Origin of the sequence: Streptomyces sp. NPDC028722 (assembly GCF_040637655.1) — a bacterium.
In the GTDB taxonomy this organism is placed as follows: domain Bacteria; phylum Actinomycetota; class Actinomycetes; order Streptomycetales; family Streptomycetaceae; genus Streptomyces.
On sequence record NZ_JBEZWU010000006.1, the window covers coordinates 57,672 to 114,190 of the forward strand.

At 72.9% G+C, this 56,519-nt stretch carries 51 protein-coding genes, 4 tRNA genes and 1 other RNA gene (2 of these 56 cut by a window edge); 35 read left to right on the plus strand and 21 right to left on the minus strand.

What is annotated here, in order from left to right:
• The 5 genes from AB0F03_RS11755 to ffs form a co-directional block, all read right to left on the minus strand.
• On the minus strand, window positions 1-913 hold the 5' portion of the coding sequence (locus AB0F03_RS11755; RefSeq protein WP_356819290.1) for a N,N-dimethylformamidase beta subunit family domain-containing protein. It extends 587 nt beyond the left edge of the window; 913 of the gene's 1,500 nt are visible here — the first part of the coding sequence; it begins with the start codon at window positions 911-913; its stop codon lies beyond the left edge, outside the window.
• 237 nt (window positions 914-1,150) lie between these two features.
• The gene (locus tag AB0F03_RS11760; RefSeq protein WP_361989274.1) at window positions 1,151-2,911 is read right to left on the minus strand and encodes a hypothetical protein; all 1,761 of its coding nucleotides are present in this window, start codon (window positions 2,909-2,911) and stop codon (window positions 1,151-1,153) included.
• Window positions 2,912-3,252: 341 nt separating this feature from the next.
• Window positions 3,253-4,533, minus strand: a complete 1,281-nt coding sequence (gene purD / locus AB0F03_RS11765) for a phosphoribosylamine--glycine ligase (protein ID WP_361989277.1) — start codon at window positions 4,531-4,533, stop codon at window positions 3,253-3,255.
• Between the two features lie 201 nt (window positions 4,534-4,734).
• On the minus strand, window positions 4,735-7,023 hold the full coding sequence (locus AB0F03_RS11770; protein WP_361989280.1) for a DNA polymerase III subunit gamma and tau: 2,289 nt from the start codon (window positions 7,021-7,023) through the stop codon (window positions 4,735-4,737).
• Window positions 7,024-7,077: 54 nt separating this feature from the next.
• Window positions 7,078-7,176, minus strand: an RNA gene (gene ffs / locus AB0F03_RS11775) — signal recognition particle sRNA small type.
• Window positions 7,177-7,272: 96 nt separating this feature from the next.
• Between ffs and AB0F03_RS11780 the strand changes: the two genes are divergently transcribed.
• Both AB0F03_RS11780 and AB0F03_RS11785 read left to right on the plus strand, forming a co-directional pair.
• A tRNA-Ser gene (locus AB0F03_RS11780) sits at window positions 7,273-7,360 on the plus strand.
• A 377-nt stretch (window positions 7,361-7,737) separates the two neighbouring features.
• Window positions 7,738-7,959 carry a hypothetical protein gene (locus AB0F03_RS11785; RefSeq protein ID WP_121788003.1) on the plus strand — a complete coding sequence of 74 codons (222 nt, stop codon included), beginning with the start codon at window positions 7,738-7,740 and terminating at the stop codon, window positions 7,957-7,959.
• A gap of 681 nt (window positions 7,960-8,640) precedes the next feature.
• Here AB0F03_RS11785 and AB0F03_RS11790 read toward each other — a convergent pair.
• The 3 genes from AB0F03_RS11790 to AB0F03_RS11800 form a co-directional block, all read right to left on the minus strand.
• Complete coding sequence (locus tag AB0F03_RS11790) at window positions 8,641-10,389, minus strand: copper resistance protein CopC (RefSeq protein WP_361989975.1); 1,749 nt, start codon at window positions 10,387-10,389, stop codon at window positions 8,641-8,643.
• A 197-nt stretch (window positions 10,390-10,586) separates the two neighbouring features.
• Window positions 10,587-11,174, minus strand: coding sequence for a GNAT family N-acetyltransferase (locus AB0F03_RS11795; protein ID WP_361989283.1), 588 nt, complete (start codon window positions 11,172-11,174; stop codon window positions 10,587-10,589).
• Complete coding sequence (locus AB0F03_RS11800) at window positions 11,167-13,410, minus strand: penicillin acylase family protein (RefSeq protein ID WP_361989286.1); 2,244 nt, start codon at window positions 13,408-13,410, stop codon at window positions 11,167-11,169. Before AB0F03_RS11800 ends, AB0F03_RS11795 begins: the two co-directional genes overlap by 8 nt.
• A gap of 76 nt (window positions 13,411-13,486) precedes the next feature.
• On the opposite strand from AB0F03_RS11800, the gene AB0F03_RS11805 reads away from it, so the two are divergent.
• The 4 genes from AB0F03_RS11805 (at window position 13,487) to AB0F03_RS11820 (ending at window position 16,286) form a co-directional block, all read left to right on the plus strand.
• Window positions 13,487-14,209, plus strand: a complete 723-nt coding sequence (locus AB0F03_RS11805) for a siderophore-interacting protein (protein ID WP_361989289.1) — start codon at window positions 13,487-13,489, stop codon at window positions 14,207-14,209.
• A 24-nt stretch (window positions 14,210-14,233) separates the two neighbouring features.
• Window positions 14,234-14,806 (plus strand): HhH-GPD-type base excision DNA repair protein, encoded by a 573-nt coding sequence (locus AB0F03_RS11810; protein ID WP_361989291.1) that lies wholly within the window; start codon window positions 14,234-14,236, stop codon window positions 14,804-14,806.
• Window positions 14,807-15,229: 423 nt separating this feature from the next.
• A complete protein-coding gene (locus tag AB0F03_RS11815) occupies window positions 15,230-15,526 on the plus strand; it encodes a type II toxin-antitoxin system VapB family antitoxin (RefSeq protein ID WP_003986294.1) in 297 nt (98 codons plus the stop codon).
• Between the two features lie 97 nt (window positions 15,527-15,623).
• Entirely contained in the window at window positions 15,624-16,286 is a 663-nt protein-coding gene (locus AB0F03_RS11820; protein ID WP_361989293.1) for a LytR C-terminal domain-containing protein, read from the plus strand.
• Window positions 16,287-16,334: 48 nt separating this feature from the next.
• On the opposite strand, the gene upp is transcribed toward AB0F03_RS11820, so the two are convergent.
• A complete protein-coding gene (gene upp, locus AB0F03_RS11825; protein ID WP_356819271.1) occupies window positions 16,335-16,970 on the minus strand; it encodes a uracil phosphoribosyltransferase in 636 nt (211 codons plus the stop codon).
• 93 nt (window positions 16,971-17,063) lie between these two features.
• Here upp and AB0F03_RS11830 point away from each other — a divergent pair, with 93 nt between their 5' ends.
• From AB0F03_RS11830 to AB0F03_RS11865, 8 genes are all read left to right on the plus strand, one after another.
• A complete protein-coding gene (locus AB0F03_RS11830; RefSeq protein ID WP_361989296.1) occupies window positions 17,064-17,309 on the plus strand; it encodes a hypothetical protein in 246 nt (81 codons plus the stop codon).
• 334 nt (window positions 17,310-17,643) lie between these two features.
• Window positions 17,644-18,183: a hypothetical protein gene (locus AB0F03_RS11835; protein ID WP_361989978.1), complete on the plus strand. Its 540-nt coding sequence runs from the start codon at window positions 17,644-17,646 to the stop codon at window positions 18,181-18,183.
• A gap of 59 nt (window positions 18,184-18,242) precedes the next feature.
• A complete protein-coding gene (gene tadA, locus AB0F03_RS11840) occupies window positions 18,243-18,674 on the plus strand; it encodes a tRNA adenosine(34) deaminase TadA (RefSeq protein ID WP_361989299.1) in 432 nt (143 codons plus the stop codon).
• 45 nt (window positions 18,675-18,719) lie between these two features.
• Window positions 18,720-18,804: transfer RNA gene (locus AB0F03_RS11845), tRNA-Ser, on the plus strand.
• Window positions 18,805-18,959: 155 nt separating this feature from the next.
• Window positions 18,960-19,139: a hypothetical protein gene (locus tag AB0F03_RS11850; RefSeq protein WP_361989302.1), complete on the plus strand. Its 180-nt coding sequence runs from the start codon at window positions 18,960-18,962 to the stop codon at window positions 19,137-19,139.
• Between the two features lie 10 nt (window positions 19,140-19,149).
• Window positions 19,150-19,443 carry a Dabb family protein gene (locus tag AB0F03_RS11855; protein WP_361989305.1) on the plus strand — a complete coding sequence of 98 codons (294 nt, stop codon included), beginning with the start codon at window positions 19,150-19,152 and terminating at the stop codon, window positions 19,441-19,443.
• A 149-nt stretch (window positions 19,444-19,592) separates the two neighbouring features.
• Window positions 19,593-20,453 carry an RNA polymerase sigma factor SigF gene (locus AB0F03_RS11860; RefSeq protein ID WP_361989308.1) on the plus strand — a complete coding sequence of 287 codons (861 nt, stop codon included), beginning with the start codon at window positions 19,593-19,595 and terminating at the stop codon, window positions 20,451-20,453.
• A gap of 359 nt (window positions 20,454-20,812) precedes the next feature.
• Entirely contained in the window at window positions 20,813-21,754 is a 942-nt protein-coding gene (locus AB0F03_RS11865) for an RNA polymerase sigma factor SigF (RefSeq protein ID WP_361989311.1), read from the plus strand.
• A gap of 254 nt (window positions 21,755-22,008) precedes the next feature.
• Here AB0F03_RS11865 and AB0F03_RS11870 read toward each other — a convergent pair whose 3' ends face one another.
• Complete coding sequence (locus AB0F03_RS11870) at window positions 22,009-22,203, minus strand: hypothetical protein (RefSeq protein WP_356819260.1); 195 nt, start codon at window positions 22,201-22,203, stop codon at window positions 22,009-22,011.
• 216 nt (window positions 22,204-22,419) lie between these two features.
• On the opposite strand from AB0F03_RS11870, the gene AB0F03_RS11875 reads away from it, so the two are divergent.
• The 4 genes from AB0F03_RS11875 (at window position 22,420) to AB0F03_RS11890 (ending at window position 26,978) form a co-directional block, all read left to right on the plus strand.
• Entirely contained in the window at window positions 22,420-22,911 is a 492-nt protein-coding gene (locus AB0F03_RS11875; RefSeq protein WP_361989314.1) for a MarR family transcriptional regulator, read from the plus strand.
• 13 nt (window positions 22,912-22,924) lie between these two features.
• Entirely contained in the window at window positions 22,925-25,474 is a 2,550-nt protein-coding gene (locus AB0F03_RS11880) for an MFS transporter (protein ID WP_361989317.1), read from the plus strand.
• A 104-nt stretch (window positions 25,475-25,578) separates the two neighbouring features.
• Window positions 25,579-26,400 carry a YceI family protein gene (locus AB0F03_RS11885; RefSeq protein WP_356947265.1) on the plus strand — a complete coding sequence of 274 codons (822 nt, stop codon included), beginning with the start codon at window positions 25,579-25,581 and terminating at the stop codon, window positions 26,398-26,400.
• Between the two features lie 107 nt (window positions 26,401-26,507).
• Window positions 26,508-26,978: a PPOX class F420-dependent oxidoreductase gene (locus AB0F03_RS11890; RefSeq protein ID WP_361989320.1), complete on the plus strand. Its 471-nt coding sequence runs from the start codon at window positions 26,508-26,510 to the stop codon at window positions 26,976-26,978.
• Here AB0F03_RS11890 and AB0F03_RS11895 read toward each other — a convergent pair whose 3' ends face one another.
• The 7 genes from AB0F03_RS11895 to AB0F03_RS11925 all read right to left on the minus strand — a co-directional run bounded on the left by AB0F03_RS11895 (window position 26,979) and on the right by AB0F03_RS11925 (window position 35,470).
• A complete protein-coding gene (locus AB0F03_RS11895) occupies window positions 26,979-27,737 on the minus strand; it encodes a TetR/AcrR family transcriptional regulator (protein ID WP_361989322.1) in 759 nt (252 codons plus the stop codon).
• Window positions 27,738-27,923: 186 nt separating this feature from the next.
• Entirely contained in the window at window positions 27,924-30,098 is a 2,175-nt protein-coding gene (locus AB0F03_RS11900; RefSeq protein ID WP_361989325.1) for a glycosyltransferase family 39 protein, read from the minus strand.
• On the minus strand, window positions 30,095-31,588 hold the full coding sequence (locus tag AB0F03_RS11905; protein ID WP_361989328.1) for a glycosyltransferase: 1,494 nt from the start codon (window positions 31,586-31,588) through the stop codon (window positions 30,095-30,097). The genes AB0F03_RS11900 and AB0F03_RS11905 overlap by 4 nt, the downstream gene beginning before the upstream one ends.
• A gap of 13 nt (window positions 31,589-31,601) precedes the next feature.
• Window positions 31,602-33,266: a HAMP domain-containing sensor histidine kinase gene (locus AB0F03_RS11910; protein WP_361989331.1), complete on the minus strand. Its 1,665-nt coding sequence runs from the start codon at window positions 33,264-33,266 to the stop codon at window positions 31,602-31,604.
• A complete protein-coding gene (locus AB0F03_RS11915) occupies window positions 33,266-34,003 on the minus strand; it encodes a response regulator transcription factor (RefSeq protein WP_361989334.1) in 738 nt (245 codons plus the stop codon). The genes AB0F03_RS11910 and AB0F03_RS11915 overlap by 1 nt, the downstream gene beginning before the upstream one ends.
• The gene (locus AB0F03_RS11920) at window positions 34,000-34,449 is read right to left on the minus strand and encodes a hypothetical protein (protein ID WP_361989337.1); all 450 of its coding nucleotides are present in this window, start codon (window positions 34,447-34,449) and stop codon (window positions 34,000-34,002) included. Before AB0F03_RS11920 ends, AB0F03_RS11915 begins: the two co-directional genes overlap by 4 nt.
• Before the next feature lie 136 nt (window positions 34,450-34,585).
• Window positions 34,586-35,470: a DUF2797 domain-containing protein gene (locus tag AB0F03_RS11925; protein ID WP_361989340.1), complete on the minus strand. Its 885-nt coding sequence runs from the start codon at window positions 35,468-35,470 to the stop codon at window positions 34,586-34,588.
• Window positions 35,471-35,873: 403 nt separating this feature from the next.
• Between AB0F03_RS11925 and AB0F03_RS11930 the strand changes: the two genes are divergently transcribed.
• Window positions 35,874-36,479 carry an RDD family protein gene (locus tag AB0F03_RS11930; RefSeq protein WP_361989343.1) on the plus strand — a complete coding sequence of 202 codons (606 nt, stop codon included), beginning with the start codon at window positions 35,874-35,876 and terminating at the stop codon, window positions 36,477-36,479.
• A 406-nt stretch (window positions 36,480-36,885) separates the two neighbouring features.
• On the opposite strand, the gene AB0F03_RS11935 is transcribed toward AB0F03_RS11930, so the two are convergent.
• A complete protein-coding gene (locus AB0F03_RS11935) occupies window positions 36,886-37,707 on the minus strand; it encodes a methyltransferase domain-containing protein (protein ID WP_361989345.1) in 822 nt (273 codons plus the stop codon).
• 57 nt (window positions 37,708-37,764) lie between these two features.
• Here AB0F03_RS11935 and AB0F03_RS11940 point away from each other — a divergent pair, with 57 nt between their 5' ends.
• The 13 genes from AB0F03_RS11940 (at window position 37,765) to AB0F03_RS12000 (ending at window position 48,445) form a co-directional block, all read left to right on the plus strand.
• The gene (locus AB0F03_RS11940; RefSeq protein WP_361989347.1) at window positions 37,765-38,481 is read left to right on the plus strand and encodes a GntR family transcriptional regulator; all 717 of its coding nucleotides are present in this window, start codon (window positions 37,765-37,767) and stop codon (window positions 38,479-38,481) included.
• A gap of 467 nt (window positions 38,482-38,948) precedes the next feature.
• Window positions 38,949-39,218 carry a DUF6284 family protein gene (locus tag AB0F03_RS11945; protein ID WP_361989350.1) on the plus strand — a complete coding sequence of 90 codons (270 nt, stop codon included), beginning with the start codon at window positions 38,949-38,951 and terminating at the stop codon, window positions 39,216-39,218.
• The gene (locus AB0F03_RS11950) at window positions 39,215-39,748 is read left to right on the plus strand and encodes a hypothetical protein (protein WP_361989352.1); all 534 of its coding nucleotides are present in this window, start codon (window positions 39,215-39,217) and stop codon (window positions 39,746-39,748) included. The genes AB0F03_RS11945 and AB0F03_RS11950 overlap by 4 nt, the downstream gene beginning before the upstream one ends.
• Window positions 39,745-40,752 carry a DUF2637 domain-containing protein gene (locus AB0F03_RS11955; RefSeq protein ID WP_361989355.1) on the plus strand — a complete coding sequence of 336 codons (1,008 nt, stop codon included), beginning with the start codon at window positions 39,745-39,747 and terminating at the stop codon, window positions 40,750-40,752. The genes AB0F03_RS11950 and AB0F03_RS11955 overlap by 4 nt, the downstream gene beginning before the upstream one ends.
• Window positions 40,752-41,123 (plus strand): RRQRL motif-containing zinc-binding protein, encoded by a 372-nt coding sequence (locus AB0F03_RS11960; protein WP_361989358.1) that lies wholly within the window; start codon window positions 40,752-40,754, stop codon window positions 41,121-41,123. Before AB0F03_RS11955 ends, AB0F03_RS11960 begins: the two co-directional genes overlap by 1 nt.
• The gene (locus AB0F03_RS11965; protein WP_361989360.1) at window positions 41,093-41,461 is read left to right on the plus strand and encodes a DUF6251 family protein; all 369 of its coding nucleotides are present in this window, start codon (window positions 41,093-41,095) and stop codon (window positions 41,459-41,461) included. Before AB0F03_RS11960 ends, AB0F03_RS11965 begins: the two co-directional genes overlap by 31 nt.
• Before the next feature lie 266 nt (window positions 41,462-41,727).
• A complete protein-coding gene (locus AB0F03_RS11970; RefSeq protein WP_361989363.1) occupies window positions 41,728-43,515 on the plus strand; it encodes a MarR family transcriptional regulator in 1,788 nt (595 codons plus the stop codon).
• A 96-nt stretch (window positions 43,516-43,611) separates the two neighbouring features.
• On the plus strand, window positions 43,612-44,304 hold the full coding sequence (locus AB0F03_RS11975; protein WP_361989366.1) for an SAM-dependent methyltransferase: 693 nt from the start codon (window positions 43,612-43,614) through the stop codon (window positions 44,302-44,304).
• Entirely contained in the window at window positions 44,301-45,218 is a 918-nt protein-coding gene (locus tag AB0F03_RS11980) for a bifunctional DNA primase/polymerase (RefSeq protein ID WP_361989369.1), read from the plus strand. The genes AB0F03_RS11975 and AB0F03_RS11980 overlap by 4 nt, the downstream gene beginning before the upstream one ends.
• Before the next feature lie 86 nt (window positions 45,219-45,304).
• Window positions 45,305-45,634: a hypothetical protein gene (locus AB0F03_RS11985; protein WP_361989372.1), complete on the plus strand. Its 330-nt coding sequence runs from the start codon at window positions 45,305-45,307 to the stop codon at window positions 45,632-45,634.
• Window positions 45,631-46,794, plus strand: coding sequence for a DUF3631 domain-containing protein (locus AB0F03_RS11990; protein ID WP_361989375.1), 1,164 nt, complete (start codon window positions 45,631-45,633; stop codon window positions 46,792-46,794). The genes AB0F03_RS11985 and AB0F03_RS11990 overlap by 4 nt, the downstream gene beginning before the upstream one ends.
• Before the next feature lie 176 nt (window positions 46,795-46,970).
• Entirely contained in the window at window positions 46,971-47,174 is a 204-nt protein-coding gene (locus AB0F03_RS11995; RefSeq protein WP_361989378.1) for a helix-turn-helix domain-containing protein, read from the plus strand.
• Window positions 47,174-48,445, plus strand: a complete 1,272-nt coding sequence (locus tag AB0F03_RS12000; protein WP_361989380.1) for a site-specific integrase — start codon at window positions 47,174-47,176, stop codon at window positions 48,443-48,445. Before AB0F03_RS11995 ends, AB0F03_RS12000 begins: the two co-directional genes overlap by 1 nt.
• An 81-nt stretch (window positions 48,446-48,526) precedes the next feature.
• Here the strand turns inward: AB0F03_RS12000 and AB0F03_RS12005 are convergent.
• Window positions 48,527-48,599 (minus strand) — tRNA-Arg (locus AB0F03_RS12005).
• A 205-nt stretch (window positions 48,600-48,804) separates the two neighbouring features.
• Window positions 48,805-48,895 (minus strand) — tRNA-Ser (locus tag AB0F03_RS12010).
• Window positions 48,896-49,129: 234 nt separating this feature from the next.
• Here AB0F03_RS12010 and AB0F03_RS12015 point away from each other — a divergent pair.
• Window positions 49,130-49,585: an SSI family serine proteinase inhibitor gene (locus AB0F03_RS12015; RefSeq protein ID WP_361989383.1), complete on the plus strand. Its 456-nt coding sequence runs from the start codon at window positions 49,130-49,132 to the stop codon at window positions 49,583-49,585.
• A 312-nt stretch (window positions 49,586-49,897) separates the two neighbouring features.
• Window positions 49,898-54,751 carry a PAS domain-containing protein gene (locus AB0F03_RS12020; protein ID WP_361989981.1) on the plus strand — a complete coding sequence of 1,618 codons (4,854 nt, stop codon included), beginning with the start codon at window positions 49,898-49,900 and terminating at the stop codon, window positions 54,749-54,751.
• A 61-nt stretch (window positions 54,752-54,812) separates the two neighbouring features.
• Here AB0F03_RS12020 and AB0F03_RS12025 read toward each other — a convergent pair whose 3' ends face one another.
• Window positions 54,813-55,397, minus strand: coding sequence for a TetR family transcriptional regulator (locus AB0F03_RS12025; protein ID WP_361989385.1), 585 nt, complete (start codon window positions 55,395-55,397; stop codon window positions 54,813-54,815).
• Between the two features lie 169 nt (window positions 55,398-55,566).
• Here AB0F03_RS12025 and AB0F03_RS12030 point away from each other — a divergent pair, with 169 nt between their 5' ends.
• Window positions 55,567-56,519: the 5' portion of an MFS transporter gene (locus tag AB0F03_RS12030; protein ID WP_361989387.1), read on the plus strand. The gene runs 262 nt beyond the window's last position; only the first 953 of its 1,215 coding nucleotides appear in the window; it begins with the start codon at window positions 55,567-55,569; its stop codon lies off the right edge, out of view.

Sequence of the window (56,519 nt, forward strand, 5' to 3'; positions counted from 1 at the left end):
ACCAGTACTCGTCGTGGCCCGGGAAGACCAGGCCCCGGTAGCGGGTGGGATCGACGCGGCCGGCGTGCAGGTCACGGGCGTCGGCGTAGGCGAGGTCGTAGCCGTAGCGCTCGGCCCAGCGGATGAAGTCGTAGGCGTGGCCGACGTGCAGGGGCAGACCCGCGCCCGCGTACGGACGGTCGAAGGAGACGGTGGTGGCCGCGTCGGCCTCGCCGAGGAGACGGCCGTGCTCGTCCCAGGCGTGGTAGAGGCTGGCGCCGGTGTGGCCGTCCTCCGGATAGAGGTTGTACGCCTGCCAGGTGATGTCCGGCAGCAGCAGGAGCAGGTCGGCGGGGTGGTCGTCGCGCACCGTGAACGGCACGTGGGAGCGGTAGCCGTCGACGGTGGTGAGGACAGCCACATAGGCGCCGATGTTCCAGTAGGAGGGCACCTGGAGACGCCAGGACAGCCACCAGTGGTGGCAGGAGACCGTGCGGTCGGCGGTCAGCGGCGGGGGCTGGACGATGCCGGAGAGCCGGGGGCTCGTGGTGATCTTGGAAGCGCCGTCGCCGCCGTAGTGGCCGATGCGGTAGATGTCGACGCTGAACTCCTGCGGCGGGTCGACCGTGACGTGGAAGTCGATCGCCTCGCCCGGTGCGACCGCGCCGGTGGCGGTGAAGCCCTTGATCTGGCGGTGCACGTCGTCGGCCGAACGGGGCCCGGCACCGGCCGACCTCGGCGCGGGAACACGCGCGCCTGACCTGCCGGTGTGCTGCTGCGGGCTGGGGTCGACGTACCAGGGGACGACGTGACCCGTGTCGTCGAAGTACGTTTCACTGCCGCGCAGCCAGGGCACCGGGCCCTGACCGAAGGGGTCCGTGACGGCGTGCGCGAGTGCTCCGGACTCCCAGCGGCGGATGTGGTCCGAGGCCATGGTCGCTCCCCTCCCTGGTGCCCCCGTGTCCTGTCAGTGCACACCGGACCGTGCCCGGCCGTGCTGCCGTATGCGGTGTCGTACGTCGCCGTGTCGTATGTCGCGAGCTTTTGCCAACGGCGTGGTCGGTCCCAGCACATCACATAACGCACGGGCTCGGTCACTAGTCGTTGCGAATTGACCTGAAGTGGAAGTCGCCTTTCCGTTACGGCGGCCGGTACGGGCGGTGCGGCGGGGTCAGACGAGCCGTACGGGCTTCTCGGCGCGTATCCCGGACGCGGCCAGCCAGTCGCGCAGCGGGCCCGGGTCGCCCTCCTCGATCAGACTCAGCACCCTGGGCGTCAGATCGGCGGTCCGCTCACCGCCCAGCAGCAGGGACGGGCCGTCCAGCCAGTCCAGGGCCGGGGCCGCGCCGGCGGTGTCGACGGCCGCGCAGCACACCATCGCGGTGACATGGTCGGTGAGCAGCTCGCGGGCGGTGCGCGGCGGTTGCAGCGGGAAGAGCGGCAGACCGCCCTCGTCCCACAGGTCGCTCTCCGCGCTGCGCCGGGCCGCGCCGGCGCCTCCCGTCACGGCACCCTCCTCGCGGGCCACCTCGGCACTCAGCCCGGCGGCGAGAACCGCACTGCGCTCGGTGGTGGGATCGGGATCCTCTTCGTCGCCGTGGAGAGCGTGGGTGCCGGTGGCGGGAGCCGCGGCCCGGCCCGCCGGTTCCGTGAGGTGGTCCAGGACGCGGGCCAGGGTGGCGCCGCCGGGATCGGGGGCCGCGGGGTCCGGGGAGGGGCGCACGCCCAGGGCGTCCAGGACACGGTGCAGGCGGGCCGCGTGAGCGCGCCAGGCGCGGTCCACGACCTCCTCCGGATACGCCTGCCAGTCCACCGGGGCCCAGTCCGGGCCGGTCTCGGCCGGGCCGCCGTGGAAGAGGCGGGCGGCGAGCAGCGAGGCGGCCTCGTCCACGGCGCCGGGCTCCTCCAGCAGGTCACAGGCGGGCCGCTCGCCGAGCCGGGAGGCGAAGCCCTCGGCGAGGCGGTCACGGCGGGACAGCTCGGTCAGCGCCGCCACCACGCCCGCGTCCAGCCGGGCGGGCCAGCGGCCCATGCGCCAGGCGGGCAGCGCCACCCTGGTCAGCAGCCGGTCCCAGCCGGCGTAGGCGAGTCCCACCTGCTCCTGGGCGACGATCCGCAGGCCGTAGTCCACCGTCTTGGCGCGCTCGGCCGCCGCCGCCGCGACCCCGCGCTCCATCAGCGTGGCGTGCTCCCGGCAGCCGCGCAGCAGCAGCCGGGCCACCCAGCCGAGGGCCGCGCACAGCCCGCGCACCGGCGGACAGCGCCCCGGTGTCGAGGCGACGGCCACGGCCGCGTCCAGCCCGCGCACGAAGCGGCGGGCGGCGGCTATGTCCGGGTGCGCCGAGGGGCCCGTACCCGCGATGACCGGGGCGAGGACCGCGCGCAGCTCGCCGACGCGCATCCACCACAGAAAGGGGGAACCTATGACGAGGACCGGCGCGACCGGGTTCCGGCGGCGGGCCGGGGCCCCCGGCCCGCCGGGCGCCGGCCTGTCGGGCGCGGGGTCCGGGGGCGGGCCGTGGGCCGCGTGGGTGCGGTCCTCCAGCCAGCTGTCGCAGTCCGGGGTGAGCGCTATGGCGGACGGGACCGGCACGTCCAGGCGGTCGGCGAGGTCGCGCACCATCCGGTACAGGTCCGGGGCGGTCTTCTCCGCGATCGGCACCGTGGGGCTCACGGCGGGGCGGGCCCGGGCGACGACCAGACCGACACCGGCCGCGGCCAGCAGCACCAGCACGGCGAGCACGCCCACCGTCCAGCGGGCGGCGTCCCACGCCGGGCCGACGAGACGGCCGGTGGAGGCGCCGGCCAGCAGGATCACCGCAGCGCCCGCGGGCAGCAGGGCCACGGCCAGCGCCCGGCCCCGCACCCGCAGCACCGCGAGCGCCCGGGACCGCGCGGCCTGCGCGCCCGCCTCCACACCGATTCCGGTCACGTGCCGACCTCGCCCCCTCGCTGTCCGACGTGTGCCGTTCTGGTCTTGCTCACTCCCCCACTGTGGCACCCGCCACTGACATCGCAATGCCGGTGGGGCCAAGTGCCGGAACGCCTGCGCGGCACCCTAGTTGGGGCCCACGCCCCAGTCAGCCGTATGGGCGATCGCTCACTCGATGGAATGGCTTTGGTCAGAGCTGGGTGACAGACAGCAAAGATCAGGCCCCGGATCGCGATCCGGGGCCTGAGGGAGAAAGAGCAGGTCGGTCAGGCGGGCACGCCTGGGCCGAGCAGGGCCGCAGCCGCGGGTCGGCCCGCCGGCCACGCCGCCTTCGCCGCGGGTCAGCCCTCCGGCTGCGCCACCTTCTTCGCGATGTCCGTGCGGTACTGCGAGCCCTCGAGCCGGATCCTGCCCACCGCCCGGTACGCCCGCTCGCGCGCCTCCGACAGGTCCGTTCCGGTGGCCGTCACGGACAGCACCCGGCCGCCCGCGCTGACGATCGCGTCGCCGTCCCGCCGGGTGCCGGCGTGCAGCACGTACGCGTGCGGGGCGTCGTCGGCGGCCACCTCGTCCAGACCGGTGATCGGGTCGCCGGTACGCGGGGTGCCCGGGTAGTTGTGCGAGGCGACGACGACCGTGACGGCCGCGTCCTCGCTCCACCGCAGGGGCGGCAGGTCGGCGAGGGCGCCGGTGGCGGCGGCCATCAGGACACCGGCCAGCGGGGTCTTCAGCCGGGCCAGCACGACCTGGGTCTCGGGGTCGCCGAAACGGGCGTTGAACTCGATGACCCGGATCCCGCGCGAGGTGATCGCGAGACCGGCGTAGAGCAGCCCCGAGAACGGCGTGCCCCGGCGGCGCATCTCGTCGACCGTCGGCTGGAGGACCGTCTCCAGCACCTCGTCGACCAGCTTCGGGTCGGCCCACGGCAGCGGCGAGTAGGCACCCATGCCGCCGGTGTTCGGGCCCTCGTCGCCGTCCAGCGCACGCTTGAAGTCCTGGGCGGGCTGGAGCGGTACGACCGTCCGCCCGTCGGTGACGGCGAACAGGGAGACCTCGGGGCCGTCGAGGAACTCCTCGATCACCACGCTCCCCCGCTTCGCGGGAGGTGCCCCCATGCACGCGGCGGCGTGCGCCTTGGCGGCCTCCGGGTCGGAGGTGACGACGACGCCCTTGCCGGCGGCGAGGCCGTCGTCCTTGACGACGTAGGGGGCGCCGAACGCGTCGAGCGCGACGGCGGCCTCCTCGGCGGTGGTGCAGACGTAGGACCGGGCGGTCGGCACCCCGGCCCGCGCCATGACGTCCTTGGCGAAGGCCTTGGAGCCCTCGATCCGCGCGGCCTCCCCGGAGGGGCCGAACACGGGGATGCCCGCGGCGCGGACGGCGTCCGCCACCCCGGCGACCAGCGGGGCCTCCGGGCCGACGACGACCAGGTCGGCCCCGAGACGGGTCGCCAGCCCGGCCACCGCGGCACCGTCGAGCGCGTCGACCTGGTGCAGCTCGGCGACCTCGGCGATGCCGGCGTTGCCGGGGGCGCAGTGCAGCGCGGTGACGTGGGGATCGAGGGACAGGGAGTGGCACAGGGCGTGTTCGCGGGCGCCGGTTCCGATGACGAGGACCTTCACGCGCCCAGCCTAATGGCAAGGTCGCCGAACCCAGGGGGGCGGGTTTGTCGTACGTTCCTCCGAACGCGGCGGCCCGCCACCAGGGCGCTGTGCACCCGACGGGACACGCACCACCCGGAGCGACCCGTCACCCGGGAGCGCCCTCCGGCCGTACCGCGGCTCGGCCGAACCGCGGCTCGGCTGTGAAGCGGCTGCGGCTTGTCACTCGTTGGCGATCTCCTCCACCACCGTCGCTCCCAGTTCGCGCACGATCAGTTCGTGGCCGGAGAGTGCCGACTCGTCCAGGTCCGGGTCGTCGTCCTCGGCGGTGTCGTCCTCGGGAGCGACGGGCCGTGGTTCGGGAGCGGCCATCGGCCGGGGAGCAGGGGCGGGCGCGGCGGACGCGCTGTGCGAGGCGGGGGCCTGGGGAGCCGACTGGGACGCCGGGGGGCGGGGGGCGGCGGCCGGGGCGCCGTAGCCACCGCCGGGGGCGCCGCCGTGGCCGGCCGTGGGAGCGCCGCCGTAGCCGCCGCCGTACCCGGACGGGCCGCCCGGGGCTGCGGGGGCGGAGCCGCCACCGGACGGGTCGACGACCGCCTCGATCTTCCAGTGCACGTTGAACTGCTCGGTCAGCGCCTGCCGCAGTACGTCCTCGCTGCCACTGCCGGAGAAGTTGTCACGGGCACCGGCGTTGACGAAGCCGAGCTGGAGCGTGGTGCCGTCGAAACCGGTGACCTGGGCGTTCTGGCTGAGCAGGATCCAGGTGAAGCGGCGGCGGTTCTTCACGGCCTCCAGGATGTTCGGCCACAGCGAGCGCGGGTCGGGGCCGCCGGCAGGGGCGGGCGCCGGGACCGCCGGTGCGGGGGCGGCCTGGCTCGGCTGGGGCTGCGGCTGGGCGGGGGCCGTCGGGCCGGGACCCTGGCCCGGCCCGCCCTCCGCGGGAGCGGCGGCCGTCGGCCAGCCACCGGGACGCCTGCCACCGCCGGCGGTGGCGGCGGTGGGCCAGGCACCGGGGGCCGGGGCGGCCGGGGCTGCCGGCGGTGGCGCCGGGGCCTGGGCGGCGGGTGCGGACACGGCGGCCGGAGCGGGAGTGGGCGTGGGGGCCGGGGTGGGAACCGGGGCCGGCGCAGGAGCAGGGGCCGCAGGTGCGGCGGTGACCGGAGGCGCGTCCGCGGCGACCGGATCCGCCGGAGCACCCGGTCCGCCCCCCCGTACGGCCGCGCGGACCGCCGCGGGGCCGCCGCCGGGCGGCACGGACGCCGCGCCGGCGCTCGCGCCCGCGAGGGCCGCGCCGTGGGCTTCCGGGCCCGGGGCGTAGCCCATGGCGGGCGCGCCGGCACCGGCGGAGAACTGGACGCCGCGCTCGATGCGGTCGAGCCGGGCCATCAGCGACCGCTGGTCGCCGTAGGCGGCGGGCAGGAGCACGCGGGCGCAGATCAGTTCCAGCTGGAGGCGGGGCGAGGTGGCGCCGCGCATCTCGGTGAGGCCCTCGTTGACGAGGTCGGCGGCACGGCTCAGCTCGGCGGCGCCGAAGGTGCCGGCCTGGGCCTGCATCCGCTCCAGGACGTCGGCCGGGGCGTCGATGAGCCCCTTCTCCAGGGCGTCCGGCACCGCGGCGAGGATCACCAGGTCCCGCAACCGCTCCAGCAGGTCGGCGACGAACCGCCGCGGATCGTTGCCCCCCTCGATGACGTGGTCGACGACCTCGAAGGCGGCGGCCCCGTCGCCCGTGGCGAAGGCCTCGACCACGGAGTCGAGCAGGGAGCTGTCCGTGTAACCGAGGAGGGACGTGGCCATGGCGTATGTCACACCCTCCGTCCCGGCGCCGGCGAGCAGCTGGTCCATGACGGACATGGAGTCACGCACGGAACCGGCGCCGGCCCGCACGACGAGCGGCAGCACGCCGTCCGCGACCGGGATGTCCTCTCGCCGGCACACCTCGGCGAGGTACTCCCGCAGGGTGCCCGGGGGGACGAGCCGGAAGGGGTAGTGGTGCGTACGCGACCGGATCGTGCCGATGACCTTCTCGGGCTCGGTGGTCGCGAAGATGAACTTCAGATGCTCGGGCGGCTCCTCGACGACCTTCAGCAGCGCGTTGAAGCCGGCCGACGTGACCATGTGGGCCTCGTCGATGATGTAGATCTTGTACCGGCTGCCGGCGGGGCCGAAGAAAGCCTTCTCGCGCAGGTCACGGGCGTCGTCCACGCCTCCGTGGGACGCGGCGTCAATCTCGATGACGTCGATCGAACCCGGTCCGTTGCGGGCCAGGTCCTGGCAGGACTGGCAGGTGCCGCACGGGGTGGGAGTGGGACCCTGCTCACAGTTCAGGCAGCGGGCGAGGATCCGCGCGCTGGTCGTCTTGCCACATCCCCGCGGACCGCTGAACAGATACGCGTGATTGACCCGGTTGTTCCGCAGCGCCTGCTGCAACGGGTCGGTGACATGCTCCTGCCCGATGACCTCGGCAAAGGTCTCCGGTCGGTAGCGGCGGTACAGCGCGAGAGACGACACGCATACGAGGTTAATGGCGCCCACCGACAACGGGCTCCGCCCGCGGACCCCGGGAACGCAAGCGCCCCCCACGCACCCGCCAGAGCCGACCTACCCTTGCTGCCTTCCGGCCCTGGGGGAGTTCAGTCAGATAGCGCCGCGTGAGGGGCTGCGCCCACAGTACCCGATGCGGGCCCGCGGTCAGTACCCGATGCGGGCCTGCGGGAACGGGTTCGTGAGCACCCCCCACGGTCATGTAATGTTTGCGGCGGAGGATTCGCCTAGAGGCCTAGGGCGCACGCTTGGAAAGCGTGTTGGGGGCAACCCCTCACGAGTTCGAATCTCGTATCCTCCGCCAGTGCCTCACCGGGCACGATGTCGAAGGGCCCCACCGTTCGCGGTGGGGCCCTTCGGCGTCGCCCGTCCGGCCGAGGGAACAGGAACGATCCGACGCGGGACGCCGGTGCGACCCGGGGCCGGACGCCGGTGCAACCCGGGCCGGGTGTCGGAACGACCCGGGCCGGATGCCGGAACGACCGGAGCCCGATGTCGGAACGAGCCGAGGTCTGTCGCGGTCACCTGGTCCGGCTGCCGCCCGGCTGTGGAAGACGCAGGTCACGGGCGGGACGGCCCGGATTCCGCCCCCGCGCGGCCGGTGCCGGCCGGACCACCGCCTTGATAACGGATGTGTACGGCCGCAGCGGACCGGAGGCACTTGGGCGCATACTGGGGACAATGACAAAGCCTGCTGCACCCAAGCGTCACTTGCCGACCAGCCCCTTCAAGGCCCCGGCCGCACCGGCTCCCAAGCATTTCGCCGTGGGCGACCAGGTCACACACGACATGTACGGCCTCGGCCGCGTGATCGGCGTCGAGGAAGGAATCGCGGTCCTCGTCGATTTCGGCTCGGCGCAGATGCGGATCCTGAGCCCGTACGCCAAGATGACCAAGCTGTAGACCGCTGTGCGCGGTCACGGCACGCCGGGCCCCGACAGGGGCCCGTAACGAAAGAGAGACCTCTCATCGAACCGACGTCGCTGTTCTCCGCTCCGGAGGGCCAGCCCCGCAGTTCCACCGCGGGCTCGCCGCGTCCGGCGACGAACCCCTTCCAGGCCCCGGACTTCGGGGAGGACGAGACGCTCTGGACCGAGGACGCCGAGGACCAGGGCCCTGACAGCGCCCCCGACATGCGCGCGTCGCGCCGCGCGGCGGCCTAGCCTCCCCGAGCGCGTCGCGCGGCCGTCGGCCCGGAGCGGCCCGCCTCCACAGGCGGCCGTCCGCCTCCTCCTGCCCGGCGGCTCCGATCTGCTTCTTCCGCGACGTCGGACGGCGTGCCGCGCTCCATGACCGTCCACCGCGTGGTGCCGCGCCCACCGGATGCGGTGCACAGCCCCGCCGTGCTGACCAGGTTGCTCGGGGAGCGGCGCTCCCCGTCGATCTTCCCGGTGCCGGCCCGGCTCGAGGGCGACGAAGTCCCGCGCCCACCCCGTTCCGGCTCGTCCTCCTGCACGACCGCGTGAATTCCGGCCGCGGTCCAGGCCCCCATTGGCCCGATCGGCCTCCATTGACGCCCTGGCACTCCTGCGTGCGCCCGTCGGCCCCCAGGGGGCCGCTCGCTGCCCTGCCGTGACGGCGCGGCTAGCGCGTCACCCGTAGCGGTGCCGTCACCGTCACCTGGTCGAGGTCCGAGACGCGGACCGTCGCCTTCATCGTCCACGTGCCGGGCAGGGGCAGGGTGAAGGAGGGGGCGGACCAGTAGCCGCCGCGGTCGGTGACGCGCGTGTCCAGGGGGCCCAGGTGCCGGGACGGGAGCGTGAGGGTGAGGCGGAGTCCGGGGACGGTGGAGAGGCCGCCGTCGGCGCCGTAGACCACCGCCTGGACGGAGCCGGTGCCGACGCGGCCGGGGTCCAGGGTGATCTGGACCGTGCCCCGGCCCCCGGGGGCGCCGGTGTCGAAGGGGATCGTGGTGACGGATGCCGTGGCGATGCCGGCCGTCACCGGGGCGCCCTCCTGCGCGGACCCGGTCGCCGCGCGGCCGGGAACGGTACTGGTCAGAAGTGTGGTCAGGGCCAGGACCAGCAGGGCGGCCGTCGCCTCCACCAGCACCGAACGCCGCAGCAGGTGGAGAGGGACGGCGGGGGCAGGCTCCGGGGGTTCCGGGGGGAGCGGGGGGCCCGTGGCCGGTTCGGGGACGCGCGCGCGGGCGGGGGTGGCGGCCCGGGTCAGGCGGGCGGTCCAGGTGCGGGAGCAGGCCGCTGCCAGGAGGAGCGCGGCGACCGCGGCGAGCTTGGCCAGGAGGGTACGGCCGTACGTCGTGTCCGTCAGCGCCTGCCAGGAGCCGAGGCCCCGCCAGGACTGGTAGACGCCGGTCAGGGCCAGGACCGTCACCGAGACGGCGGCCAGGCGGGAGAAGCGGGCCGGGACCGCGGCCGGCAGGCCGGCCGGCGCCGGGGTGTGCCGGAACGTCCACAGGAGCGCGGCCAGGCCGCCGAGCCAGGCCGCCATGGCCAGCAGGTGCAGGGTGGCGGAGACGATCGCCGCCGGGACCTGGATGCCCGCCGAGGCGTGGTCGGACGCCGACCAGGTCAGGGACAGGGCGACGGCGAGGACCGCGGCTGCCGCGAGACCGGCACCGCGCGGCAGCCGTACCCGGCGGGTTCCCGGCAGGACCAGAGCGACCCCGGCCGGCAGCAGCAGCGCCAGCCGGGCCAGGAGGAGCTGCCCCGGGCGGGTCGTCGCCGTGTGGGTGAGGGCGGAGAGCCTGAGGGCGGTCGCCGGGGAGGCCGCCTCCTCGTAGGGGGCGCGCAGGAGGTACAGCGCGGCGGTGGACAGGACGAGCGTGACCACGGCGGCCAGGGCGGGGGTGCGCAGGTGGGCCGTCTGCGGCGGGCGGCAGTACGCGACGAACGCGGCCGTACCCAGGAGCAGTGCGAGGGAGAGGTAGGCGAGGTAGCGGGCGATGGTGTGCAGGGCGGTGGTCGCCCCGTTCTCCGTGCGCTCCGGGGGCGGGGTCACCGGGGCCGCCGTGCGCTTGCCGACCGAGAAGGTGAGGGCGCCGGACACCGGGTGGCTGTCGGCCGACACCACCCGCCAGGCGACCGTGTACGTGCCGGTGGCCAGCCGGGCGGGCAGGGACACGCGAGCCGTGCCGGAGCCGCCGGGGGCGTGGTCGGCGGGGCCGGTGCGGAGCCGGTGGTTGCGGGGGTCGTACACACGGAAGGAGTCGGTCAGCAGGCCGACCGGCTCGGTGAAGGTGAGGGTCACGTGGCGGGGGGCCGTACGCAGGACGGTTCCGTCGGCGGGGTCCGAGGCGCGTAGGACGGCGTGCGCGGAGGCGGGGGCGGCCGTGCCCAGCACCAGGCCGAGCAGGAGCGCCGGGAGCAGCAGGAGCGCCGGGAGGGGGCGCCTTGTGACGACCCGGGTGTGCCGCCGTTCCGGTCGTCGGTGTCCGTCGCGCAGCACCGTCGTCAGCCTCCGTCCCCACGACCATTGCACCCGTGCCGGTGCCTCGGTAGGGGTACGGGAAGGAACGCCCGTCTGCTCACCGGGCCGGGGCGCCGTCGGGGGCGCTGTTCGGGCCCTCGTCACCCGGGGAGGGCCACCGCCCGGTCGAGGAACGCGAGTTGGGCGTGCTTCTCCGGCAGGTGGACGTCGGGGAGGTCGATCTCGGGGAGGACGACCGCGGGGCCGCGGCGGAAACCCTGGCGTGCGAAGCGGGCGAGCGCCTTGGTGTTGCGGACGTCCGGGTCGACCACGATCCGCTGCCGGTCCAGGGCCTGGAGCGCGAACGTCGTCACCGCCGTCAGCAGGGCGGACGTCCAGCCGGGGTGCGGGCCTTCGGGGCCGGCGGGGGCGAGGAGGAGGTGCACGCCGAGGTCGCCGGGGCGGACGTCGTAGCACTCGCCCACGCGGTCGGCGGCCGGTTCGTACGTCTGGAGGAGCGCGGCCGGCCGGCCGTCCTTGGTGACGAGGTAGGCGTGGTGGGTGTCGAGGGTGGCCAGGTGGCCGTAGATCTCGGCGACCTGGGCCTCGGACAGGCCGTTCATGCCCCAGAACGCGGCGCGTTCCTCGCTCACCCAGGCGTGGACCAGGCCCGCGTCGCCGTCCGGGTCCAGCGGGCGGACGCGGACGGTGCCGTAACCGTCGATGTGCTGGATGTGCAGGTCAGTCATCGGTCTCCTCGGGGGTGAGCAGGGTCCAGTCGGTGACGACCGGGGCGAGGTCTCCCCCGAGCCACAGGGGGAGCTGGTCACGGTGGTGGGCGGCGCCGGGGACGCCGTCGGCGCCGAAGGGGACCACCCAGCGGCTGTTGTCGCGGTCGGCGAGGTCCCAGACGTAGCGGGCGGCCGGGCCGCGGGCGGAACGGTCGGTGAGACCGGGGACGGACGAGGTGCAGAGCACGCAGTCGTGGTCACCGGCGAGGCCGGGGGTGTCGGGGCCGGAGGGCGGGTCCGCCGGCAGTGCCCTCCAGGGGGCCAGCCGGTGGGTGGCGGACCAGGGCCCGGTGGGGGGTGTGGCGGCGACCTCCTCCAGGGCCGCGCGGACGGCCGCGGCGCGGTCGATGCCGTACAGGCTCCCGGCCCGCAGCAGGTGTTCCAGGGCGTAGCCGACGCGGGGGACCAGGGCCAGCCACGGGAGCAGGACGTCCGGGTAGGCGGGGGGCTCGGCGAGCGGGGCGAGGACGGGGTGCGCGGCGAGGTGGCGGACGACCGCGCCGCGCACCGCCGCGTACACCGCCGCCTCGGTGCTGTCCCCCTCCATGCGGCGGTCCCAGGCGAGGAGGCGGTCGCGCAGGCCGGCCGCGGCGGGGGTGAGGCCGGTGAGGGCGGCGACGTGGTCCAGGAGCGGGCCGGCGGAGGCGAGGTGGGTGTCCGTGTGGATCGCGGCCATGTCGTCGGCGGTCCAGGTGCGGCGCGCCCGGAGGAGGGCGCGGATGCGGGCGGCGCGGTGCGGTGCGGCGAACTCGACACCGAGGGGGGCGGCGAGCCCGCGTTCGTTCGCCATCACGGCGATGCCGTCGTCCGGGGCGGCGTACGGCGTCTCGTGCGTGCCCCGCCATGCGTGGCCGGGTTTCCAGGCGGGGACCGGGTGGACGCGGTTGGCCTCGGCGCGCAGGGGGACGCGGCCGGCGACGCGGTGCAGGGTGCCTCCCCCGGTGTCGGCGGCGTGGACGACGTTGACCGGTTCGGCCCAGGCGTCCAGGGCCCTGTCGACGTCGGAGACGGTGCGGGAGCGGAGGAGGGGGAGGAGGGCGCCGAAGCCGAGGTCCTCCGTGACCCGGGGCGGACAGCGGAGGGCGAGTGCCTCGGCGAAGCCCCCGGTGGGACCGACGCTCCCGCCCGGACCGGCCGTACGGCGCTTCGGACCGGCCGTACGGCACTCCGGACCCGTCGTGCGGCTCTCGTCGCCGGGGGTGAGCGGCCCCGGCGGCACCACCCTGCCGTCGGCGGTCTCGGGCTCGGGCTCCTGTGCCCCCTCCGGTGTGCCGTCCGGGCCGCCCACGATGACCGGGCCCCGGTCGGTCTCGACGATCTCCACTACGAGCGGGGGCCCGCCGGCGATCTCGACGGTCTCGGTGTGGCGTGCGACGCGGTGCCAGGTGCCGTCCGGGGAGAGGGCCTCGACGCCGGTGCCCGTGCGGCGCAGGCGTTCGCGGTAGAGGTCCTGGTAATCGGCCATGGCGTTGGTGATGGCCCAGGCGACGGTGCTGGTGTGGCCGAAGTGGGCGATGCCGGGGACGCCGGGGACGGCGAGGCCGACGACGTCGAACTCGGGGCAGGAGAGGCGGATCTGCTGGTAGACGCCGGGGTCCTCGATGAAACGGTGCGGGTCGCCGGCGATGAGGGCGTGGCCGGTGGCGGTGCGCTCGCCGGTGAGGAGCCAGCCGTTGCTGCCGGCGGTGCCGGGGCCGTCGGTGGCGAACAGGCGGACGGCGTCGGGGCCGAGGTGCCGTATTGCGTGCTCGCGCCAGAGCTTGGCGGGGAAGCCGGCGAATAGGAGGTGGGTGGCGAGCCAGACGCCGAGCGGGGTCCAGGGCCGCCAGCGGCCGGGCGCCAGGCCGGTGCGGGTGAACTCGGGGGCGCGGCGGGCGCCCGCGGGCAGGCCCGCGTTGACGCCGTCGACGTACGCCCTGACCCAGTCGGCCGTCTCGGGGTCCCGGCGTTCCAGGGCGGTGAAGCAGCGGCGGGCGGTGTCGTCCAGCCGGGCGCGACGGGCGAGGACGTCCCAGGAGACGGCCGGGGCGCCGAGGAAGGCGGCGGAGGTGCCCTGCGCGCGGTGCCGTTCGACCTCCAACTGCCAGGCCCGGTCGTGGGCGGTGACCCTGCCCTGGGCATGGGCGAGTTCGTGGACGCCGGAGGCGCGCAGGTGGGGGATGCCCCAGGCGTCGCGGTAGATCTCGGTGGCCACCCGGAACCCTCCCTCTTTTTAGGTTAGCCTGACCTAACTTTCAACGGGGGAATCGTACGCGAGGGGCGGAGGGGTCATGGGGCAGGGGCGGAGTTGGGAAGGCACGGTGCTCAGGCTGCTCGGCGGCAAGGACTTCCGCTGCACGGTCCTCGAGGCCGAGGACGTCACCCCGCACTACCGGCGGCTCCGGCTGAGCGACGGCGGGCTCCTCGCCGCGGCCGGCGTCCACCCCACGATGTGGGTACGGCTGTGGTTCGCCGACGCCGGCCGGCCGCACCAACGCGCCTACACGCTGGTCGACCCCGACCCGGCCGCCGGCACCTTCGGCCTGGAGTTCGCCCTGCACGCGGGCCGGGCCTCCGACTGGGCACGGGCCGCACGGCCCGGCGACACCATGGAGGCCACCGTGCAGGGCACCGGGTTCCGGCACCCGGACCCCGCGCCCTCGCACCTCGTCGCGATCGGCGACCCGGCCTCCCTGCCCGCCGTCAACTCCCTGCTCGGCGCGCTGGCATCCGCCCCGGCGACCGTCTGGTTCGAGGGCGATCCGGCGGGCCTGCCCGGCCCGGCCGGACGCGGCCCGCACGAGATACGGCCGGTGCCGCGCCGGGACGCGGGCGCCCACCTCGTGGCACGGGTCCGCGCCGAACTGCCCGCCGTCCTCGCCGGCAGCCCCGACCCGTATGTATGGATCGCCTGCGACACGGCGACGACCCGGGCGCTCGCGGGCTACGTCCGCGGGGAACTGGGCGTGCCGAAGCAGCGGGTGCACGCGCTGGGGTACTGGCGCGCGGACTGAGAGGCCGCGCGGGATCATCGACCCATGGACGTCACCCTGCACCTCGCCCAGGAGCCCGCGGCCGACGCGCTGCTCGGGCGCTCCCCGCTCGCCGCGCTGACCGGGATGCTGCTCGATCAGCAGATCCCGATGGAGTGGGCGTTCAAGGGACCCCGGACCATCGCGGACCGGCTCGGCACCGAGGAATTGGACGCGCACGAGATCGCGGCGGCCGATCCGGAGGCGTTCGCCGCGGTGCTCGCCGAGAAGCCCGCGGTGCACCGTTATCCGGGCTCGATGGCCAAGCGGGTGCAGCAGCTGTGCCAGTACCTCGTCGAGCACTACGACGGGGACGCCGAGGCGGTCTGGCGGGACGCCGGCAGCGGGGCCGAGCTGCGGCGGCGGCTGGAGGACCTGCCGGGGTTCGGGAAGCAGAAGGCCCAGATCTTCCTGGCCCTGCTCGGCAAGCAGCTCGGGGTCACCCCCGAGGGCTGGCGCGAGGCCGCCGGCCCCTACGGCGAACCGGACTCCTTCCGCTCCGTCGCCGACATCACCGGCCCGGACTCACTGGCCAGGGTCCGCGCGTACAAGCAGGAAATGAAGGCGAAGAAGAAGTAGGAGACCGATCAGACCCACGTGTGCCGCAACTCCCCCAGGGGCGCGGGAAACTGCGCGGCCGACCCTTGACGCACCCGCGGCAGCCCGGCAGCTGCGACCCCCGGCCCCCGGTCCACCACCGTGCCGTGCCGTGCCGAACAGCGGGACACGCCGTCGGCCCCCTCGCACTTCGGCGCACGGTCCACAGCCTGTGCACAACGTCCGCGCGTCGCCCGTCGGCGCCCCCCGGGGAAACGATCCCGCAGGCCCCGGCGAGCAGTCCGGTGAGCTCCTGCGGGCCCGCGGACGGCGCGGTGTCACTGCCACTCAGCCCCCGCCCCCGTTCCCGTACTAGCCCGTTCGCCTGATTTGTTCCATCTTTTCAAGCGTTGCACTCGGCCACCATGGCTGCGCCCGGAACGTCTTGACCGGTAGGCTTTCCGTGTGATCTTCAAGCGCATCGGAAACGGCCGGCCGTACCCCGACCACGGCCGGGAAAGCACCCGGCAGTGGGCGGACGTCGCGCCGCGCCCGGTCCGCCTCGATCAGCTCGTCACCACCAAGCAGCAGCTCGATCTGGAGACCCTGCTGGCGGAGGACTCGACGTTCTACGGCGACCTCTTCGCGCACGTCGTGAAGTGGCAGGGCGACCTGTATCTGGAGGACGGCCTGCACCGCGCGGTCCGCGCCGCCCTCCAGCAGCGCCAGGTGCTGCACGCTCGCGTGCTCGAACTGGGCTGACCCCGGGCGACACGGCCGTTGGCCCTTTCGGGTTTCCCGGACGGCATCAGCTGATCATCTGATAGGCATCGCCGCCCGGGCGCACTACGCTGCGTTCATGAGCATGCTGACTCCGCCCGGCATGGGCGGCCGGTACCGCATCACGGGGGACACATACCCGCGGATGCGCCCGCCCCGGCGGCGCGTCAGGCTCGTGGCCGTCGTAGTCGCGTCAGCCGCCGTGCTCGGCCTGACCGGCTGGGGCACCTTGCAGCTCATCGACGTCTTCTCCGGCGACGGGAACCCGGCGGCCGGTTCCGCGGCGGACTGCCGGCTGAAGGCCGCGGCGGCCCCGGCGGCCCGGGTCGAGGCACTGCCCGCGCCCGGCCGGATCAGGGTGAACGTCTACAACGCCACCCAGCGCACGGGACTCGCCAAGGACACGGCGGACCAGCTGCGCAAGCGGGGCTTCCGGATCGGTGCCGTGGGCAACGCGCCCAAGCAGTTCGACAGGAAGGTCAAGGGCACGGGGCTGCTCCTCGGCCCCGCCGCCGCGCGGGACACCTCGCTGCGGGTGCTCGGCACCCAGCTCGGCGGTGCCGACCTGCGCACCGACGCGGGACGCAAGGGGGCCGACCTCGATCTGGTCATCGGGGACGCCTTCAAGGGCCTGACCCGGCAGGCCTCCGCCGACCAGGCACTGACCAGACTGAGCGCACCCGCGTCCGCCGCCCCGGCCTCCCCCTCGGCCAGGACGAAGAAGGGCTGCGCGGCGCAGTAGTACCCGCCCCGCCCAGCCCTCGTGCCGCGCGCGTACCCCGCGCGGCGCCTACTCCGCCGCGCCGTACAGGCGGTCCCCCGCGTCACCCAGACCCGGGATGATGTAGCCGTGCTCGTTGAGGTGGTCGTCCACGGCCGCCGTGACGACCGTGACCGGTGTGTCGGCCAGTTCCCGCTCCATGACCTCGACGCCCTCGGGGGCGGCCAGCAGGACGACCGCCGTGACGTCGTCGGCGCCGCGCCTGATCAGCTCCCGGATCGCCGCGACCAGCGTGCCGCCCGTGGCCAGCATCGGGTCCAGCACGTACACCTGGCGGCCCGAGAGGTCCTCGGGCATGCGCGAGGCGTACGTGGAGGCCTCCAGCGTCTCCTCGTTGCGGATCATGCCCAGGAAGCCCACCTCGGCGGTCGGCAGCAGCCGGACCATGCCGTCCAGCATGCCCAGACCGGCACGCAGGATCGGCACCACCAGCGGGCGGGGACGGGCGAGCTTGACGCCGGTGGTCTGCGCGACCGGCGTCCGGATGCCGACCGTCTCGGTGCGTACGTCCCGCGTGGCCTCGTAGGCGAGCAGGGTGACCAGCTCGTCGGCGAGCCGCCGGAAGGTCGCGGAATCGGTGCGCTGGTCGCGCAGCGTGGTGAGCTTGTGGGCGACCAGCGGGTGGTCGACGACGTGGAGACGCATGCCCTAACGGTACCTGCGCCGCGCGCGCCCTCATGCTGGCGTCAAACCGGCCGTCCGGGGGAAGGTGGGAAGGACGGACAGGGGTGGTGTGACGTGTCTGACCTGCCTGACAAGCGTGCGGACGCCTTCGGGGCCACCGGCGGTGCGGCCGGCTCCCGGAACGGGTCCGCGGAGACCGATCCCGACGCGCCCGAGAGCGCGGCCGACCGCCGGCGCCGCCGCGCCCAGTTCCTGCGCGATCTCGCCGAGGCCCGGGAACTGCGTGCCCGGGTCCAGCCGCGGCGCGCCAAGGTCGCCCGATTGCGCCACGCGATGCGGATGCGGACGTTCCGCCGGTAGACGCGCCGGCCGGCCGGAGCCGCGCAGGCCGGAGCCGGTGCGGACGTCCGGAGACCGCAAGATCCGCGCCCGCGCCGGTGTCGGGGTGGCGGGCATGCGTGAGCGCGGGGAAAGCCGCGTACGATCCGCAGGTGGCGGCAATGAGCGCACTGGTGGACCGATCACTGATCGCGATCGAAACAGCCAGACACAGGGAGCCGAAGACGTCCCCTGGACGCCTTGTTTCTGCCACGATTCCGAGTGGGTGGGACTCGGAGCCCAGGCTCTCCCCTCCCACGTACCTCCGCCGGGGGGACCCCCAACCGGCACGCCTATGACCAGTGGGAGAGTCACGGTGTACTTCGCCGCACTGCTCGCGCGCACCGAAGACGGGTGGGAAGCGAGCGACACAGAGCTCGACGATGTGGAAACCCTGTCGGATCTGGCCGACCTGGCCCGGGAAGCCTCTCCCGACGAGGACACGGTGCTCGTCCTGATCGAGCAGGAGGACTCCTGGTTCGGGGTCGTCCGCGTGGACGGCGAGGAGGACCCTCGCATCTACGTCTCGGACGCCGCCGCCGCCCAGCGCAGCGCGTACGGCGAGCTGCTGCTCACCGACGAGCTGCTCGGCCGGGAGCCCGGCTCGGACGACGTCGTGGACCTGGACGCCCTGGACCTCGACGGCACGGAGGACGGCGAGTCCGACGACGACGCCGAGGAGGAGGAGAGCACCCCGGGCGCCGACTCGGTGCCGCACAGCCCGGTGGGCGACAGGGAGATCCTGGACGACCTGGGCATCGGCGAGAAGGAGCTGCGCGCGCTGGACGCCGACGACGCGCTGAACACGATCGCCGAGGCCCTGGGCGCCTCGGAGGTGCTGGAGACCGTCCGCTGACCGCGATCCAGGACCCGCGGGGCACACCGGACCCGGTCCGCGACCCGTGGCGGGCCGCGATGCGGCTCGCCCTGGACGAGGCCGGACTGGCCGCCCGGGGCGGGGACGTCCCCGTCGGCGCGGTCGTGCTGTCCCCGGACGGTACGACCGTACTGGCGGCCGGGCACAACGAGCGTGAGGCCACCGGTGATCCCACGGCCCACGCGGAGGTCCTCGCGATCCGGCGGGCCGCGGCCCGGCTCGGGGAGTGGCGGCTGGCCGGCTGCACGCTGGTCGTCACCCTGGAACCGTGCACGATGTGCGCCGGCGCGCTGGTCCAGTCCCGGGTGGACCGGGTGGTGTACGGCGCCCGGGACGAGAAGGCGGGGGCCGCCGGCTCCCTGTGGGACGTGGTGCGCGACCGGCGCCTCAATCACCGTCCGGAGGTCATCGAGGGCGTCCTCGCGGCGGAGTGCGCCCGGCTCCTCACCGGGTTCTTCCGGGACCGCTGAACACCGATTTCTGACCGGGCCGACGTGTGCTGTAAGGTCTCCCTCGGTAGCGTGTCCGAGCGGCCGAAGGAGCTCGCCTCGAAAGCGAGTGTGGCGCAAGTCACCGAGGGTTCAAATCCCTCCGCTACCGCTCAGGGAAAGGCCCCGCCGAACGGCGGGGCCTTTTCGTGTTCCGGGCACAAGCGCGCCGCACCGGCGGGCTGTTGGCGGGGGAAGGGGACGTGAAGGTTACACTCGCGGCCGGCAGCAGGGGGCCCTCGGGGCACTGGCACAGGGGAGGCCGCGATGGCGGTGAACGCCAAGAAGATCGCCGTGTACGTGCTCGCGGTCTTCGCGCTGTACGTGATCATCACGGACCCGGCCAAGGCGGCCGACTACGTGCAGATAGGCTTCGAGGGCATATCGGACGCGGCCGGAGCCATAGGCGACTTCATGACCTGGCTCGCCAACGGAGGAAAGGGCTGAGGTACCTTCCATGATCCGCCATCTGGTCCTCTTCAGGCTCAACGACGGCGTCGGGCGCGACGATCCGCGCGTGGTCGCGGGCGTCGAGGCCTTCCGGGCGCTCGGCGGGCAGATCGAGGAGCTGCGGTTCTGGGAGTGCGCCTGGAACATCAGCGACCGGCCGATCGCCTACGACTTCGCGATCAACTCGGCCGTCGAGGACACCGGCGCCCTCCAGCGCTACCTGGAGCATCCGGCCCATCAGGCGGGCGTCGCGCTGTGGCGCGAGTTCGCCACGTGGGTGATCGCCGACTACGAGTTCTGAGCCCTTCCCCGCAGAAGCCCCCCGCTGGAACAGCGGGGGGCTTTCCCGCGTCTTGCGCCCCAACTTGTCTATATTTGAGCACAACACGGTGTTATGCGATGCTTGCGCACAGTGCACATGTCTTGTGATGCTATGACCGCTTTTGACGGATGATTGACCGTGAAGAGGTGGCGTTGACCGTGTCGGCCAGTACTGCGCCGCCCCAGGAAGAGGCACCCGCTCCACCCCCGCCACCCCCCGAGAGGCGCCGGGGCGCGGACACCCGTGCCCTCACCCAGATGCTGTTCGCCGAGCTGAAGACGCTCACCCCGGGCACGCCGGAGCACAACCGCGTGCGGGGGGCGCTGATCGAGGCGAACCTCCCGCTCGTGCGCTACGCCGCCGCCCGCTTCCGCTCCCGCAACGAACCGATGGAGGACGTCATCCAGGTCGGCACGATCGGCCTGATCAATGCCATCGACCGCTTCGACCCCGACCGGGGCGTGCAGTTCCCGACCTTCGCCATGCCGACCGTGGTCGGCGAGATCAAGCGGTACTTCCGGGACAACGTCCGCACGGTCCACGTGCCCCGCCGGCTGCACGAGCTGTGGGTGCAGGTCAACAGCGCGACCGAGGACCTGACCACGCTCCACGGCCGCTCACCGACCACCGCCGAGATCGCCGACCGGCTGCGGATCAGCGAGGAGGAGGTGCTGAGCTGTATCGAGGCGGGACGCTCGTACCACGCCACCTCGCTGGAGGCCGCGCAGGAGGGCGACGGGATGCCCGGCCTGCTCGACCGGATCGGCTACGAGGACCCGGCGCTGGACGGCGTGGAACACCGCGACCTGGTCCGCCACCTCCTCGTCCAGCTCCCCGAGCGCGAACAGCGCATCCTCCTGCTCCGCTACTACAGCAATCTCACCCAGTCCCAGATCAGCGCGGAACTCGGCGTCTCCCAGATGCACGTCTCGCGGTTGCTCGCCCGAAGCTTCCAGCGGCTGCGTTCCGCGAATCGGATCGAGGCGTAGACCCACGGACCGCACGCCCGTCGAACCGTCGCACCACGGGCGGCGGGTGGTTGCACAGCAGGCGCACGGAAGCACGCCCCGGATGGCCCTGCATCGCATATCCGAGCGAGCCGTAACCGGCACGAGCGAATCTCTCACCAGGGCTGTTGCCGCCAGTTGTGGTCCGACACACCATCAGACCCCTTGTTTGCAGGGGGTATTCACCGCTGACATGTCGACATGTCGGTACAGCGCGTTGCCGACATGTGACATTCTGCGGGAAGCGCGTTTGCCGAGGCTTCGGCTCCGGTATTCAGGTGAAGGCTGCGTCGCTCGAGAAGGACGCCGCCGCGACCGTCCCGCGACCCAAAGGGGGTGGCATGTCCGCAGACCAGGGCAGCTCGAAGGTGCTGACGCCCACGCTGAGCGAGGCAGCGCCCAAGGAGCTCGACGCTCTCGACGTCCTCGACGGCTTCGAGGGTGTCACGGCCCTCGAAGCCGTGCCGTCCCCGGCCGCCGCTCCGGCCGCCGAAGCTGTCCCGGCCGCGCCGGCCACGGCGAACCTCGACACCCGCACCCTGTCCCGCTCCCTCTTCCTGCGCCTCGCCGCGCTGGACGAGCACAGCCCCGAGCGGGCCTACGTACGGGACACCCTCATCGAGCTGAACCTGCCGCTGGTGCGCTACGCGGCAGCGCGTTTCCGCTCGCGCAACGAGCCGATGGAGGACATCGTCCAGGTCGGCACGATCGGCCTGATCAAGGCGATCGACCGGTTCGACTGCGAACGGGGCGTGGAGTTCCCGACGTTCGCGATGCCGACCGTCGTCGGTGAGATCAAGCGCTTCTTCCGCGACACCTCGTGGTCGGTGCGCGTCCCGCGCCGCCTCCAGGAGCTGCGCCTGGCCCTCACCAAGGCCAGCGACGAGCTGTCGCAGAAGCTGGACCGCTCGCCCACGGTGACGGAGCTGGCCGCCGTGCTCGGCGTCTCCGAGGAGGACGTCGTCGACGGCCTCGCGGTCGGCAACGCCTACACCGCGTCCTCCCTCGACTCACCGGCCCCCGAGGACGACGGCGGCGAGGGCTCCCTGGCCGACCGGCTCGGCTACGAGGACACCGCACTGGAGGGCGTCGAGTACCGCGAGTCCCTCAAGCCGCTGCTGGCCAAACTCCCGCCCCGGGAGCGGCGGATCATCATGCTGCGCTTCTTCGCCAACATGACCCAGTCACAGATCGGCGAGGAGGTCGGCATCTCCCAGATGCACGTCTCCCGGCTGCTGACCCGGACGCTGGCCCAGTTGCGGGAGGGCCTGATCTCGGACTGACCCGGCCACCGCCCGCCGGGCTCCGCCGTCCTGACAGCCGTCGGCGACGGGAGCCGGGACCGGGCGGGGTCACAGGACGACGACGCGTACGACGGATACGCGTGGCCGCCGAAGCGCCGTCATGGCCGCGTCGGCGGCCGTCGTGCGTCCGGGACCGGCCCGCGCCCTTCGCCCACCCGGCCGCGGCGCCGGTTCCTGCGGTGGGGCGAGGACGCTCTTGCGGCGGTGCACCGCGCACCCGGGCGAGGACGTTCCTACTTGAGCGCCAGCCAGGCGACTCCCGCCACCACGACGAGCGCCACGACGATGCCGATGATCAGGCCGATCCGGGGGCCCGAGGGGGCCGCCTGCTGCTGTCGGCCCTGGGGAGCCTCGTCGACGAACGCGCGGAACATCTGGGTGTTGCCGGCGGGGTCGTAATTGCCCTGGGGGCCCTGGGTGTTAGCCATGGCCCGAGACCTTAGCGAAGTCACACCCCGCGGCCCAAGCGGGGGCCTGCCGCGAGGGCTCGGGGAGGGGAAGGGTACTTTCCCCGGACTCACCTGCGTATTTACGCCAGCAATACTTGCCTTTGCCAACTTTTTGCGCCGTCAACTACCTACTTGTTTGCCTTCAGCAACCAAGCACCCTTATGGTTGCTTCAAGCAACGAATACGGGAGGTGTGATGGCCGGGCAGGCGCAGTTCGAAGAGCTGGCGCGTCAGCTCAGTGCCGTCGGAGCCGTGAAGCGGGACATGGGGCGGATCCTGCCGCCCGACTGCCCGGCCGGCTCGGCCGCCGTGCTGACTCTGCTCGGCCGCCACGGCGACATGCGCATGAGCAAGCTCGCGGAGCTGCTCGCCGTGGACATGTCGGTCACCAGCCGGCATGTCGCGCACGTGGCCGCACGCGGCTGGATCGAACGGCACCCGGACCCCGCGGACAAGCGCTCGCGCATCCTGCGCCTGACGCCCGAGGGTCTGGAGCAGCTGGACGAGCTGTCCCGGCGGACCACGCATCTGCTGGCCGAGCGGCTGGCCGACTGGACCGACGAGGAGGTCGCGCAGCTGATCGGGCTGATGACGCGGCTGCGTGCGTCCTTCGGTGACTGCCGGTCCGTTCCGCGGCAACCCGCACCCGTACTCGAAGAGACCACCCGTACACCCGCAAGCACGTAAGAAAAGGAAGCACATGGCAACGACCACACCAGCCGGTGTGCGGGCTCACGCCAAGCACGGGGGAGGCTCCCACGGCGACGCCCCGATGACGCACCGGCAGATCATGGAGGCGCTCTCCGGGCTGCTGCTCGGCATGTTCGTGGCGATACTGTCGTCGACGATCGTCTCCAACGCCCTGCCGCACATCATCGGGGACCTCGGTGGCGGCCAGTCCGCCTACACCTGGGTGGTCACCTCCGCCCTGCTGTCGATGACCGCGGCCACTCCCCTGTGGGGCAAGCTCGCCGACCTGTACAGCAAGAAGGCTCTCGTCCAGATAGCCCTCATCATCTACGTCGTCGCCTCGATGGCGGCCGGACTGTCCCAGAACCCGGGCATGCTGATCACCTTCCGGGTGTTCCAGGGCATCGGCGTCGGCGGTCTGTCCGCCCTGGCGCAGATCGTCATGGCCGCGATGATCTCCCCGCGTGAGCGTGGCCGCTACTCCGGCTACCTCGGCGCCACCTTCGCCGTCGCCACCGTCGGCGGCCCGCTGCTCGGCGGCGTCATCACGGACACCTCCTGGCTGGGCTGGCGCTGGTGCTTCTACGTCGGTGTCCCCTTCGCAGTCATCGCGCTGATCGTGTTGCAGAAGACCCTGCACCTGCCCGTGGTCAAGCGGGACGTCAAGGTCGACTGGGGCGGCGCGACCCTCATCGCCGCCGCGGTCTCCCTGCTGCTGATCTGGGTCACCTTCGCCGGTGACAAGTACGACTGGGTCTCCTGGCAGACCTACGCGATGGTCGGCGGTTCGATCGTCCTCGGCGCGCTCTTCGTGCTCGTCGAGTCCAAGGCGAGCGAGCCGATCATCCCGCTGCGTCTGTTCAAGAACCGCACGATCACCCTGGCGTCGCTCGCCTCACTGTTCGTCGGTATCGCGATGTTCTCCGGCACCGTGTTCTTCAGCCAGTACTTCCAGCTGGCCCGGGACAAGTCCCCGACCATGTCGGGCGTCATGACCATTCCGATGATCGGCGGTCTGTTCGTCTCCTCGACCGTCTCCGGCCAGTTCATCACCCGTACCGGCCGCTGGAAGGCGTGGCTGGTCAGCGGTGGCGTCCTGGTGACGGCCGGCCTGCTGCTGCTCGGCGGCATCCGGTACGACACCGACTACTGGAAGATGGCCATCTACATGGCCCTGCTGGGTCTCGGCATCGGCATGATGATGCAGAACCTGGTGCTCGCCACGCAGAACCAGGTGGCCCCCTCCGACCTCGGCTCGGCCAGCTCCACGGTGACCTTCTTCCGCTCCCTCGGTGGTGCGGTCGGCGTCTCCGCGCTGGGTGCCGTGATGGCGAACAAGATCACCGACTACGTCAAGGACGGCGTCTCCGACCTCAGCCCCAAGTACCAGGCCGCTCTGGCCGGGGGCTCCGGCTCGACCGACACCATCCCGGACATGAACAAGCTGCCGGCCCCCATCCGGACCCTGATGGAGAGCGCCTACGGCCACGGCATAGCCGACGTCTTCCTGATCGCCGGCTGCCTCGCCGCCGTCGCCTTCCTGATCACGCTGTTCATCAAGGAGGTCCCGCTGAAGACCAGGGGAGCGCTCGCCCAGGGCGCCGAGTCCGAGGCCCCGGTGACCGACCCGGTCGCCGCTCCCGCCGTCGCCGAGGCCCAGGCCCCGGCCGCCGAGCAGGTCCCGGCCGCGGTCTCCGCCGCGCCGATGTCCGACGGCACGGCGTCCGACGGCACGGCCACGGCGACCGCCACCCGGCAGCTGACGGCCGTCGCCTCGGCCGCCGAGTCCGGCACCGCCGGCGGCACCCCGGTCCACGGCTACGTCCGCGGCGCCGAGAGCGCCCCGGTACCGCGGGCCGCCGTCACGCTGATCTCGCTGGCGGGCCGCCAGCTGGGCCGCTCGGTCGCCCAGGCCGACGGTTCCTACACCCTGGCCGCCCCGGGCACCGGCTCGTACGTCCTGATCGCCTCCGCCGACGGCTACCAGCCGCAGGCCTCCACCGTCGTGGTGGGCGAGGACGCACTGTCGTACGACATCCTGCTCAGCGGCACCAGCGGGCTGACCGGTGTGGTCCGGGCCGCCGGGAGCGCGCTGCCGGTCAAGGACGCGATGGTGATCGTCACCGACGTGCGCGGAGACCTGCTGGCCACCGCCGCCAGCGGTGAGAAGGGCGACTTCGCCCTCACCGACCTGGTGCCCGGCACCGTGACCGTCGCGGTGAACGCCGGCGGGTTCCGGCCGCGCGCCCTGCCGGTCGAGGTCGGCGCCACCGGCGTCACCCGGATCGAGGTCGACCTGGACGCCGGCGCCCAGCTCCAGGGTGTCGTCCGGGCCCCGCACGGTCCGCTGGCCGACGCCCGGGTCACCCTGGTCGACCAGGCGGGCAACGTGGTCGGCACCGCCACCACCGGCACCGACGGCGCGTACGCCTTCACCGACCTGGACAGCGGCGAGTACACCGTCATCGCGACGGGCTACCCGCCGGTGGCCACCGCGCTGACCGTGGCCGGCCCCGGAGTGGACGGCCACGACATCGAACTCGCCCACCCCGGCGAGTAGTCCACACCCCGGCCCGTGGCGGCGCGCGCCCCGAACGCAGGGCGCGCCCGCCACGGGCCGGTCTCATACGACCAATTTTTGAGCTTTTCCAGGGAGATAACGGGATGGGACTGACCGCGAAGATCCGTACGCGGGACGGGTGGGCCGTGTCGCACGCGGTCGTCACGGTGACCGACATGACCGGCACGCAGGTGCTGCGGGCCGAGGCGGACGCCGAGGGGGCCGTACGGGACACCACCGAGCTGGCACCGGGGGCGTACACGGTGATCGTGACCGCCGTCGGATACGCGCCCGCCGCCTCCAGCGCGATCGTCACCGCGAGCGGCCGGGCCGAGGTCGGCACGGTCACGCTGACCCGGCAGGGCGGCACCGAACTGCCGCCGCCCGGCCCCTGGACCATCGACCCGGTGCATTCCTCCGTCGCCGCGGTCGCCCAGCACCTGGGCATCTCCAGCGTGCACGGCCGGTTCACCGAGTTCGGCGGCACGATCGAGATCGCGCCCGACGACGTCGCCAAGTCCCGCGTGGAGGCGGTCATCCGGGCGGCCTCCGTCGACACCGGCAACGGCATGCGGGACACCCACCTGCGCTCCGGCGACTTCCTCGACGTCGAACGGCACCCGGAGATCACCTACCGGTCGACGGGCCTGACGCTGGCCGCCCAGGACCGCTGGACCGTGCACGGCGAGCTGTCCCTGCACGGTGTCGTACGCCCCGTCGACCTCGACCTGGCCTACCTGGGCACCGGCGCCGACCCGTGGGGCGGCACCCGGGCCGCGTTCCGGGCCACCGCGGAACTGCACCGCGAGGACTTCGCCATGAACTACAACCAGGTCCTCCAGGCCGGCATCGCCGCCATCGGCACCACCCTCAGGGTGGAACTGGACATCCAGGCCGTACAGGGAGACTCCCTGCCCGCCGCCTGACATCCCGGGGGCCGGCCCCGCCGTGTGACGACCCGAGGCCCCGACCGGCCGAACCTGTCCCCGGCAGGGACAGGCCGGCCGGGGCCTCCTCGGCCTAGGCTGCCCGCATGGCACCGAACATCGCGTCCAACACCCGGGTATCGGCAGCCGAGCTGCTGGACTTCGTCCGCCCTCGCCACCGCGCCCTCCTCATCACCCGCCGCGCCGACGGCAGCCCGCAGGCGTCCCCGCTGACCTGCGGTGTCGACGACTCCGGCCGGATCGTGATGTCGACCTACCCCGAGCGCGCCAAGACCCGCAACGCCCGGCGGGACAGCCGCGTCAGCCTGGTCGTCCTCAGCGACGACTGGAACGGCCCCTGGGTCCAGATCGACGGCACCGCCGAGGTCGTCGACCTCCCTGACTCCGTGGAACCCCTGGTCGAGTACTACCGCAACATCGCCGGTGAACACCCCGACTGGGACGAGTACCGGCAGGCGATGGTCAAGCAGGGCAAGTCCGTCATCCGGGTGACACCCGAACGGTGGGGGCCCGTGGCCACCGGCGGCTTCCCGGCACGGCTGGCCGCCGCGGAGTAGTCAGCCGCGGGCGACCATCGCCTCGATGCCGGCGACGAGCAGATCCAGGGCGAAGGTGAAGTCGCGCTCCATCATCTCGGCCACCGTGTCGCCGCCGCGGGCCGCCATGAGGTCCTCGGACTCCCGCATGACCTCGGCGGTCCCCGGCGCCTCGGCCACGACGGCCATGGCCTGCTGGAAGTACTCGTCCGGACTCAGCCCCGTGTCCGCGCTGCGGGCGAGGAAGTGACCCTCGATGGTGCCGTGGCCGTACACGAACCGGAAGACGGCCGCGATCGCCCCGGTCACCCCGTGCACGGGCAGCCCCGCCCGCCGGACGACCCGCTGGACCACGCGGGAGAAGGACACCGACCGGGGTCCGATGTTGAGGAAGCGCCCGGTCAGCGGGGACACCCAGGGATGGCGGAGCAGCAGCGTCCGGTACGCGGTGGCCAGCTCCCGCAACTGCTCCCGCCAGTCCTCGTCGGTGTTCTCCGGGTCAGGCAGCCGCAGTTCGGCGTAGGTCGCGTCCAGGGCGAGTTCCAGCAGGTCGTCCTTGGTATCGACGTACCAGTACAGGGACATCGCGGTGACGTTCAGCTCGGCGGCCAGCCGCCGCATGGAGAACCTGGCGAGGCCCTCCGCGTCCAGCAGCCGCACCGACGCCTCGGTGATCCGCTCCCGGTCGAGCCCCGAGGGCTGCCCGCTGCGCCCGCCGCGGCGGGCCCTGTCCGACAGCCACACGCTGTGCCGCGCCGACCGACCTGCTGCCTTCGTCACCGGCGCACCTTCCTCCAGCTCGGATGCCGCTCATGCTAGGGCCGCGCCGGCCGCAGGGGCGCGGCACCGAGCCGGAACGCGGCGCCGGCCCGGGAACGCGGCCGGGCCCTCCGGCCTCACCTCTACCCCTGCCCCGGCTGCCCCGTCCCCAGCCCGGCCGACAGCGACTTACCGAAGACTGTGACGTCAGCCGCCGGTCTTCCGTGTGAGGTCGTAGAACGTGGCCGAGCCGACGGTCACCTTCTTGAAGGTGCTCTGGACCCACGAGCTGATCCGCGAGGCACTGCCGCTGTCGCCGCCCATGCCGCCGCCGGCGATGAAGTAATGGATCCTGCCCTCCTCGACGTATGTCTTGAACCGGGCGAGCGTCGGGGACGGGTCGGTGCCGTTGAAGCCGCCGATCGCCATCACCGGGTCACCGGTGGCGAGCTGGTAGCCGGCCGCGTTCTGGGAGCCGATGGAGGCGGCCACCCAGGTGTACGCCGAGGCGTTCTTCTCCAGCAGCTTCCTGGCCTCGGCCGACACGCTCGTGCCGTTGAGGAGACCGCCCGGGCCGCCCTCACCCGTCCGGCCGCCACCGGGGAACCCGTTGCCGTTCTGCCGGCCCGGCTGACCCGGCTGACCCGGGGAGCCGCCGTTGCCGTTCTGCTGGTTGCGGCCCGGCACGCCCCCGCCGAAGCCGCCGGCCCCCGGGAACCCGTTGCCCTGCTGGTTCCGCTGCCCCTGTCCGCCGGGTGCCCCGCCGCCGAAGCCGCCCGGCATGCCGTCACCGCCGGGACCGCCGCCCCGGCCGCCCATCATGCTCGCGCCCGCCGGGCCCGCCGTGACGATGGAACCGCTGTGCCCCTGCCCGAGCGTGCTCAGCGTGTACGCGGTCGGTCCGGCCAGCGCGGCCACGAGAGCCACCGCAGCCGCCCCGAGCACCGCTCGCCGCGGGAGGCGGCCCGCGAAGACCAGGCCGAGCGCCGCGGTGAGCCCGCCGACCAGGACCAGCCACTTCAGCCAGGGCAGATAACCGGAGGTCCGGTTCAGCAGGACGTACCCCCAGGCCGCCGCCGCGACCACGGACGCGGCGAGCGCGATCGCCGCCCACAGCTCCCGCCGCTTCTCCCACAGCAGCCCGGCGCCCATGCCGACGACCGCGGCGAGGTAGGGGGCGAGGGCCACCGTGTAGTACTGGTGGAAGATGCCCGCCATGTAGCTGAACACCACCGCGGTCATCAGCAGCGAACCGCCCCAGACCAGGAACGAGGCCCGGGTGACGGACGTCCGCCCGAGCCTGCGGGTGGCCACCAGACCGGCGGCGAGCAGGATCAGCGCGGCGGGCAGCAGCCAGGAGATCTGGCCGCCGACCTCGGAGCCGAACATCCGGTCCCAGCCGGTCTCGCCCCACATGCCGGTGCCACCACCACCACCGCCGCCACCGCCCACGCTGCCGGTCTCCTCGCCGTCGAGGCGGCCGAGACCGTTGTAGCCGAAGGTCAGCTCCAGGAAGCTGTTGTGCTGCGAACCGCCGATGTACGGCCGGGAGGAGGCAGGCCACAGCTCGACGACGGCCACCCACCAGCCGCCGGACACGACCAGCGCGAGCGTCGCCGCGGCCAGCTGCCCGAACCGCCGCCGCAGCCGCACCGGCGCGCACACCGCGTACACGGCCGCCAGCGCCGGCAGGATCAGGAACGCCTGGAGCGTCTTGGTGAGGAATGCGAGACCGATCGCGACACCGGCCCACACCAGCCACTTCGTACGGCCGTCCTCCACCGCCCGGACGACGAGGCAGCAGGCCACCGACATCAGCAGGGCCAGCAGGGCGTCCGGGTTGTCGAACCGGAACATGAGCGCCGCGACGGGGGTCAGCGCGAGCACCGCGCCCGCGATCAGACCGGCCGCGGGGCTGAACCGGCGGCGTACGGACGCGTGGACGACGGCGACGGCCGCCACGCCCATCAGCACCTCGGGAGCCAGGATCGCCCAGGAGTGCAGGCCGAAGATCCGGACCGACAGTTCCATCGGCCACAGCGCGGCCGGCGGCTTGTCGACGGTGATGGCGTTGCCCGCGTCCAGCGAACCGAAGAAGAACGCCTTCCACGAGGTGCTGCCCGCCTGGACGGCCGCCGAGTAGAAGGAGTTGGCGTACCCGGAAGCGCTGAGGTTGTACAGGTAGAGCACAAGGGTGGTGGCCAGCAGGCCCAGGAGGGCCGGGCGGGCCCAGCGCGGGTCCTCGGGCCGGCCGCGCCACAGTCCGCGGACGAACGGCTGCCGCGGCTCACCGGCCCCGGCCCGTGGAAGTGCGGCCGGGGACGGTTCCCCCTCCCCCGGGGCGCCCCACGGTGCGGTCGGCGGGTCGTCATGGGTGGTCATCGGGCATCCCCCGGGTCGTTGTGGTGAGGGCGCACCGGCTCGTGGCCCTGTCGGCTGTGCACCTGCTGCTCGTACGGCTGACGCCCGTACGGCTGTTGTTCGTACGGCTGTTGTTCGTACGGCTGTTGTTCGTACGGCTGTTGTTCGTACGGCTGCGGGGTCGGCACCCGGTGCTGGGGCAGGAGTGCGGACGGCGCCGGCGTGCCGTGGGCCGGCGAGGTCACGGTGTGGGCCGGGCCGCCGCCGTACCCGTCGCGGTCCGGGAAGACCCAGGCGCGGAAGAGCAGGAACCGCAGGACGGTCGCCGCTAGGTTGGCGGCGATGAGCACCCCCAGCTCGGTGGAGTGGGCCGGGCTGCCGGTCGCCGCGCTCAGGGCGGCCAGGGAGCCGCTGGTCAGGGCGAGACCGATACCGAAGACGACCAGGCCCTGCGCCTGGTGGCGTACGGCGCCGCCCCGGCCGCGCACCCCGAAGGTGAGCCGGCGGTTGGCGGCGGTGTTGGCCACGGCGGAGACCAGCAGGGCGAGCGCGTTGGCGGTCTGCGAGCCGGAGAACTGCCGGAAGACGCTGTAGAGCGCCAGGTAGAACAGGGTCGACAGGCCGCCGACCACGCAGAACCCGACGAGCTGACGGGCCAGCCCCTTGGGCACGTCGGGCAGTTCGCGGTCGCGCGGGTCGTCACCGAAGGGCCGGGCCAGCCGGTCCAGCGGCAGCGAACCGGTGGCCAGGGCCCTGCCGACCCGCCACACGCCCCTGAGGTCGTCGGTGGCCGTCCTCACGATGTGCACGGTGGAGTCCGGGTCGTCGACCCAGTCGACCGGCACCTCGTGGATCCGGAGGCCGGCCCGCTCGGCGAGCACGAGCATCTCCGTGTCGAAGAACCAGCCGGTGTCCTCCACCAGCGGCAGCAGCACCTGCGCCACTTCGCGCCGGATGGCCTTGAAACCGCACTGCGCGTCCGAGAAGCGGGCCTGGAGCGATCCGCGCAGGATCAGGTTGTAGGCCCGGCTGATGAACTCCCGCTTGGGGCCGCGCACGACCCGGGAGTCACGGGCGAGCCGGGAGCCGATCGCGAGGTCGGAGTGGCCCGAGATCAGCGGCGCCACCAGCGGCAGCAGGGCGTTGAGGTCGGTGGACAGGTCGACGTCCATGTAGGCGAGCACCGGCGCCCGGGACGCGGACCACACGGTCCGCAGCGCCCGCCCCCGTCCCTTCTGCTCCAGGCGGAAGGTGCCCACCTCGGGGATCTGTGCCGCCAGCCGCGCCGCGATCAGCGGGGTGCGGTCCGTGGACGCGTTGTCCGCGATCGTGATGCGGAACGCGTAGGGGAAGGTGCGCGTGAGGTGCTCGTGCAGTCTGCGGACGCACGGCTGGAGGTCCTTCTCCTCGTTGTGGACGGGGATCACTACGTCCAGGACAGGCGTTCCGGCGTCTGTGGCCGGGAGGTGCTCCCGCGCCGGCAGGGTGCCGGGAGAAGAGTCGGTTCGCATGGACCGACTCTGATCAACTGCCCTGTCGCACCCATGTGGTGGCACTGTGCTGTGCCTGTGAGAACGGTTCCCGGCCGGTCTCCGGGGAGGGCTGCGGGACGACGGGGTCGGGTGTGGGCAGGTGCACGGTGAACACCGTGCGGCCGGGCACGCTGTCCACGGTCACGGCACCGCCGTGCGCGGACGCGACGGCCTGCACGATGGCGAGCCCCAGACCCGTGGACCCGGTGGCGCGGGACCGCGCGGAGTCGCCCCGCGCGAACCGCTCGAAGACGTGCGGCAGCAGCTCCGGCGCGATGCCCGGCCCGTTGTCCTCCACGTCGACGCACATCCACGTCCCGCGCCGCCGCACGCGCGCGGTGACGGTCGTACCGGGCGGGGTGTGCTTGCGGGCGTTGCCCAGCAGGTTGACCAGGACCTGCTGCACCCGTGCCGCGTCCGCCGGGACCAGCGCCGGTTCGTCGGGCAGGTCGAGCCGCCAGTTGTGGTCCATGCCGGCCGCGCGGGAGTCGCTGACGGTGTCGACGACCAGCGGGACCAGATCCGTCCGCTCCGACCGGAGCGGCCGGCCGGCATCGAGCCGGGCGAGCAGCAGCAGATCCTCGACGAGGAGGGTCATACGGCCCGCCTCGGACTCGATCCGGCCGAGGGCGTGCCGGGTGTCGGGCCCGACCTGCTCGCGCCCGCGCCGGGTGAGTTCGGCGTACCCGCGGATGGAGGCGAGGGGGGTGCGCAGCTCATGGCTGGCGTCGGCCACGAACTGGCGTACCCGCGTCTCGCTCTGCTGCCGGGCGAGCAGCGCCCCGTGGACGTGGTCCAGCATCCGGTTGAGCGCGGCACCGACCCGGCCGACCTCGGTGTGCGGGTCGCACTCGGCCTCCGTGACCCGCTCGCTGAGGTTCACCTCGCCGGTGTGCAGCGGGAGTTCGGAGACCCGGGTGGCGGTGGCGGCGACCTTGCGCAGGGGGCGGGTGGCGACGCCGACGAGGACGTAACCGGCGATGGCGGCGGCGACCAGGCCGGCCACGGTGACGCTGACCTCGATGAGGACCAGGGCGTCGATGGTGCCGTCGGCCTCCTTGGTGGGGATGCCGACGTAGTAGTCGCCGGCGGGACCGTGGGCGTACCGCACACGGTAGGAACCCAGGCCGGGGAGGTCCACGGAGTGCGGCTTCTCGTCCCGGGCGACGGTACCGAGAGCGGCGAGCTGGGCCCGGCTGAGGGGCTTGGCGGTCATCACGTAGGTGACGCTGGACGCGGCGCCCACCTTGCCCTGGGTGGCCGTGCCCTTCTCGACCTCCGCCGCGACCGTGTACTGCGGTTGCGGGGCCCGCGAGACGAAGGACGAGAGGCCGACGGCCTGGCCGGCCCGCCCGTTCCGGCCGCTCTGCCGGCCGTCGGGGCCGAGGCCGTCCTTGACGGCGCCGGGCGGCGGGAAGCCACCGGCCGCCCGGGCCCCGACCTCGTGCAGCTGGCCGTCCAGCTGGTCGTACAGATGACTGCGCAGGGCGAGCGTGGTCACCGTACCGATCACGGCACACACCACGGCGATCAGCACCACCGACGCGACGACGAGCCGCGTCCGCAGGGTGCGCGGCTGTCCCGCCCGCCGCGTCCGCAGGGTGCGCGGCTGTCCCGCCCGCCGCTTCCGGGGACGCGGCCGCCGTCGTCCGCTCATCACACGGCGGGCTTGATCAGGTAACCGGCCCCACGCCGGGTGTGGATCATCGGTTCCCGGCCGGCGTCGATCTTCCTGCGCAGGTACGAGATGTACAGCTCGACGACGTTGGCCTGCCCGCCGAAGTCGTACGACCACACGCGGTCCAGGATCTGCGCCTTGCTGAGCACCCGCCGGGGATTGCGCATGAGGAACCGCAGCAACTCGAACTCGGTCGCGGTGAGATGGATACCGTCCCCGGCCCGCGACACCTCGTGACTGTCCTCGTCCAGGGTCAGGTCACCCACGACGAGCACGGAGTCGGACCGCCGGTCGGCGGCGCCGGCCCGGCGGATCAGCCCGCGCAGCCGCGCGACGACCTCCTCCAGGCTGAACGGCTTGGTGACGTAGTCGTCGCCGCCGGCGGTCAGTCCTGCGATACGGTCCTCCACCGCGTCCTTCGCGGTGAGGAACAGGACGGGCACGTCCGGCAGTTCACGGCGCAGCCGGCCGAGCACGGCCAGGCCGTCCATGTCCGGCAGCATCATGTCCAGCACGACGGCGTCGGGCCGGAACTCGCGGGCCGTCTGCACGGCCCCCTGCCCGTCCCCCGCACTCCTGATCTGCCAGCCCTCGTAACGCAGGGCCATGCTCAGCAGTTCGGTGATCGACAGCTCGTCGTCCACCACCAGCACGCGGACGGGGCTCCCGTCCGGCCTCAGCAGTTCGGTGCGCCCCTGGGGCGAGGTCGTGGTCATGCCGGACACCTTGTCGGCGTCCTCTGAGAAGACGCTTTCCGGAGTCTGTGTTTTCTCTGAGAAGCGCACAGGAACCTCTCAGGCAACGCCTGGGAGCGTGTCAGGAACGCTGGAAGGCGTGGCTGTGCTCGACCCGCGCGATGTCGATCACGTACCGGTCGAACCAGGTCCCGGAAGCGGACGACGGAGAGCGTGAGCCCACCGGGGGTCCGCGCGAGATCCTCACCGAGGAAACCGGGGATGTCCTTGACGAGCCCGGAGAGACGGGCGCCGGCGCGGTCGTACCCGTCGGGGTCGTCGTCGGTACGGACGCTGGTGAACACGACGGCGTGGTAGGGCGGTTCGTACGGGGGCACCGGATCGGCGACGGCGGCCGGGGCGGCTTCGGCTACGGCTACGGCTACGGCTTCGGTCGTCGTTGCGTTCTGATCGCTCGTGCCGGCCACGATGACTGCCGAAGAGCCGCGCGGACCATGGTCACGACCGGAGGGGATCCGTACGGGATCCGATCCCCGACCTTCCACTCACGGCGGCCGTACGTCACCGGACCGGCCCCCACCCCGCCGCCCCGGCGGCCGCACGTCAGAACAACCCGTCCTGCAACCCGTCCCGCTCCCGCCGGAACTGCCGGACCGGGACGGTGAACGTGCCGGCCGGCAGAGCCACCGGGGTCAGTTCCCAGCCGGTCATCAGCCGGGTGTCCAGCACGACGACGCCGAGGCCGGCGACCGCCAGATGCAGGTCGGGCCCGGCAGCCGCGACCAGCTCCCCGTGCACGGCGCCGCCCGGCACGAGTCCCGCGACCTCCCCGAGCGCCTCCGGCACCCCGTCCAGCCCGAACACCCGTACATGGTCGGTGACTTCGCAGGCCTCCCGCCGCAGGGACTCCGGCCACCCGGTGAGCGCGACGGCCCGGGCATGCAGCTCCCGCACCTCGGCGGCACGCTCCGCCTCCGTCCCCGGCAGCGCCGACCGCACGGCACGCTTCTCGGCGTACGCGATCCGGTCCGGCACCCGCAGCGCGGCCCGCAACAGCTCCTCGGTACGCCGGGCGGCCATCAGCGGACCGGTGCCGAGCCAGCTGAAGCAGACGGCACCCTGTTCGAGCAGCCGGGCCGGCCCGCGTTCGAGAGCGGTGATGCCGACCTTCACCAGGCCCGGCCCGAACCACGCCAGATACACGCGGTACGGCCGCGGATCGTCGGCGATCGTGTCGGCGGCCACGGAGTGCGCCCGGTCCAGCCGCGCACACTCCTCGCACCGGGCCCCCGTACTCCGCCCCGGCACGGCGGCCCCCCGCGCGCAGGCATTCCCCCGAGCCCCCACACACGTCCGCACACCCCCCTCCGGCACCGCGAACACGACCCGCTTCCCCCAGGGCAACGCACTACGCCGCCCACCACCCCACTCCAGCACGGGACCCCCGCCCACCCACCGAAGCCCCGCGCATCTCCAGACCTGTGCCATCACTCGTCAGGGTAGAGGGGGGCACTGACAGCGGCGGGACGACAGCGGTGCCACACACCCCGGACCCCGCCACCCAGCAGCCCGGGGTCGCGATGGTCGCCGTGCGCCCTTGATCGAGATGCGGCGACCGCGCCCCCGTGTTCCCCTGGAATCAGGTACTGCCCGCGTCGCCGTAGGCCCTGTGGGCACATCCGCCTGCTGCCGGGCTCCGCGGTCCGACGTGAAGCACGGCCAGAAGATTCCCCTTCTCTGCCCGCTGTGACAGCAGACGGCCGTCCGTCCTATCCGTTCGCCCCTCTCTGGATGTGGTGGCGAGGAACATCCGCAGGGCTGTGGCCGGCACATTCCGTCAGTGGGCGCCCACGCGACACAAGGCACCTGGGGTGTGCCGAGGGAGTCGGTCATGACCACCAACCCGGGCGAGAGCCGAGGTACGGGGACCAGGCCGGGACAGCGATGGTCCGCACGTCCGCGGCCGGCATCAGCGGCCGCGCTGGCCGCCCCCACCGCGCTCGCCCCGAGAAGCGCGTGCACGGTCTGCGGGCAGGCGACCGGAATCGAGCCGTGCTGCCAGTCCTGCGGCCAGGTCCTCTTCCTCCCGCGGGGCCTCGCGCTGTCCACCCCCGGGCTCCGCTTCGGCGGCCACCTGCTGGAAGCAGCACTGTTCATCTGCACCCTCGGCATCGGCTGGTTCGTCTGGGCGTTCATCGTCTTCCAGCAGGGCCAGACGCCCGCCAAGCAGCTCCTCCACATGAGAGTCGTCCACATCACGGACGCGGGCACCGCCCGGTGGGGGCGCATGTTCTTCCGGGAGTTCATCGCGAAGGGGATCATCGGCGTCCTTGCCTACTTCACCCTCTTCATCCCCTACTTCTGGCTCCTGTGGGACCGCAACCGGCAGGAACTGTGGGACAAGATGGCCACCACCCTGGTCGTCACCGACCCGGCGGACCGGCTACGGCCCCCCTCCCCGGACCCTCCCCCCGAAGCGGACACCCGGACCTGGTGACCACCACGGTCAACCGAGACCGGGCCGATCACGGTGTTCCAGGAAGTGACGGATCCGGAGCTGCTGCGTGTGGGGCATCGGCCTCCGCGTGATCCCGTGACGATGGAGGTCTACGCCGAAGCCGGCGAGGAAGAGGTGCGGGCCGCGCTCGGCGCGCTGTCCGCTGCCATGGGCGGAGCCGGGTGATCCCGCTGCTGTGCTTCGCTGCTGTACGCCTCAGAAACGCAAGAGGCCCCGGAGTGATCCGGGGCCTCTTGCCTATGTGCACTCGGCAGGATTCGAACCTGCAACCTTCTGATCCGTAGGCGGGTGCGCGCGCTTTGCGCCCCCTGTCCCCCGCGCCCAACCGGCCTGTGCCTAAGGCGGAACGGGCGTGGCTGTCCGCCAGTGTTCGCCACCGTTGATGTCAGGGGTTGATGTCAGCGGGAGCCCTTCCCACCGCCAAGAGATGCGAGCTAGCGGCCAGCAACTCCGGGTAGGGCTCCGCCATGCGGGCCGCCTCCATGGCCGATGCGATCAGCTCATCCGTGGGCCCTTCACCGGGCTGCTGCTCGGCTGTCTTGACGAGCGACCACGCGGGGCCCTCAATCCCGAAAACCTGTACTTCAGTGAGCCCAGATGCCACCAGCTCCGAGACCAGTTCCTCAGCCCGGTGGAAGTAGGACAGGGTGAATCCTCGCACGCCGTCATAGACGGCTGTCTCAAGAATCTTGGAGACGGAGTCCCGGATTCGCTCCCTGTGCAGATGGGCGTACGTCACGTGCTCGAACAGCGAGGCGTACCGGTTGATGGCTGCTGCTGCGACTAGCCCGCCCGGCTTCACCACACGGTGCGCCTCCGCCAGCGCGGTACGCCGGTCCTCTGGGTCCGGCAGGTGGTAGAGCGGCCCAAGAAGCTGCACGACGTCGTAACTGTCGTCCGGCTCGCTCAGGTCGCGGGCATCCCCCACGACCGCAGGACACACGGCTGAGGCGTGCTCGACGTGCCGGGGCACCGGGTCCACCAGCTTCACGTCGTAGCCGTCCTTCACCAGCCATTCGGCATGAATCCCGGTCCCCCCACCCACGTCGAGTACGCGGGCCGGTGCGGGGGGCAGAAACCGTCGGAGAAGCTCTTGAGTCCTGACCAGCTCCATCCGCCCGTCTGCCGAGCTGCGCAGACGGCTGTCCTCGTTCACTGTCTCGCCGTAGAACCGCATCACGGAGGGAGCCAATTCGAGATTCGACATGCCCGCAGTATCGTGTGTACCGGTGGACCAGTCCAGCGCGCGAAGTAAGGGAAGCCAATGGCTGTTCTGAAGTACGAGGAGATCGCCGAGTCGCTTCGGACCCGCATCGCCGCAGGTGAATTCGCCCCCGGCGAGACCATTCCGTCCGGCCGAGACCTGGCCGAACAGTGGGGCGTGTCGCGAGCCACTGCCATCAAGGCCGTGGACGTGCTCCGGAACGACGGCGTAGTCGTGGCCAAGCAAGGAACCGGGTTCGTCGTCACAGAGACCCCCGTGGCGCGTCCCGCCGGCGCCCGGCGGGCCGGGTCGGCACGCATCTTGGGCGGCATGCCGTTCCTGCGGATCGGTACGCCCGACTGGGCTGAACCGCCCACACGCGTGGCCAACGCTCTGGGCCTCGCACCCGGCACCCTGGCCCTCCGGCGTGTCCGAGTCCTCCAGCTCCCCGACGGGAGCCCCAATAGCTGCGTGGAAGCGTGGTTTCCGCCTGAGATCGGAGAGGCTGCACCTCGCCTCTCCGACACAGCACCAATCGCAGAGGGAACAACCCGCTACGTCCGTCGACAGACCGGGCGGTTCCCTGTGGAGGGCGTGGACGTGACTACCGTGCGCCTGGCCACCGAAGTTGAGGCGGAACGGCTGGGGGTCGAGCCAGGCAGTGCGGTCGCGGTTCTCCTGCACACGGCACACGACCAGGAGGGGCGCCCGCTGGTCTGCGAGGAGGGCGTCACCCCGGCCGCTCTTTTTGAGCAGGTGGACACCTACGCGATGTAGGTACAGCCCGCTGAGAGATAGCTGGACCGGTCCGCCGGTCCAGCTTTTTTGATGCCCCGTCAAGCCCCTTGAGCTGCGAAAACGCTCACTACCGCTCACCAACTCCCATTTCACTGCTTGACTGGACCGGTCCACCGGTCCAGTCTGTAGGTGCAACGCCGCACCGGCCCACTGAGGTGCGGTTCTGGTTCGGGATGGCCTGTCACAACGAGAGGCCCTGCGCTGGGAGTTGCTTGACAACTGCATAGGCGGGCCCCGTCTCCCCGAGTCGAAAAGACGGATCGCGCAGCGGCCTGACTGCGCTTTGACCTCGCGGCGCACGCCGCGCCGGTTGCCTCCGCTGCTCGTCTCGTACGAGCAGCGCTGAGGGGAGCCGGATGTTCCGACTTCAACGGCGCGCGGCCCCGGTGCTCGAACACCGGGGCCGCTGTTCGGGCCGTTGCTACCTGCTAGGGAGAACACGACCCATGGACCACATCGTGACTGTTCAGGACGCTGTTACCGCGTTCGCCGACTTCATGGAACCGACCGCGGCCGAGTTGGACGCGATCGAACTGGAGATGCCGCTGATCCTGGCGGACGTCGACCTGATCGACGCGCAGATCATCACCCTGGACCGCACACCGTCCGAGCTGGACAACCGGCGTATCCGCCGGGCCCGGAACCGGGTGCTGGCCGTCCGCCGGGAGCTGGTTAACCGCACGGCCGGAGCGAGCCTGCCCGGGGGTGCCGCGTGATCCGCATCGTCACCACTAAGCAGCTCGCCCGGCTGGCGGACGACGCCCGCACCGCGAGCGAGCAGGCCCGGCACGCCAGCGGGGTCGCGAACGAGGCGTTCGGCCGGCACGTGCGGGAGCTGTACGCGGTCACCGACCGCGCGGAGCGGGCCGAGGCCGTCACGACCGAGGTGGGCGCGCTGCTGTCCCGCGCGGTGGAGGAGTTGTCCATCGCGCAGCAGGAGCTGTTGCTGAAGGACATCGCGATTCGCCGGCTGCGCGAGGAACTTGGGCGCGGGCCGGTCGAGGGCGAGACGCTGACCGTGCTCATGCATCACGGCGAGCCGCACGCCGTCTACGCCTCCCGTGACGACGCGTACGCCGACACCGCGACCCACGGCTTCCCGGCGGATCACGTGTGGAAGCCCTGCGATGAACGCCCGGCCGCTGCGTTCACGTGGCGCTGTGAGGCGTTCATCTACAACGCCGCATCCAACGGATTCCACCGCGTGAACCGGTCCGTTCCCAGGGCGTTGGGGGGTGCGGCGTGAACAGTGTTCAGACCCGTTCAGCAGAGCGCGCCCTGTCGGGTGGGACGTGGCTGATCGTGTGCGGGGCGATGCTCTTTTCCGTCCTGACCGTGACGCCGCTGATGGCGGAGCACACGGCAGACCGGTGGGCGTGGACGGCGCCGATCCTGCCGCTGGTGGTGGATGCCGCGGTGGTCATCGTGGTCAAGCTCGATGACGTGCTGGCCCGCCTGGGCGGGCACGGCGGCCGGTGGCCGGTCACGCTGCGGTGGATGACCGGCTTCATGACGCTCGCCCTGAACACGGCCGACTCCGCGTTGAAGAAAGACCTGGTGGGGGTCGCGGTTCACTCGGTGGCGCCGCTGCTGCTCATCGTCACCGCAGAGACCAGCCTGGCCTACCGGCGGGCCATCGCCCGCGCGGTGGCCGCGCTGGAAGCCGAGCGGCAGACGGAGCGGGAGCGGCGCGAGCAGGCGGCCCGCGAGCGTGCCGAACGGGCCCGCGCAGAGGCCCGGGAGGAACGTGAACACGCCGCCATGCTCGCCCGTGAACAGCGTGAGCACGAGGCCGCGCTTGCCCGTGAGCAGACCGAACGGGAGGAGCGGCAACGCCGTGAGGAGCATGCCGCGCGGGAGCGTGCGGAGGCTGCCGAGCGGGAAGCTCGTGAACGCCGTGAACGCGAGCGTGAACAGCGTGAACAAGAGCGCGCGCAACGTGAACAGCGGGCCCGGCAGCAGGCCGAGGCCGAGCGACGCGAGCGTGCCGAGCAGGCGGAGCGTGAACGCCGTGAGCGCGAGGAGCGTGCGGCCCGTGAACGCGCCGCACTGCTGAACCGGGCCCCGGCCGACGGGAAGCTTCCGGAGGATGAGGCGCGCCGGATCGTGGCCGCCGCGTTCGCGTCGGACATGTCGGTGCGGCAGGCGGCGGAGCTGTGCGGCTGGTCGGTCGGCTGGGTCTCCCACCGCTATGCCGAGCACCGCGACCCGGGCACGGGCGGCGCTGATCTCGCGATCGCGGGTCAGTGATGGGCGCCCTGCCCGTCTACCGGTGGCGCCTCGCCCCGGACGGATACGCCACCCGTCGCCAGCTCCGCGCCGCCGGGCTGCGGCCCGGCGGGCAGGACGTGGCCGCACAGCTCGAACGGCCTCGCCGTCGACGCGGACCGCTGACCGCCTACCTCTACCGCGTCGACCTGGCCAAGCCTGTCCGGCCGATGACGCCGGCCAAGTGGGCGGCGCTGGCCAAGGCCAACGCCGTGCGCCGCATCTGCCCCGAGTGCCGCCGCGACGCGGGCTACGTCATCCCGCCCTCGCTCGGCATGTGCTCTCCCTGCGCTTTCCCCGACAACGCCCCGGAGGTTGCGTCATGGAACAGCTCCCCGCACATCGCCCGCTGACCGTCGTGCAGCTCCCCGACGGCAGCCACGTCTACGCCGACCCTGCCAACCTGCCCGCTCAACAACAGCCCGCCGGGCCGCAGGTGGTGCACATCCACGAGGCGCCGCCGGACCGCACGGTGCAGCGCGTCGCGCTCGGCTCCGGGGTGGGAGCCGGTGCGGTCGCGGCCGGTGTCTACTTCGGCCCGCTGCTCGTCGGCGCCCTGACCGCCATCGCCGCGAACCTGGCCATGCTCGCGTTCATCGCGCTCGTCCTCGGCTGGGCCGTGGTCACCGTGGTCCGCGCCGTCGGCGACGGCACCAAGAACACCGGCAAGCGCGGCCGGAAGGGCCACTGAAAACACCCCGAAGCCGTAGGCGGCCCGCAGGGCCTCCGAGCCCCCTTCCGGGTGGGGTTTGACCCCCGGAAGGCTGTACGGCCGCCACAGACCCCGTAGCGACGCAGGGTGACGGAAGTTTCCGCCCTCGCGCGCGCACGCGTAGGGACCCCGTCGGAAACCAGGAAACCGGAAACCTGCTCACTCCGCGTAACACGCATGTGTGGTGACGGGCCGTCGCAGGGCCCGCCACCACCAACCCACCGACCCCCTGAGAAGAGGACACCGTGAGTCAGTCCCAAGTCTGGCGCACCCACCGCCAGTACGCCGCCACCGCCGCCCGCTGGACCGCCGACCGGTGGCGCAAGGAAGCCGAGCGCCGCTCCGCTCTGCGCACCGAACGCAAGCCGCTCGTGCGCGATGCCCGCCGCGCGCTGGCTACCGCACGCGCCATCGACCCCGAAGGCGTCACCCCCCTGCGCCACCGCGCGGAGCGCGAGCTGCGCACCGCCAAGCGGCGCGTCCCGGACCCGATGTGGCTGTTCGCCACCAAGACCGCCGCCGCCCTCGGTGTCGCCGGGTACGTGTGGCTGCCGCACGTCTCCACCCGCGTGTGGGTGTGGTCGGCCGTTGCCGTGGTGGCCGCCGTCACCGCCCTGTCGGTGTGGATCGCGGTGCGGGAGCGCGACACGACAGGTCTGAAGCCGACCGCCGAGGAGTCGGCGCTGCTGAAGCGGTTGCAGCCGCAGCACTGGAAGGAGCACGCGGAACAGCGGGGTCTGTCGGGCACGCTGACCGGCCGACCGAAGCTGACCGAGGCGGGCATCGTCGTCGCCGTCCGCCTCGACGGCACGTGGACGGCGACCAAGCTCCGCGCCGCAGAAGACCACATCCGCGCCCTGCTCGGGGCCCGCACGAGCCTGCGCATGCAGATCAAGGCGGGCAAGCAGGGCGGCTGGGCCGAACTCATCGTGCGCACCCGCAGCGCGGCCGACGGCGACGACCTGACGTGGACGCCCGAACGCCGCTCGCTCGGCATCGACACCGTCACCGGCGATCAGGTGACCGTGCCGCTCGGGGAACGACTGCTCATCGCCGGCCGGTCCGGAGCGGGCAAGAGCGTGGCATCCCGGCCGCTGCTGTATGACGCGTCCGAGGGCGCGACGAACGCGCTCGTCATCATCGACCTCAAGCGCGTGGAAGGCCGCCTGTGGGACCACCGGGCCCGCGTCGCCTCCACCCCGCGCGAAGTCGTGGACGTGGTCGATGAACTGGAGACGGAGATGCTGGAACGGCTCTCCGTCCTGCCCAAGGGCCAGGACACCTGGACCCCCACGGCGGACCGGCCCCGCATCACGATCGTGGTCGATGAGGGCGCCGAAGTCATGACCGCCGCCGACAAGGTCCCCTACGAGACCGAGACCGGCGACGGCAAGACCCGCACCGTCAACCGGTCCGCGCTGCCGGGCCTGGAGTCGCTGGCGCGGATGGGCCGCGCGGCGTGCATCGACCTGTGGTGGATGACCCAGAAGCCCACCATCGGCGACGGCATCCCCAAGCAGATCGCCCCGCAGATCGGCGTCTCCATCTGCCTCGCCGTCCGCACGCCGGCCGAGGCCCGCGTCGTCCTCGGGGAGGACGCGCAGGCGAAGGGCTGGAACGCGGACGAGCTGCCGGTACCGGGTGTGGCGCTGATCCGGGACGGCAGGCGCAAGCCCGACCCCGTCAAGGTCCGCTACATGGACAAGAGCGTCGTCATCGCTCTGCCCGACCGCACGCCGTGGTCCCGCAGCGTGACTCCCACGGTGGAAGCCGCGGGCGCCCCGACGCTCACCCTCGTCAAGGACACGACGGCCGAGGCGGCGCCCACCGTGGACGGCGCCGTCGCCCGCGTCCTGAAGGCCATCGAGACCGCCGACGAACCGGTCGCCCAGAAGGATCTGGTCACGCTCACGGGCCTGTCCAAGGGCGCCGTGTCCAAGGCCGTCAAGACCCTCACCACCGGCGGCATGGTCGTCCGCGCCGTGGACGGCCGACTGAACGCCACGCGCGGCGACGAGTCCGCCGCCGCCTGACCCACCCGCACAACGACGACGGCGGCCCCCTTCCGCCAAGAACCGGGGCCGCCGCCTTCCACCAGACCGTCAACAGACTTGTGGAGGTCTCCCAGCATGACCCAACCGACCGCCTTCCGGCGAGTGCGCGCCCGGCGCCCGCGCTTACTGGACCTGTACTGCTGCCAGGGCGGCGCCAGCAAGGGCTACGACGACACCGGGTTTGACGTGACCGGCGTCGACAAGGACCCCCAGCCCCGCTACCCGTACCGGTTCGTCCAGGCCGACGCCATCGCGTTCGTCCTGGAGCACGGGGCCGAGTTCGACTTCATCCACGCCTCCCCGCCATGCCAGCACGACAGCGAGTGCCAGCGCATCCAGGCCAACGACCACCCCGACCTGATCGCCCCCACCCGCGCGGCGCTGGAGACGACCGGGCGTCCCTGGGTGATGGAGAACGTGCGGGGCGCGGTGCCCAAGCTGCGCGCTCCGGTGATGCTGTGCGGGCAGATGTTCCGTCTGGCCAACTACCGGCACCGGTTCTTCGAGACCGGCGGAGGCTTCACCCTTGCCCAGCCGGACCACCCCGCCCACCTGGTCCCGCAAGCGAAGATGGGCCGCCCCGTCCCGCCGGGCCACTACGGGCAGTTCGTCGGCAACTTCTCCGGTGTCCCCCTGGCCCGCAAGGTGCTGGGGGTGCCGTGGATGAACCGCGACGGCATCCGCGAGTGCATCCCGCCTGCCTACGCGCAGCACATTGGCCGCGCGGCCCTGGCCGTGCTCGCCTCCGGGCTGGGGGTGGCCGCATGACCAGCATCCCTACGGCGGATCTGGAACGCCTGCCGCTGCTCGCGTCCGCCCTCGCGGCGGCCGAACGCGGCTGGCCCGTCATCCCGCTTCACCCCGGCAGCAAGCGGCCGGTCGGGCACGCCGAACGCGTCTGCCCCGGCACCGGGCGGTGCGCTGGCGGGCACCGCACCCCGGAAGAGCGGGCCACCACCGACCCGGATCTGATCCGTGCCGCGTGGGCGCACCGTCCGTACAACGTCGGGATCGCGACCGGCCCGGCCGGGCTGCTCGTCATCGACCTGGACCCGGCCAAGGCAGAAGAGCCGAAAGGAGCGCCTGACGGCGCCACTTCCTTGCAGGCGCTCTGCGAGCGCGCCGGGCAGGTACTCCCCGAGACCTACCGGGTGCGGACCGCGCGCGGTGAACATCTCTACTTCACCGCCCCGCCCAGGGTGCGGCTGAAGTGCAGCGTCGACCGTCTCGGACCACACATCGACACCCGCGCCTGGGGCGGTTACGTCGTCGCCCCCGGCAGCACCACCCCTGACGGCACGTACGAAGTCGCCCACGACGCGCCCGTGGCCGAGCTGCCCGACTGGCTCACCCTGTTGCTCACCGAGTCGGACAGGGCCGCCCGGGTCCCCGTACGGGTGCACGACGGCACCCGTGCCGCACGCGTGGCGCTGGAACGCGAGTGCGCCGTCATCGCCGCCGCGACCGAGGGCGGCCCGAACGGTCGCAACGTCACCCTTCACCGCAGCGCCTGCAAGGTGGCGCGGTTCGTGGCGTGGGGCGACATCCCCCGGCACGTGGTGGAGGAGGCAATCCAGGGGGCGGGGGAGTCTACGGGCCTGCCGCCGGCCGAGTGCCGCACGACGATCCGCAGCGCCCTGGACTGGGTCATCGCCCACGCCACCCCACGGGAGGCGGCATGACGGCGCCGACTCCCCCCGCCCTGGATTGCCCCACCAACGCCCCCACCGGCCCGAACGCCGCCCCACAGCCTGTGGAAGCGGTGGCCGTGGGCGAGCCGAAAGGCGCCGCCCGTCAGGGCGTCGTAACTGCTCTTCTCCCGGACCGGTCCCAGGTCCGGCCGGGGGCCGACCCGACCCCGGACGCGCCCGGTATCCGGATCTTCGCCCCGCCGGTCTACCGGCACCACTACGACGGCGCCCGCTGGTCAATGCGCCCCGGCGCCCTGCCCACCGCCGCTTACGCCTGCACCTGCGGTCTGACCGGCACCGCCACCGGACCCGCCGCCGTCGCCGCGCTGGTCACCGAGTACGACGCCCACCGCTCCGCCTGCGCCGGGGCGCTCACCCCGCCGTGTGAAGGGAGGCACGCCGCATGACCGACCGCATCGACGGCGCCGTGCTGCTCAACGAGGTGGAAGCTTTCCACCGCCGCTTCAACGTCTTCCCGCACGAGGCCGCCTACGTGGCCGTGGTCCTGTGGGACGCGCACGCCCATCTGCTCGACTGCTTCGAGTCCACCCCGCGACTGGCCTTCCTGTCGCCCGAGCCGGGGTCCGGGAAGTCGCGGGCGCTGGAGATCGTGGAAACGCTCGTGCCCAACCCGATGGCCGCTGTCGACGCCTCCGCCGCCGCGCTCTTCCGCGCGGTGGCCGGGGTCGACGGCAAACGGCCCACGATCCTCTTCGATGAGATCGACACCATCTTCGGCCCCAAGGCCGGGGAGAACGAGCAGCTCCGGGGATTCATCAACGCAGGACACCGCCGCAACCGGCCGATGTTCCGCTGCGTGGGAGACGGCGCCAACCAGACCGTGCAGGCATTCCACTCCTACGCCGCCGTCGCCGTGGCCGGACTCGGCTACCTGCCCGACACCATCCGGGACCGCTCCGTCAACATCCGCATGCGCCGCAGGGCCCCCAACGAGAAGATCGAGCCCTACCGCACCCGCATCCACGAAAAGGAAGGGTTCGCCCTGCGCGACCGGCTCGCCACCTGGGCAGAACAGGTCAGCGAGCAGGTCATGAACGTGTGGCCGACCATGCCCGAAGGCGTCACGGACCGGCCCGCCGATGTGTGGGAACCGCTGCTTGCGATTGCGGACGCTGCCGGTGGAGATTGGCCCCACCGGGCGCGCGCCGCGTGCGTGTCCCTGGTGAACGCGTCCAAGGCCAACGACAAGGGCAGTCTCGGTATCCGGTTGTTGACCGACCTACGCGACCACGTCCTGATCGGCGTGGACAAGCTGCCCACCATCGTCATCCTCGACCGGCTCAATGCCCTCGATGACGCCCCGTGGGCCGACCTCGACGGCAAGCCGCTCGACAACCGGCGCTTGGCTCGGATGCTCGGCGAGTACATGACTGCCGACCTCACCCCCATCAAGTCCCGCAATATCCGCACCGCCGGCGGAGTCCTCAAGGGCTTCCACACGGAGGATCTGGCGGACGCATGGGCGCGGTACTGCCCGCCCACTCCCCAGGGCTCCGCTACATCCGCTACGCCGCTACAGCCCAGCTCAGAGCCCCTAACTCTGTAGCGGCACCGAAGCGTGTAGCGGCTACGCCCACGACCCCACAGTGCATGCGTAGCCGCTACACGCCGTCCCTCCGCTACAAAAACAACGCCGCTGACCTGCGATGTAGCGGTGTAGCGGATGTAGCGGACTTCTCAGCAGGGGGCCGGAAGGCCCCACCCTGTCACGGAGGTCTCGACGTGCTCACTCTCGTCCCCGACGACGAAGTCCCGACCGCATGGACCGTCGCGGAAGTCATGACCCACCTGCGCATGAGCCGCAGCAAGGTCTATGACCTCCTCCGCTCTCGCCGACTTCCCTCCTACACAGAAGGCCGAAGCCGGCGCATCCCCGTGGCCGCCGTCCGTCAGTACATGAACGACCGTCTGGAGGAAGCCGCCTGATGGCCAAGCGTCGCGCCAATGGTGAAGGAACGATCACCAAGCGGAAAGATGGCCGCTACCACGCTGCCGCGTACGTCTACCGACCCGACGGCACCCGCACCCGCAAGTTCGTCTACGGGAAGACTCGTGAGGAAGTCGCCGACAAACTCACGGAGATGCAGGAGCAGACTCGACAGGGCATCCCTGCGGCATCGTCCACCATGGCCTTCGGGGACTACCTGACGTACTGGCTCGCCACGATCGCCCCGGAGCGGCTCAAGCCTGCGACGCTGAACAGCTACGAGGGTTTGTCTCGGCTCTACATCCGGCCCGCACTCGGTAAGAAGCGGCTGAACCGGCTGTCGCCGGCGGACGTGCGTCGGTTCCTCTCCGAGTTCAAGTCGGCGTGCCTGTGCTGCCTTCGGGGGGCGGACAAGGAGCGCCCGGAGGACAAGCGCACGTGCTGCGCGGTCGGCCGCTGCTGTGGGCGGCGCCCGTCCGCACGTACCGTCCAGTACGTGCACGCCGTACTGCGGTCCGCGTTGCAGCAGGCCATCCGCGAGGAATTGATCGCGCGGAACGTGGCCCGGATCGTGGAGACGCCCACCGTCGACCACAAGGAGGTTCGCCCGCTGGACGCCGGTGAGGTCAAAGCGCTGCTCAAGACGGCTCGGCCCCACCGCCTCTACGTGTTGTGGTTGCTGCTGGTCTCCACCGGTCTGCGTCGCGGGGAGGTGCTGGGCCTGACGTGGTCGGACGTGGACCTGAACGCCGGGACCCTCCGGGTTCGCCGGAACGTGCAGCGCATCCGGCGAGAGCTGATCTTCGGCACGCCGAAGACGGCGCGGTCCATCCGCACGGTCTGCCTGCCCCGGCGGTGCGTGCAGGCGCTCACAGAGCACCGTGAAGCGCAGGTTCGTGAGCGCAAGATCGCAGGTCCCAAGTGGAAGCCGGCCGAGGAACAGCCGGCGGGGCTCGTCTTCACGACCTCCACCGGCAGGGTGATCGACCCGCGCGGGCTGAACAGGATGCTCACCATCCTGTGCCGGGACGCCAAGGTGCGGCGGGTACGGGTGCACGACCTGCGCCACACCTGCGCATCACTGCTACTGGCTCAGGGGGTCGATGCCCGCACCATCATGGAGACGCTGGGGCACAGCACGATCACGATGACGCTGGACACCTACGCGCACGTGATGGGGACGACGCTTCGGGCCGCCGCCGATCGAATGGACGACGCGTTGGGGCTGGACGACGACGGGGGCGACGCGGAGGCCGAGACGGCCGCCTGAACATCTCCTCGCGGGCACGTTGATGTCACCCGCTGATGTCAGAAGCCCCGCCGGATTACCCGGCGGGGCTTCTGAGCTGTGTGCACTCGGCAGGATTCGAACCTGCAACCTTCTGATCCGTAGTCAGATGCTCTATCCGTTAAGCTACGAGTGCTTGTTCTTTTGTTTTGTCTTCGTTCCCGGCCCTTTCGGCCCGCTCGCGGCGACAGGAAGAACATTACATGACTGCCGCCGTCATGTGAAATCCGGTCGCCATACCCCTTGTGACCTGCGGAAACGTTGCTCCTGGCGGAGGGGGCGAGCAAGGGCGGGGAACGCCCGAAGCCCCGGTCCTGGGGACCGGGGCTTCGGGATCGGTGCGGAGGCGGAGGGATTTGAACCCTCGATGGGCTTTAAGACCCAAACCGCATTAGCAGTGCGGCGCCATAGACCGGACTAGGCGACGCCTCCAGCACAACCGCTCACGCGAGCGCGCGATCGGTGCGTGCAGATGATGACACAGGCGAGCGCCCTGTCACCAATCGCCCCCCACGGTACTAGGCAGCCGGGCCGCAGGGCAAAGGGCTTCCCCCGGCGCGGCGGACGGGGGAGATCGGAGTGGCGGACGGGGGAGATCCGAGGGCGGGCGGGGGTGGTCGCGCAACGTCCTGGGCGGTTCGGCGTTGGAGGGGTATGACCTCTCTTATGTCGACCGCCGGGCGGCGCCTGCTGCCGGCGTGTCTCGCCGGTGCCGCCTCCCTCCTCCCGCTCCTCACCGCCGTACCTGCCTCCGCGGCCGGCGCCGTGTCGCCGCCCGTCCGGCCCGAGGACCGGGGCGATCACCTGACCGTCGTGGTCCGGCACGCCGGAGCCGGGCGGGACGGGACGTACCAGGTGTCCTGTCACCCGGATGCCGGCCGTCACCCGGACGTGGCGGGGGCCTGCCGGGTGCTCGACGCGCGTACCCGGTGGGGGCGTGATCCCTTCGCGCCGGTGGGCCCGGGCGCCGTCTGCCCCGCGCTCTACGGCGGCCCGGCCACCGCCCACGTCACCGGCGTCTGGGCCGGACGCCCGGTCGACGCCTCGTACGACCGCGGTGACGGGTGCCAGATCGGGCGGTGGGACCGGATGGTGCCCCTGCTGCCACGCGCCGGCGCGTAGGCGGCGGGCGGAGGGCGCGCGAGGGGCTTGGCGGACGCAGTGGTTCCGTAAAGGTCCGGGGGAGGGATCGGGGAGCCGGGGCATGCGGTCACACGTTCGGCGTCACTTCCTCGTGGGACCTCCCTCTCATCCGGCGCCGCGAGCGCGACCCGTGCGCTTAGACTCCCTCGCGTGACACGTCGCGGGCCGGTTGGCAAGATGGCCGGAGCGGTCGGCAAGGTGCGGTAACAGGGAGGAAGGCGTCTCGTGAGCAGCAGGCCATCCCGAGGCGCTGCTCGCCTCGCAGCCATACTCGACGCGCTGCCGGACGCGTTGGTCCTGGTCAACGCGAACGGAACCGTCGTCAACGCCAACACCATCGCGTTGGAGGCCTTCGAGGCGCCGGGGACCGCGCTCGTCGGGCGCGGGCTGCTCGATCTGCTGCCGGAGTTCGACTCCCGGCTCATCCCCGGCTCGATGCGGCGGCCCGATCACATGGATCCCCGCGGGCGTACGAAGCCGACGCGGATGGTCGCGCGGCGGACCGACGGGAACGAGTTCCCGGTCGAGGTCACGAGCGCGAACCTGGAGAACGGGCAGCAGGCGTACGACGGTTACGGCTACACCGGTGACGAGCTGCTCATGCTCGTGGTCCGGGACCTGTCCGGAACCGTCGACACCGAGGCGGAGCTTGCGCGCTCGCAGCGGCAGACGGAGATGATCCTGCGGGCCGCGTCGGAAGGCGTCGTCGGCACCGACACCGACGGGCGGATCGTCCTCGTCAACCCGGCCGCCGCCCAGATACTGGGATACCGGGCCGGTGAACTGGGCGGCAAGGAGCTGCACACCCTGGTGCTGCACTCGCGTGCCGACGGCTCGCCGTTCCCGTTCGAGGAGTCGCCGCTCGCCGACACCCTGCGTTCCGGGCGCAAGCACCGGGTGCGCGGGCAGGCGCTGTGGGCCAAGGGCGACCGGAAGGTGCCGGTCGATCTGACCACCGCGCCGGTGCGGGACGGGGACCAGCTCGTCGGCGCCGTGATGACCTTCACCGACCGGCGTCCGTTCGACTCCCTCTCGGAGGAGAAGGCCGCGCTGGAGAAGGCGCACACGGAGGAGCTGGAGCGGCTCTCCGAGGAGCACGCCTCCGACCTGACCGCACTGCGCCAGCAACACGTCACCGAGCTGGAGGAGCTGCGCGAGAGCCACGCGGAGGAGGTCGCGGCCGGCGAGGAGCGGTACGCCTCGCTCGCCGAGCGGGAGAAGGACCGGTACGAGGCGCTGGCCGGCCGGCACGAGCAACTGCTCACGCTGCTCGGGCAGTCGCTGCGCGGGCCGCTCGACGAGCTGCGCCGCGAACTGGCCGCGCTGGCCGCCGACGACGCCGGGCAGCTGTGGCCCGAGGCCAACCAGGTGCTTCACCATCTGTCGGCCGGTTACTCACGCATCACGACGCTGATCGACAACGTCCTCGGGTACCAGCGGCTGGACACGGGCGCCGAGGACATCACCCGTACGAAGGTGCTGCTGGACGCCGTCGTCGCCGCCGGTGTGGACGGGGCCGTCGAGCTGATCGGGCCGGGGCGGGTGCAGTTCGCCGTCCACGCGCCGCCCATCGAGGCGGAGGTCGACCCGCAGCGGCTCGCCACCGCGCTCGCCCATCTGGTGGCGGATGTCGCCGGAGTCGACGCCACGGGCAACACGCCCGTCTCGGCGGGCGGCTATCTGGACAACACGGTCGTCGTGGCGGCAGCGCAGCGCGGAGAGGTCGCCCGCATCGAGGTGCGCGGGCCGTACGCCGGCGGAGACCCGGTGCACGAGCCGATCGTGCGCGGGATCGTGCGCGCCCACGGCGGTGTCCTCCAGACGCACGAGGTGCCGGGGATGAGCGGCAGCGCGTACGTGCTGGAGGTGCCGCTCGGCGGCGGAGCGGGTGCGGTCACGGGGGGCGCGGGTGCGGCCGCCGGGGTCCCGGGCCAGGCGGCACTCGGGGGGCAGGCAGCTGTCCCGGGCCAGGCGGCGCTCCCGCGGCAGACAGCCCTTCCGGAGCGGACGCCGGGCGCCACGGTCGAGGCGACTGCCGACGACGACAACATGGATGAGCAGGGGGCCGGCGGCGGGCGGCGGCGGGCGCGCCGGGGCTCCACGGACGCCTTCCTGGAGAGTGACGTGGCCGGCGCGGTCGACGCCGGTGACCCGGACGCCCTGCCGACCGGGCGACGCCGGCGCCGGGCCGCCGCACCCGTCGGGGAACCGGCCGCGCTGCCGCCCGCGGTACCGGCGGCGGAGGTTCCGGAGGCCGGATCCGGCGGCACCGGACGACGCCGTGGCCGGCCCTCCGACATCGACGACGGCGACGGTGCCGGTGCCGGTACGCCTGCCGGCGAGGCCGGCGGCACGGGCATGGTCGAGAGCGTGGCCGCCGAGGGTGCCGTGGTGACCGCGGCCGAGCATGCCGCGGGGGCCGCCGCCTCCGGTACGGGGCTCGGCGGCACCGTGCCGCCGCAGGGCGTTCCCGTGCCCACGGGCCGGCGTGCCCGCCATGACTCCGGCGCCCCGCAGGCCGCCCTGCCGCCGGCCCTTCCCGTGGCGGGCGGCGCGTCGCACGCGGTGCCGGCGCACGGTGCGGGCGTGGCTCCCGGCGAGGGTGCGCAGATGGCCGGGGACGACGACGGGCAGCCGACCGGACGGCGCCGGCGGGCGCTGGCCGCCGCGGCGGAACGGGCCGCGGCCCAGGAGGCGGTGGGCAACCCGCGCGCGGTCTTCGCCCTGCCCCCGGCCGAGGCCGACCGGGCCCCCGACTCCGCGGACACGGCCGACGCGGCTGGCACGATGGGCGCGGTGGGCGCGGTGGCTCCGGGTACGGGTCCGGACCCGGTGATGCCGGTAGCGGCCACCGGCGCCGTCGCGCCCGTGGTGGCGGGCGCCGGTGTTCCCGGGGAACCGGCCGCGGACGTCCCCCCCGCTCCCGCGGCCCCGGTGGCGCCGGGTGCCGACGCCGGACAGCCGCATCCGCCGCAGGCCGCCGGTGCCGGGCCGTTGCCCGGCCAGGTGCAGATGCCCGCGCAGCAGCCGGTGTCCGTCAGGGGCGTTCCGGGCGCCCCGGACGCCCCGGGCTTCCCGGGTGACGACGGCCGGCACGACGCCGTCCCGCTCGACCAGTCCGAGGACCACACCCCGCCGCAACCGCATCCCACCAGCGCCCCGACCGGCCGGCGCCGCCGGGCGGTGGCCCAGCCGGCCGGGACCGCCGGGGCGGTGGCACCCGGGACCGTCCCGGGACAGGCCGTCCGCGGACAGTCGGCTCGCGGACAGGTCGCTCCCGGCCAGCAGGTGCCGGCGGCGCCCGTCACTCCCGGCCAGGCCCCGCACGGCACGGCCGTACCGCCGGCTCCCGGGCACCCGGGACACGGCGTTCCCGCGCAGGGTACGGCCGGAGCGGGCATCCCGGTCCAGGCCGGTCCCGCCGTGTCCGCGGGGCAGCCGCAGGCCGCGGCTCCGGGTGCCGCGCAGGCGGGCCCCGGTACCCGGCCCGGCGCCGTCGCCCCGGGCCGGCCGGCCACGGCCACCCAGCCCGTCGTTCCCGCCCAGGGCACGGCCCACGGCCAGCCCGCGCCCGGGCCTCAGGGAGCACAGCCGTCGGCCGCCCCGGCCCACGGCACCGCCGCGCAGGCCGCGTCCGTCGGCCAGGTCCGGCAGCAGACCACGGCCGTACCGGCCCAGGGCAGGCACGGACATGCCGGACCCGCCCAGGCCCCGGCGGCACAGCTGCCGGCCGGGCAGCCGGGGATGCCGTCCGCCGGCAGCCCGGCCGTGCCGCCGGGTGTCCTTCCGCCGCCCACGGAGACCGGTGCGGCGGGGCAGGACCGGCCCGTGCCGCCCGGTGCCCCCCGGCAGTGGCCGGGTGCCGGCGACACCGGCGGTGCGGGGACACCCGCTCCCGGTACTCCGCTGCCCGGCACCCCGCTGCCCGGTGGACAGCCGCAGCGGGCCGCGCAGCCGTTGCCCGCGGAGGCCGCGGGCGGCGCGCCGGTCGACCCCGACTCGACGCAGGGACGGGCGATCAGCGTCCGCACCCTCGGACAGGGCGTGCCGTTCGCACGGCAGGCCGCGCAGGTGCAGCAGCCGACGGCGACGCCGCCGCCGCACGCGCCGGGCGGTTCGGGCCGGCGGCGCAGGCTGGGCACGCCCCCCGACCCGGCCGCCCGTCCCGAACCGCAGCCGGAGCAGGCGGTCCGGCCGCACCCGTCGGCCGGACCGGCGCCCGCCCAGCCGTCGCTGGGCGGCCAGGCACCCCTGCCCCCGTCGCGGCCGGCCCCCGGGACCGAGGGGATCGGACGGTCGTACGCCATAGGGGCGCCGGGGCCCGACGCCGCCGAGGGGCCGGAGCCGTTGGACGGGCCGGGCGGGGCCGTCGAAGTGGCGGACACCCCACGCCCGCAGCCGCTGGACGACGAGCTGCCCCCGGAGCCGCTGGACAACCCGCGCCGGCTGCTGGTGTGGCCCGCGCCGGACGTGACGACCCAGCAGGCGCTCAGCGACCGCGGGTACCGGCCGGTCATCGTGCACTCCCGCGAGGAGGTGGACGCGCAGATCGCGGCCTTCCCCGCCGCGCTGTTCGTGGATCCCCTCACCGGGCCCATCACGCGTACGGCGCTCCAGTCGCTGCGGCAGGCCGCCGTGGCGGCCGAGGTGCCGGTGCTGGTGACGGCCGGGCTCGGGCAGGCGACGCGCGAGGCGGCGTACGGCGCTGATCCCGCCGTCCTGCTGAAGGCACTGGCCCCCCGGGACAGTGAGCAGCATCCGCCGCGGGTGCTGCTCATCGAGGAGCACGCGGAGATCGCGCTGGCCCTGACCTCGACGCTGGAGCGGCGCGGGATGCAGGTGGCGCGGGCCGCGAGCGACGACGACGCGGTGACGCTGGCGGGGCAGTTCCGGCCGAACCTGGTGGTGATGGACCTGATGCAGGTGCACCGGCGGCGGGCCGGACACGCCGGGATCATCGACTGGCTGCGGGTGAACGGGCAGCTCAACCGCACCCCGCTCGTCGTCTACACCGCCGCTGTCGACCAGGCCGACCTGCCCCGGCTGGCCTCGGGCGAGACGGTGCTGTTCCTCGCCGAGCGGTCCACCAGCACCGAGGTGCAGAGCAGGATCGTCGACCTGCTCGCGCGGATCGGAACCAACTAGCCGCGCGGGGCGGCCGGCCGGATCGGACACCCCGGTCGGCCGGGCGTGCCGGACGCCGGGGTCAGGGGGCGACCAGTCGTCGGGCCGCTTCTCTGACCGAGGCGCGCAGGCGGTCCCGGTCGGTGTCCTCGGTGCCCACCAGGATGCGGCGCATCTGGGGGACGACGGCAGCCCAGTTGGCCAGGCCGATGAGGAGGAGGAGCAGGTCGCCGGCCGGGATCGCGTCGGTGATCACGCCCCGTTCCTGGCCGTCCCGGAGCGCGTCGATCTTCTGCCGGTAGTGCTCCCGGCGCCCGTTCTCATCGGGCAGTTCGGTGTCGGCGCCGTACTCCAGGCCCTCCCAGAAGAGCAGGCGGAGCACCTCGGGGTGGGCGGCGTGGTAGTCGATCACGCGGTCGGCCCAGCCCTCGATGTCGTCGGGGGTCACGGGGACGGCGACGGCCAGGTCGAGCATCGACTTCTCCAGGACCCGGGTGAACAGCTCCGCCTTGCTGCCGAAGTAGGCGTAGATCAGCTGTTTGTTGGCCTTCGCCCGGTCGGCGATGCGGTCGATGCGGGCGCCCGCGATGCCGTGCCGGGCGAACTCGGCGAGCGCCGCGTCGAAGATGCGGGCTCTGGTGGCCTCGGGGTCCCTGACTGCTCCCATGCGGACAGGGTAGGGGGCGGCGGACGGGCAACCAACTGTCTGGTTGACGCGGTTGACGGGAATGCGGGCGCCGGGCACGCTGTTGCAGATCCCAGGTACCAACCAACCAGTTAGTTGTCCGAGCGCCCAGCCCGTCACGCGAGCCGGTTCCCCAGGAGTAGCTCCGCCCATGCCGTCAGCGACCAGCACCCAGCAGGCACACGAGATCCGGGTCCCCGCACGCGGACGGCCCGCCGCCTCCGGCGCCCTCTTCCTCCTCCTCATCGCCGTCTGCGCCGCCGTCACGGCCGCCAACATCTACCTCGCGGCCCCGCTGCTCCCCCTCATCGCCCACGACTTCGGCACGGTCCCCTCGGCCGTGACCTGGATCGCCTCCGTCGCCCAGTTCGGTTACGCCGCCGGACTGCTCTTCTTCGCCCCGCTCGGCGACCGCGTCAACCGGCGCCCGCTCGTCGCCGGCCTCTCCGTCGCCACCACGGTCGCCCTGGTCGTCGCCGCCGTCGCTCCCGGCACCGCGGCCCTCGCCGCCGCCGTGTTCGCCGCCGCCGCCGCGACCGTCGTCCCCCAGCTGCTCGTCCCGCTGGTCGCCGAACGGGCACCCGCCGACCGGCGCGCCCGGCATGTCGCGGCCGTCATCGCCGGACTGTTCACCGGCATCGTCGCGGCCCGCGTCCTCGGCGGTCTCGCCGGGCAGACCTTCGGCTGGCGCTGGGTGTTCGCCGGGTCCGCGGTGCTGACCCTCGCCCTGGGACTGGCCACCGCCCTCGCCCTGCCGACGGAGCGGCGGACCCGGCAGGGCGCCCTGTTCTCGGGCATGGCCGAACTTCCGGGGCTGCTGCGCCGCTCCCCCGACCTGTGGCGGGCGTGCCTGCGGCAGGCGGGGATGTTCGGCGCCTGGAGCGCCCTGTGGACCACCCTCGCGCTGCTGCTGACCGGCCCCTCGTACGGCCTGTCCACCGCGACCGCCGGGCTCTTCGGCCTCTTCGGGCTGACCTCCACCGCGGTGGCGCCGCTGGCCGGCGGCCTGGTGGACCGGTTCGGCGCCACACGGGTCGTGGGCACCGCGTATCTGCTGGCCGCGGTGGCCGTGCCGCTGTTCTGGCTGGGCGGACAGGTGCTGGT

What these genes read in the sequence shown, in the direction of transcription:
- AB0F03_RS12015 (WP_361989383.1), top strand. Translation starts at nt 49,130, where the DNA reads ATGTCGACCGCCGGGCGGCGCCTGCTGCCGGCGTGTCTCGCCGGTGCC.
- AB0F03_RS11935 (WP_361989345.1), bottom strand. Translation starts at nt 37,707, where the DNA reads ATGTCGAATCTCGAATTGGCTCCCTCCGTGATGCGGTTCTACGGCGAG.
- AB0F03_RS11785 (WP_121788003.1), top strand. Translation starts at nt 7,738, where the DNA reads ATGACAAAGCCTGCTGCACCCAAGCGTCACTTGCCGACCAGCCCCTTC.
- AB0F03_RS11870 (WP_356819260.1), bottom strand. Translation starts at nt 22,203, where the DNA reads ATGGCTAACACCCAGGGCCCCCAGGGCAATTACGACCCCGCCGGCAAC.
- AB0F03_RS11820 (WP_361989293.1), top strand. Translation starts at nt 15,624, where the DNA reads ATGAGCATGCTGACTCCGCCCGGCATGGGCGGCCGGTACCGCATCACG.
- AB0F03_RS12025 (WP_361989385.1), bottom strand. Translation starts at nt 55,397, where the DNA reads ATGGGAGCAGTCAGGGACCCCGAGGCCACCAGAGCCCGCATCTTCGAC.
- AB0F03_RS11980 (WP_361989369.1), top strand. Translation starts at nt 44,301, where the DNA reads ATGACCAGCATCCCTACGGCGGATCTGGAACGCCTGCCGCTGCTCGCG.
- AB0F03_RS11865 (WP_361989311.1), top strand. Translation starts at nt 20,813, where the DNA reads ATGTCCGCAGACCAGGGCAGCTCGAAGGTGCTGACGCCCACGCTGAGC.
- AB0F03_RS11860 (WP_361989308.1), top strand. Translation starts at nt 19,593, where the DNA reads ATGATTGACCGTGAAGAGGTGGCGTTGACCGTGTCGGCCAGTACTGCG.
- AB0F03_RS12000 (WP_361989380.1), top strand. Translation starts at nt 47,174, where the DNA reads ATGGCCAAGCGTCGCGCCAATGGTGAAGGAACGATCACCAAGCGGAAA.
- AB0F03_RS11965 (WP_361989360.1), top strand. Translation starts at nt 41,093, where the DNA reads ATGGAACAGCTCCCCGCACATCGCCCGCTGACCGTCGTGCAGCTCCCC.
- AB0F03_RS11850 (WP_361989302.1), top strand. Translation starts at nt 18,960, where the DNA reads ATGGCGGTGAACGCCAAGAAGATCGCCGTGTACGTGCTCGCGGTCTTC.
- AB0F03_RS11810 (WP_361989291.1), top strand. Translation starts at nt 14,234, where the DNA reads ATGGACGTCACCCTGCACCTCGCCCAGGAGCCCGCGGCCGACGCGCTG.
- AB0F03_RS11990 (WP_361989375.1), top strand. Translation starts at nt 45,631, where the DNA reads ATGACCGACCGCATCGACGGCGCCGTGCTGCTCAACGAGGTGGAAGCT.
- AB0F03_RS11915 (WP_361989334.1), bottom strand. Translation starts at nt 34,003, where the DNA reads ATGACCACGACCTCGCCCCAGGGGCGCACCGAACTGCTGAGGCCGGAC.
- AB0F03_RS11805 (WP_361989289.1), top strand. Translation starts at nt 13,487, where the DNA reads ATGGGGCAGGGGCGGAGTTGGGAAGGCACGGTGCTCAGGCTGCTCGGC.
- AB0F03_RS11930 (WP_361989343.1), top strand. Translation starts at nt 35,874, where the DNA reads ATGACCACCAACCCGGGCGAGAGCCGAGGTACGGGGACCAGGCCGGGA.
- AB0F03_RS11960 (WP_361989358.1), top strand. Translation starts at nt 40,752, where the DNA reads ATGGGCGCCCTGCCCGTCTACCGGTGGCGCCTCGCCCCGGACGGATAC.
- AB0F03_RS11975 (WP_361989366.1), top strand. Translation starts at nt 43,612, where the DNA reads ATGACCCAACCGACCGCCTTCCGGCGAGTGCGCGCCCGGCGCCCGCGC.
- AB0F03_RS11855 (WP_361989305.1), top strand. Translation starts at nt 19,150, where the DNA reads ATGATCCGCCATCTGGTCCTCTTCAGGCTCAACGACGGCGTCGGGCGC.
- AB0F03_RS11885 (WP_356947265.1), top strand. Translation starts at nt 25,579, where the DNA reads ATGGGACTGACCGCGAAGATCCGTACGCGGGACGGGTGGGCCGTGTCG.
- AB0F03_RS11900 (WP_361989325.1), bottom strand. Translation starts at nt 30,098, where the DNA reads ATGACCACCCATGACGACCCGCCGACCGCACCGTGGGGCGCCCCGGGG.
- AB0F03_RS11875 (WP_361989314.1), top strand. Translation starts at nt 22,420, where the DNA reads ATGGCCGGGCAGGCGCAGTTCGAAGAGCTGGCGCGTCAGCTCAGTGCC.
- upp (WP_356819271.1), bottom strand. Translation starts at nt 16,970, where the DNA reads ATGCGTCTCCACGTCGTCGACCACCCGCTGGTCGCCCACAAGCTCACC.
- AB0F03_RS11880 (WP_361989317.1), top strand. Translation starts at nt 22,925, where the DNA reads ATGGCAACGACCACACCAGCCGGTGTGCGGGCTCACGCCAAGCACGGG.
- AB0F03_RS11910 (WP_361989331.1), bottom strand. Translation starts at nt 33,266, where the DNA reads ATGAGCGGACGACGGCGGCCGCGTCCCCGGAAGCGGCGGGCGGGACAG.
- AB0F03_RS11925 (WP_361989340.1), bottom strand. Translation starts at nt 35,470, where the DNA reads ATGGCACAGGTCTGGAGATGCGCGGGGCTTCGGTGGGTGGGCGGGGGT.
- AB0F03_RS11940 (WP_361989347.1), top strand. Translation starts at nt 37,765, where the DNA reads ATGGCTGTTCTGAAGTACGAGGAGATCGCCGAGTCGCTTCGGACCCGC.
- AB0F03_RS11905 (WP_361989328.1), bottom strand. Translation starts at nt 31,588, where the DNA reads ATGCGAACCGACTCTTCTCCCGGCACCCTGCCGGCGCGGGAGCACCTC.
- AB0F03_RS11890 (WP_361989320.1), top strand. Translation starts at nt 26,508, where the DNA reads ATGGCACCGAACATCGCGTCCAACACCCGGGTATCGGCAGCCGAGCTG.
- AB0F03_RS11945 (WP_361989350.1), top strand. Translation starts at nt 38,949, where the DNA reads ATGGACCACATCGTGACTGTTCAGGACGCTGTTACCGCGTTCGCCGAC.
- AB0F03_RS11795 (WP_361989283.1), bottom strand. Translation starts at nt 11,174, where the DNA reads ATGACTGACCTGCACATCCAGCACATCGACGGTTACGGCACCGTCCGC.
- tadA (WP_361989299.1), top strand. Translation starts at nt 18,243, where the DNA reads ATGCGGCTCGCCCTGGACGAGGCCGGACTGGCCGCCCGGGGCGGGGAC.